Below are 50344 nucleotides of genomic sequence, written 5' to 3'. Positions count from 1 at the left end.
AAATGCAGAGGATGAAATATTTCACGGGAGGGCTGACATACAAAATTCATTTGAAATAAGAAGTAAGTCAAAGTCTCGTTGACTCCATAAAAAAAGCAGCTAAAGTATGACATCAACTTTAACTGCTTTTATTCTAATAGACCAATTTTACATTGTCAATCCATAGCGAATTGCCAGGAGAACCTATATAAGCACCACCATGACTAGAGGTGAATTGCAACAGCAAATGAGTGGGCACATCGTCCTTCGTCCCCCAGGCAACCTCCTTAATAGGCACACTCTCTCCTTTACTGTTAACTGTATAGCGTTCTTCAACCTGAAGACGCATCATGTGGGCCTTGTATGCAGGGTCACCGGTGATATCACCGTACATGATGGAATAAGTGGCATTATTATGCCAATCGGTAGTAGTATAATATCGTACGACCATCGTTCCTACACGCTTGGCATAGATATTCCCCTTCTCATCTTCCCAACGCTTTTGCAGAAACAGATTCACTTCCGGGAAGTCCTTTCCCTCAACATCTGTGATACGGCTAAAGCCCGTTGCACGGATACGCTTCTCGCGGTCGGACATCTTTACTTTATAATCAAACTGTATGGCGATAGGTTTCTTTGTGAACGGTATGCCGGAATTCAGCATTTTCTGCGGATTTTTAGTCCCCTTGATAGGTTCGTGCACCTCACCCAGAAACATAGAGCCGGCAGCCAGCACCGTGATATCCACTATTCCAAAAACTTTCACACTCTCCATACGGGTGTCCATACGGGCGCAGAAACCATTCCCTCTCTTTTCCGGGAAAACAGAAGTATTAGTTTTCGTGATACCGGCTACCCGCGCCATCACATTGGATGTCGCCCACGGCGAACCTCCCATATTCTTGTATGCCTTGGTTTCAGTGATAGTAGCAGTAGGCCCGATGGCATACACATTCTTCGTGGCACCGCCGATAATACCGGATTCCTTGATTTGGCGGTCAATCCATTGATCCATATTTCCGAAAGGAATCATCTCTACCTCGTGCTGCTGCGCAGAAACGACTCCGCAACAAAGCATGGCAGACAGCACTCCCAACATACGAATTTTCTTTTGAATCATTTCTCTCATTGATAATTGACAATCATTATAAATCGTACTTCCACTGTTCCAGCGCAAAATTCCAGTTATCCTGAACCAACTGCACTGTACGCTCATCATACTTGTATTTATTCTTCTTATATCCTTTCTTTCCACCTACATACTTCTCAATATCGACACGCGCCTCTACAAAGCCCGGAATGGACAAAGCCTTGTAGATATATTCAGTCATTCCCATTGCATCCGCTTCGAAGTCCTCAAACTTCACCTCTATCAAGTTTCCTTCAGGAATGCATGCCTTGTCCGCTTCGTACTTATGATACAGTTTGGCATAAATGGACAAAATATTCTTCTCAAGCTCCTCATGACTGATATCCTGCAGTTTCAACGGCTGAATGGTGTTAGTAAAGAAACTACGTGTGCTTTCGAAAACAGTATAAGGATTACGCATCAGATAGATAAACTTGGCATTGGGGAACATCTTGACAAGCTCTTTCACACGTCCCGTATGAGGCGGATTCTTACTAAGAAACTGGGTTCCGTTCGTATTCCAAAGAGAAATCTTTATCAGTTTGACGAAAGTCTCCTCAAATACTTTCAGCTCTTTCTCTGTGATGTCATCAAACAGCAGGTATTTATCGGCATACTCTTGCTGATATTCGGGCAGGAACCAGAAATTATAATAGGTGTAGGGCATCATATTTGCCAAAGCAAACTCCTCTTCTTGCGGAAGGTCAACGGCAAGTTCCATATTGTCCGTGGGACGTTTGTCCGGCATCAACCAACTCATGTTCTTCTTGAAGAAAGGCTGCCCCCACATCATAAGATGCGGAAATACAGTCTGGTATGTCGTGTTGTAGCCGAAATGCTTGTCGCAGGAGAAAACATTATGCACAAACGTAGTCCCGCTACGCCAGTGTCCCAAAATGAATACCGGATCATGCTCCAAGGGCTTATCTGCCAGGAGCTTTTCATAGCGTCTGTCCTGCAGAGGAGCCAAAGTGGACAGCAGGCGGCAGACGGCTTTTGTCAGCCGATACTTGCCTTTGTAGGCAGCACCGATGTCACGACCGCCCGTTATATCCTTGAATGTTTTCCAATCCGCACCTACCAGGGTGTTTATCGGAAGCTTATTGAATTCTAACAATCCCATTATTATCTTTATATTAATATGTTATGGTTTTCTTCCGGTGATACCGAGAGAGAACTGCAATACTTATAAAGAAGTACTGCGCTCTATCCGTACAGCCACGCCCTGGCGTTCCAGCTCTTTCACAGCCTTTTCTATAGCTTCGTAATGTTCGGGAGCTATACCCAGCTTAGGCAAATTCAGTATAGGCAGGTCCTCAGCTAAGTGCATGTCCTTATCCTCCACCCTATCGATAATCATACCTACAGCACTGGTATTGTTGGTTATCGGGTCTATCAAGATAAACGAACCGGTAGCCTTATTCTGCCGATAAGGGTCAAAGAAAAGCTCTTTGGCAGTGGTCAGCACCACGCGCGCAATCTGATTGAGCTGCATCGGCAATGTTTCCTTGCTCAACTTTCCGTTGTCAATGGAAAGATGCTCCATCGTATTGACATCCACTTTATACTTGATGCTGTCGATGCGGGTGCGGCTTATATTGGTGGTCTGTTTGATGAAGAATGATTTGTTGATATCCATCGGCTCTTCATCCATCCAAACCAGCATCGTTTCAAAATTGCGGTCCATGACGGGCAGGTTATCCGGATGTACCAGCATTTCCCCTCTCGACACATCTATTTCGTCCTCCAAAGTCAAGGTGACGGACTGGGGCGGAAAGGCGTAATCCAATTCGCCGTCGTATGTAACTATACTCTTGATATGCGACTTCTTACCGGAAGGCAATGCCATCACTTCATCTCCCTTACGAATAATACCCGAAGCCACCTTACCGCAAAAACCACGGAAATCGAGATTGGGACGCAAGACGTATTGAACCGGGAAACGAAAATCCTTCAAATTATGGTCGTTGTCAATATGTACCGTCTCCAGAAAGTCAAGAAGTGAAATACCCTCATACCAAGGAGTACGTTCCGATTTCTCCACCACATTGTCGCCATCCAAAGCTGACAGCGGAATGCAGTTTACGTCAGGAATACCCAATGGAGCTATAAACTTCCGATATTCATCGACTATCTCATTAAAACGTTCTTCGGAAAAATCCACCAGGTCCATCTTATTGACAGCAAGCACCACATGCTTGATGCCAAGCAACGACACCAGAAAAGTATGCCGGCGCGTCTGCGTAATGACACCCATACGTGCATCCACCAGAATAATTGCCAAGTTAGCTGTAGAGCCCCCGGTAATCATGTTGCGTGTGTACTGCTCGTGTCCCGGAGTATCGGCAATGATAAACTTACGGTTGTTGGTCGAGAAGTAGCGGTATGCCACGTCGATGGTGATGCCTTGTTCGCGCTCTGCCTTCAAGCCGTCCAGCAAAAGGGCGTAGTCAATGTGGTCGCCGGCATTTCCCATGCGCTTGCTGTCGCGTTCCAGTGCGTCCAGCTGATCCTCATATAGTTTCTTGCTGTCGAACAACAGACGGCCTATCAATGTGGATTTTCCGTCATCCACAGAACCGGCAGTCAGTAAGCGCAATAAGTCTTTCTGCTCATCCTTATCAAGAAAAGCCTTTATATCAAGTGTAGAATCGTTCATCCTTAATGATTTAATTTTTAATTCTTAATTTTTAATTCCTTTAGAAGTATCCCTCGCGCTTCTTCTGCTCCATGCTTGCGTCTTGGTCGAAGTCAATGACACGGGTCGTCCGTTCACTCTTGGTGGTGGTCATCATTTCCTCGACAATCTTCTCGATGGTATCGGCATCGCTTTCCACAGCACCGGTCAACGGCCAGCAACCCAGCGTACGGAAACGCACCATACGCATCTTTATCTGGTCGCGGTACTGTTCAGGCAAGCGGTCGTCATCCGCCATTATCAGATTTCCGTCAATCTCCACACAAGGACGTTCCTTGGCAAAATACAACGGCACAATAGGAATATTTTCCAAACGTATATATTGCCAGATGTCCAGCTCCGTCCAATTACTTAACGGAAATACTCGGATACTCTCTCCTTTATGTACCCGGGCATTATAAATATCCCACAATTCGGGACGCTGATTTTTGGGGTCCCATTGATGGAACTTGTCACGGAAGGAGAAAATACGCTCTTTGGCACGTGACTTCTCCTCGTCGCGACGAGCACCACCGAATGCCGCATCAAACTTATACTTATCCAATGCGTGGAGCAAAGCCTGCGTTTTCATCAGGTCCGTATGCACCTTGCTGCCATGCGTAAAAGGCCCGACACCTGCATTGAAAGCTTCCATATTGCTTTCCACTATCAGGTTCCAACCATACTTCTTGGCATACTCGTCACGGAACTGTATCATCTCCTTAAACTTCCACTTGGAATCGATGTGCATCAACGGGAACGGCACTTTGCCGGGAGCAAACGCCTTTTCGGCCAAGCGCACCATAACCGAAGAATCCTTGCCGATACTATACAGCATCACCGGATTTTCAAACTCCGCTGCCACTTCACGGATAATATGAATGGACTCTGCTTCGAGTTCCTTCAAATGGCTCAATTTATATTCTTCTTTCATTATATCTTATTTCTTCTGAATTCTTGGTAAAATGAGTTCCAACAGTTTATTGACCGATTCTTCCAGGCTGAGAACAGAGGTATCCAACGTCAGAGCCGGATGAGCCGGTTCCTCAAAAGGCGCGGAAATACCTGTAAAATTCTTGATTTCTCCCTTACGTGCCTTGGCATAAAGTCCCTTCACGTCACGGCGTTCACACTCTTCAAGCGGGGTACTGACATAAACTTCCAGAAAATCGTCTTGTCCGATAATATCAGCCGCCATTTCACGAATATCGTTATTAGGACTGATAAAAGCCGCGATTGTTATAACACCCGTATCAAGAAAGAGTTTGGAAACTTCGGCTATACGCCGGATATTCTCCACACGGTCGGCCTCCGTAAAACCGAGGTTATTGTTGATGCCACTGCGGATGTTGTCACCATCCAGGATACGGCAAAGCAATCCTCTTTTATGAAGTTCGCGCTCCAAGGCAATGGCTATCGTACTTTTGCCGGAGCCGCTCAAACCGGTAAACCAAACCATCACGCTGTGCTGCTTCAACAAGTCTTCTTTGTCTTTCCGCATCAGCATTTTGTCAAATATCGGATATATGTGGTTGTTTTCTTCCATATGTTATTATTTCTTCTTTTTTTAAAATGGCCAAATTAAAGGAATCAAGAAAATGGATATCAGGAAAGTAATGATATTCAAAGGTAACCCGATGCGTACAAAATCCGTGAACTTATAGTTACCGATACCTTGTACAATCAAATTAGTCTGATACCCTATAGGAGTGGAGAAGCTGGCAGAAGCCGCCATACAAATTACAACGAAGAAAGGCATCGGACTGACTCCCATCTGTGAAGAGATGGAAAGTGCCAACGGGAAAGCGAGTGCCGCGGCCGCATTGTTCGTAATCAGTTCTGTAAACAAGTTCGTTATGATAAACACAGCAGCCAGCAACACGTGGGGGCCATAATGATGGCTCATGCCTATAATGAAACGCGCCACAGCATCTGCCACTCCGGAATTCACCATCGCCTTGCTGATAGCAAAAGCACAAGCAATCGTTATCAGAATATCCCAAGATATATATTTGGTATACTTGCGGGCCGGAAATATCTTTGTCCAGGCCATAATGATAGTAGTAATGGAAACGAAGAAAAACATATCCAACTTGATTTCCGGAAAAGCTTCCTTGACAACCGGAAGTTCACCAACCGTTGCACCCACTATCATCAATATCAGCAAAACCAAGGCAAACCAGCGCTTTCCCTTTCCGGGCACCGGTTCCGTATCCTTGCCATTGGCCAGCAACACGAACACCGAAGATTCCCCCCAGGTCTTTACAAAAGAGTCATCAGCCATCACCACCAGCGTATCCCCTTCGCGGAGATATTCATTTTCCAGATTTCCGACAATGCTCTGACCGCTACGCTTAATCTCCTTCACTTCGGCCCCATAATGCCGCTTGAAGTTAAAATCACCAAGTTTCTTGTTGATACCGGGAAAACGGGCGCCGAGTACAGCTTCCACCCGATGTAAATCTCCATGCTCCTCCGGTTCCTCATCCAGCTTTACCGCATCCGTACGAACATCCGGCAAAAGCCTTGAGGAAAAAGCGAACAGATAAAGGATGCCTGCAATCGCGACGAAAATGCCCACTTTACCCAACTCGAACATAGTAAAGCCTTCATATCCGGCTTCCAATATCATACCATGCACCACCAGATTGGTCGACGTCCCTATCAGGGTGCAGATTCCGCCAAGTATCGTCACATAAGAAAGGGGTATAAGGAACTTGGTAGCAGGCAATTTTACAGATTCGGCCCAACGCTTGATAATGGGAGCAAAGATAACAACCACCGGAGTATTGTTTAGAAAAGCTGAAATAAAAGCAATGGTGGGCAACATACGGAACTGCGCTTTAAAGACCGTAGTCTTACCTTGGGGAAGCAGCTTCTTGATTACTTGCCCCAAAGCACCCGATTGCCTGATGCCTTCACTGACCAAAAACAGCATGGCAACAGTCATCATCCCCTTATTACTGAACCCTTCCAGCATCTCCTTAGGAGTGAGGATACCTGCACACAAGAACAATACTACGACAGAAAAGAGCACCATGCCCGGACGCATTTTATCCAGAACCAAGGCAATCACCATGCCCAACAATGCCAGCAGCACAAACAATATCTCAAATGTCATAAAGTCGTTATTTTATTTCAGTATGCTTGGGTTCTACGATAAACCACGGATTCAGCAAATCCTCCTTATTATATTGCAAAGGTTCTTCCTTCCCCGCCTGATAAATTTCCATTCCGGCAGCACGTGCAATAGCATGCCCAGCCGCCGTATCCCATTCCATCGTAGGGGCAAAACGAGGATATACATCAGCCTTGCCTTCAGCTACCAGACAAATCTTGATGGAACTTCCACTTGATATAAGCTCAACTTCCGCATGGCTGCATTTCATTTTCTCGATATAATCTTCTGTCTCGGGCGTCAGATGCGAACGGGAAGCCACAATTACAAACCGTTCGTGCACGCTTGTTTCCGGCAGCCGAACAGCTTTCGCAAGCAGTTCATCCCACGACATTCCATCACGTGCAGTAATACCGGATAGCTTATAAGCACCCGAATCATGCACTCCAAAATAGAGCTCCTTTTTTACCGGCACATAAATGACTCCCATTACCGGTACTGAGTGATGCACCAAAGCTATATTCACTGTGAACTCACCGTTCCTCTTGATGAACTCCTTCGTACCGTCCAAAGGGTCTACAATCCATAAAGTTTCCCAACTCCGTCGTTCCGAAAAAGGCAAATGTTTGCCTTCCTCGCTTAGCAGAGGGAAAGGTGTATCAGCCAAAAAACGGCAGATAGTTTCATGAGCCTTACGGTCGGCAATAGTAAGAGGAGAATTATCCGCTTTTTTTTCTACCTGAAAATCCGATGCCGGATCATCGTAAATGGAAAGAATTTTCTCGCCAGCCTGCAAAGCGGCATCAATCGCATTCAGTATATATCGTCGTTCCATACTATATTCTTCTCAAAGATAAAGCACAAAATTAAAAACTTTTTCAGGTCTAAAAGTTTCCACCTCTTGTTTTATAACTTCTTTTAAACGAAAGAGAGAATATTATAAGCACTTTTCACAATCAGAAAAATCAATCCGGAGCAGAGAAATAGAGTGAAATATTCACGAAGGAAGAGGAACTAAAGAGACTGTGACAACATGAGTTTATCTGGGTCTTTTCTCAATTAGTCCGTTAGTTCACAGTACTGAACACTTTGTTTCAACCTTTAAAAACAAGTTGTTTCAGTATATAAAAACATTTTGTTTTTATGCGATAGAACGAGATGTTCTGTTAAGAGAAACAAAGTGTTCTCTTTAATGAAACAAACTGTTCTGTTAAAGGAAACACTTTGTTTTGCCAAACCAAACACGCGACAGCGCCAGCCTTCACATTCTTTCGGCATATCATGAAAAAGGCAGTAACTTCGCAGTTACTGCCTCATCTTGAAAGGAAACATACATTCCTTTCTGTTATGAATTACCAAAAAGAATTCTATTAATTGACGCTATACAGCAACCATGCCTTCTGGAAGTCATCATTCGAAGGATGTTTAGCTTTGAAAGAGTCGCGCAGATTCTCGGCGGATGCTCTGTCATCGAATGTACCGATAACTACACGATACAGGTTTCTTTCTGCATTGTAAACCACCATTGCAGTATAGCCTTCATTCACCAATGCCTGCTTCACACCTTCCGCATTAGCTTTCACGCTATAAGCTCCGCAAACTACACTAAAGGTTTTCAAGCTGGTACCACCTGATACCACAGTCACCTTTTCCTGACGCATGCCGGCAGGTGCACTTTCCACCACCTTTACTTCTACTGGAGCGGTAACCACTGGAGCCACCTCTTCAGCAGGGGCAGTTGTTTGCGGCTCAGCCAATTCCTGCTGTTTTGCCTTTTCATATGCTTTCTTATAAGCACTTTCACTTGATTTACAAGAAGAGAATGCCAGAGCTATGCATACTCCCATTCCCAATACGGCTAATTTTTTCATCTTTTCTATTGTTTTTATTAGTAAAATCGTCTATTCTTATTCTTTATCTCAAAATTTTCGAAAAATAGATTTCGTGCCCCCATATTCCAAACGCAATGAAGAGTAGGACAAATCTTCTACTTTAAAGGTACATTTTCCTTCCGGCCACCCGAAATAAGTATCATAATTTTTATCGTTAACGCTTTCAGGCAACAAAATAATGGAAATTTCAGCACCTTTCAAAGAATAATTTCCAAAAAACGTAGTCAACCCTCCATCTTTCAACAAACATATGGCAGAAAAACTTCCTTTTTGAAAATTATAAAATACACTGTCCACCTTCTCTGATGTACCGTCGGCATATTGGTACTGACGCAACTGCCACTTACCGGCCAAGTCACCCCCACCATTCATGCAAGCAGTCAAAGTACAAGCCATCAATACAATCCAAAGATATTTTAAATGCAATTTCATCATTTTTCCATGCCACTATCTAAATATGGAGCAAAAGTACACCATAACATGCGATTATACCTCAGCATCCTTAGTTAAATATAATTAAACCCCTCCATAAAAAGAGATTTCCCGGAAGACTTGACGTATATTTGCCAAATATAAACAGAGCATGAGGCTCACTTAATTGATTACATGACATTTGAAAATTTGAATTTGATAGAACCTATATTGAAGGCTCTTCAAGAAGAGGGGTATTCCACCCCTACCCCAATCCAGGAAAAATCGATCCCTATATTACTTCAAGGAAAAGACTTATTAGGATGTGCTCAAACCGGAACAGGCAAAACCGCCGCATTTTCCATCCCTATCTTGCAAAAGTTGTATAAAACGGATAACCGCAAAAGTATCAAAGCACTCATTCTGACGCCGACCCGCGAGTTGGCCATACAGATAGGAGAATGCTTCAGTGCATATGGTAAGTATACCGGATTGAGACATGCCGTCATCTTCGGCGGTGTAGGACAAAAGCCACAGACAGATGAACTGAAACGTGGAGTACAAATACTGGTTGCAACTCCCGGACGACTGCAAGACCTGGTCAACCAAGGTTTCATTAACCTAAAAGCGCTCGAGTTCTTCGTATTGGACGAAGCGGACCGGATGCTGGACATGGGATTCATACATGATATCCGGCGCATATTAAAGTTATTGCCCGCAAAACGACAGACCCTCTTCTTTTCGGCCACAATGCCTCCGGAAATAGAGACCTTGGCAAACTCCATGCTGACGCACCCCGAGAAAGTGGAAGTCACCCCTGCATCGTCTACGGTTGACACAATCTCCCAATCAGTCTATTTTGTTGAGAAAAAAGAGAAAAAAGACTTACTGATTCATCTGCTGAAGAATCCGGCTATCAAGTCCGTACTTATCTTCACCAGAACTAAATATGGAGCAGACAAACTTGCACGTACCCTTAGTAAGTCCGGAATAAGAGCCGAAGCCATACATGGAAACAAGTCGCAGAATGCCCGACAGCGAGCACTGACCGGCTTTAAGAACCATGAACTGCGTGTACTGATAGCAACCGATATTGCAGCACGAGGTATCGACGTGGACCAACTATCACACGTCATCAACTATGAGTTGCCCAACATTCCGGAAACATACGTGCACCGTATCGGACGAACCGGACGTGCCGGCCACGACGGTATTGCCCTCTCCTTTTGCGAATCGGAAGAACTGCCTTACCTGAAAGATATCCAAAAATTGATAGGGAAAAGTATCCCAGTAATAAAAGAACACCCTTTTGTCACCGCCGATGGTTTAAAAGCCCAGGAAATCAAGACTGAAGAAATCAAGGCCAAAACCAAGGAAAACAAAATCTATCGCGGGAGCCGTACGAATGGAGACTTTTGGAGAAGAAAAAAGCAAACCTCGCAAAACAACACCCCAAAAGGAGTTGGAAGATAAAGACAATCATAAAAAAACTGATATTCCGAACAAAGTTTCAAAAAAATTTGTTAGTTTTGTCGTACGAACCTCAAAAAAGAAAGGAATATCATTATGAAAGGATTAAATGTTTTAGCAGCTTTCCTGGGTGGCGCCGCAGTAGGTGCAGCCCTCGGTATCTTATTTGCTCCTGAAAAAGGAGAAGACACCCGTAACAAAATCGCAGAAATTCTCCGTAAGAAAGGGATTCGTCTGAACCGAAGCGAAATGGAAGACTTGGTAGATGAAATTGCTGCGGAAATCAAAGGTGAGGTAACGGAATAAGGTAAAAAACAGAACCACTATGTTTGCAGACGACAAAAGTATAGAAAATATGCAGCAGCTCTTCATTGAATTCAAGAAATACCTGGAGCTGCAAAAAGAATATACCAAACTGGAAGTCACCGAAAAACTATCCAAACTGCTTTCTACACTTTTATTGGTGCTATTGGTCGTCATACTCGGCGTAGTGGTTCTGTTTCATCTGTCGTTTACGCTGGTCTATATCTTAGCTCCGCTGGTAGGCGGGCTAATGATGAGTTTTGCACTTATCACGTGCTTCCATATCCTACTCATCGTTCTGCTTGTCCTATTCCGCAAAAAGCTCATTATTGATCCGACAGTAAAACTTATCGCAGAATTATTCTTAGACAATTAATTCGAAATATTCATGGATAATACGACCAATACGACTCCCGTCACTTTAGAAAGCATCGCCCAGAAAAAAGCCATGCTGCTACAAGAAATACGACTCCAGAAAGAAATCATGACTGGGCTTACACAAGAAATTTTTGCTCCGCTGGAACCAGCTACCAACAAGGCAAATGCCATGATGAGAGCATTCAACACGGGTATGGCTGTTTTTGACGGTATAGTATTGGGGGTAAAGGTAATGAAGAAATTCAGAAAAATATTTGGAAGAAAGAGATAGAATATCGGATAAAAAAAGAGGGGATGGCCATAACAGTCATCCCCTCTTTTTTATCCGATATAGTCTGAGCACTTTTATACGTACGTCTCAAGCAACTTCACTGCTCCTTCAGGCACAATCGTCACTTCTTGGGTTGCAGCTGGCAGCAGGATTGTTTCGCCCGCTTGTACGGAAACTTCATTCTTCTCATTATCAATAATACGGCAAGAACCCTCCACACAAATAAAGATAACAAAAGAATCCAGTTCAGAATAGTCACAAGTGATTTCTTCCGTCATATCATAGATGGAAGTCGTGAAATACGGGCTTGCCACCATTTCTACCGGTTCATTCTGCACCTGCTCGTACTCCGTACGAAAATCGTCCTGCACATCTGCAAAATTAATGGCATCAATGGCCTGGCTTGTATGCAGTTCTCTTGATTTACCATCCTTATCCTTACGATTGTAATCAAAAATACGGTAAGTGATATCCGACGTTTGCTGTATTTCTGCTACAAAAGCTCCCGCACCGATTCCATGTACCCGACCTGCAGGCACATAAAACACATCGCCCGGTTTAATGGCGCAAGTCTGCAGAACATCCGCAAACGTACCATTATACACTCGTTCCTTATATTCTTTCGGAGTAATCTGCTCTGCAAAACCGGAAATCAGCTTGGCACCCTGGTCAGCAGCAATAACATACCACATTTCATTTTTACCAAAACTGTTATGACGTTTCTTAGCCAACTCGTCACCCGGGTGTACCTGAATCGACAAGTCCAACTTGGCATCAATAAACTTTATCAATAAAGGAAACTTATTTCCGAAACGTGCATAGTTGGCTTCTCCTACCAGGTCTTCCTTATATTTTCTGACCATATCCGGCAGCGTCAATCCTTTGTCTGCACCATTGGCCACTATAGACTCACTGCCTTCTACTGCCGACACTTCCCAACTCTCGCCTACATTGGCAAGGGTATCATTCAAATGTTTGAATGGAATAATCTTGTCGCCTCCCCAAAGCGTCTGCTTCAGAATAGGCTCAAATTTTAGAGGATACATTCGTTGTTTTTATTAGAACTTTCTGTTAATGATGTGATTTTTTTAGATTCCGGGGGCAAACATACAAAAAATATCAATTTGTATTCCATTTGTTAAACGCTAAACTTTCCTAAAATGTTCTCCACATTTCCTTCCAATTACTTGGGGGAACAAAAGAATTTCTTTTTATTTGCAAGAAATTTAATTAATACCATGGATATGATAAACACTACTCCAACAGAAAGTAATTTGTCCGGTTTGAACCAAAAAGACTTTCAAAAGGATATAAATAACAAAAAGACAGATTTGTTTATCCTGAAGAATGCCCAGGGAATGGAAGTTGCAGTTACTAATTACGGCTGTGCAATACTTTCCATCATGGTACCCGACAAAAATGGCAAATATGCCAATGTTGTATTAGGACACGACAATATTGAACATGTAATCAACAGTCCGGAACCTTTTCTAAACACTACCATCGGACGCTACGGCAACCGGATAGCCAAAGGAAAGTTTACTTTATACGGCGAAGAGCACCAATTGGCAATCAACAACGGTCCCAATTCATTGCACGGTGGTCCGACTGGCTTCCATACCCGTGTATGGGATGCCGTCCAGCCAGAGCAATCAACAGTCATCTTCAACTACACATCCGCCGACGGCGAAGAGGGCTTCCCCGGAAATCTCGAAGTAGAAATGACTTATCGCCTGGAGGATGAGACCAATGCTCTGGTCATCGAATACCGGGCTACTACCGATAAAGCCACCATCGTCAATCTGACCAATCACGGTTTCTTCAATCTTGCCGGTATAGCCAATCCCTCTCCTACAGTCTTAAACAATATCGTTACCATCAATGCAGATTTTTATGTACCCATCGATGAAGTATCCATTCCTACCGGAGAGATATTGAAGGTAGAAGGTACTCCTATGGATTTCCGTACTCCCCATACTCTTGGCGAACGAATTGATGAGAAACATACACAAATTGTGAATGGCGCAGGATATGACCATTGCTATGTACTGAACAAGACTGAAAGTGGAGAGCTGAGCCTTGCAGCCACCTGCATAGAGCCCAACAGCGGGCGAACTATGGAAGTATATACCACTGAAAATGGCGTCCAGCTCTACACTGGAAACTGGCTCGGGGGCTTTGAAGGTGCCCATGGAGCCACTTTCCCTGCAAGAAGTGCAGTCTGCTTTGAGGCCCAGTGTTTTCCCGATACGCCCAACAAGTCCCATTTTCCGTCGGCAGTATTGCTACCGGGTGATGAGTACCAGCAAGTGACAATCTACAAGTTTGGTGTACAAGAATGAAAAAACTAATCCAATTTATAAACTTATTAATTTTACAAAACCATGACACAACAAAAACAGAATGGTAAACTCATCGCAATTATCACGATGATCTTCCTTTTTGGTATGATTTCATTTGTTACCAACCTTGCTGCCCCTATGGGAATCGTACTGAAAAATCAGTTTTCAGTATCCAACGCTTTAGGGATGTTGGGTAACTTTGGTAACTTTATTGCATATGCAGTGATGGGAATACCAAGCGGCATCTTACTACAACGGGTAGGGTATAAAAAAACGGCATTGATAGCAGTAGCTGTAGGCTTTATCGGTGTAGGTATCCAATATTTATCAGGTCATTCAAGCCCTGATATGGCTTTTGCCGTATATTTGATTGGCGCTTTCATCGCCGGTTTCTCCATGTGTTTGCTTAATACGGTAGTCAACCCGATGCTGAACAAGCTCGGCGGCGAAGGTAACAAAGGAAACCAGCTTATCCAAGTGGGTGGTTCTTTCAACTCCGTAATGGCCACCATTACTCCGATGTTCGTAGGTATCCTGATTGCCGGTTCCATTGAAAAAGCTACTATCTCTCAGATATTCCCTGTAATGTACACAGCAATGGCTGTATTTGCCATCGCGTTCTTCGTTCTTTTGATTGTGCCCATACCGGAACCCAATGCTGCAACTTCAACAGAACCTATCGGTAAGTTGATGTCAGGCGCTTTAAAATTCCGCCACTTCATTTTGGGAGCTATAGCAATCTTTGTATATGTAGGTGTCGAAGTTGGTGTACCGGGTACTCTGAACTTGTTTTTGACCGATCCGATTGAAAAGGGAGGAGCAGGCATTTCTTCCACCATTTCCGGTTTTGTTGTAGGTACATATTGGTTCCTCATGCTGATTGGACGTCTGGCCGGCGCTTCATTGGGTGCAAAAATCTCCAGTAAGGCAATGCTTACCTTTACTTCCGCATTAGGCTTACTTTTGGTATTCCTTGCCATCTTCTCATCTACCGGTTCGCTTGTCAATCTGCCGGTACTCCAACAAAGTGCTACGGGAGGTCTCTCTTTCGGATTTGCAGAAGTACCTATCAACGCAATGTATCTGGTACTGGTAGGTCTGTGTACTTCCATCATGTGGGGTGGTATCTTTAATCTGGCCGTAGAAGGATTGGGTAAATATCTGGCAGCGGCTTCCGGTCTGTTCATGGTATTGGTATGCGGCGGCGGCATCTTGCCCGTTATCCAAGGTTTGGTGGCCGACATTGCAGGTTTCATGCCGAGTTACTGGGTTATCATCGCAGCCCTTGGCTATCTGTTGTTCTACGGTTTGGTAGGCTGCAAAAATGTCAATAAGGACATCAAGGTCGATTAACAAGAAAATATAGGTAATTTATTTATTCACCTTATAAAATATAAATATCATGGATATAGAATACGTAAGAAGCCGTTTCATCAAGCACTTTGACGGAACAACGGGAGCTGTTTATGCTTCTCCGGGTCGCATCAACCTTATCGGTGAGCATACAGACTATAACGGTGGTTTTGTATTCCCCGGAGCAATCGATAAGGGAATGATTGCAGAAATAAAGCCCAACGGCACAAACACAGTAAAAGCTTATTCCATCGACCTGAAAGATTATGTGGAATTTGGCTTGAATGAAGAAGATGCACCCCGCGCAAGCTGGGCAAGATATATCTTTGGCGTGTGCCGGGAAATGATGAAACGCGGTGTAGATGTAAAAGGTTTCAATACAGCTTTTGCAGGCGATGTGCCTCTGGGTGCAGGAATGTCCTCTTCAGCAGCTTTGGAAAGTACCTATGCCTATGCTTTGAACGACTTGTTCGGTGACAACAAAATAGACAAATTTGAATTGGCAAAAGTGGGACAATCTACAGAACACAACTATTGTGGCGTAAACTGTGGTATCATGGACCAATTTGCTTCTGTATTCGGAAAGAAAGGAAGCCTCATCCGCCTGGATTGCCGTTCACTGGAATATCAGTATTTCCCATTCGACCCGCAAGGCTATCGTCTGGTTCTTGTAGATTCTGTAGTGAAACACGAACTTGCATCTTCAGCATACAACAAACGTCGTCAAAGCTGCGAAGCTGCTGTTGCCGCTGTTCAGAAGAAGCATCCACACGTAGAATTCCTGCGTGACGTTACCATGGGCATGCTGGAAGAAGCCAAAGCCGACATCAGCGCAGAAGACTATATGCGTGCAGAATATGTCATCGAAGAGATTCAACGCGTACTCGACGTTTGCGACGCCCTGGAGAAAGGCGATTATGAAACTGTAGGCCAAAAGATGTATGAAACACATCATGGCATGAGTAAGTTGTATGAAGTAAGCTGCGAAGAACTCGATTTTCTGAATGACCTTGCATTCGATTGTGGAGTTACCGGTTCACGTGTCATGGGCGGTGGATTCGGTGGATGTACAATCAATCTGGTAAAGGATGAATTGTACAGTACATTCATCGAAAAAGCAAAAGATGAATTCAAGAAGAAGTTCGGCAGAAGCCCAAAAGTATATGATGTAGTCATCAGCGACGGTGCCCGCAGATTAGAATAATAGACATCAGCATTCAAATAAAAGGCGTTTCCCAGTAATGAGAAGCGCCTTTTTCTTCTCCCCTATTCCACCGTTTTCCACTCTAAAAACAAAATCATCCGAGAAGTTTATTCCGAACACATCTATCTGTACAGCCAGTTGGCACAGATATGTTTCTTGACACTTATGTTGCATAACATATAAAAGTGTACAGCCTACACTAAAGAAAAGTGTTACTTTTACACCCAAAGAAAGATAATCATCTCATTTACATTAAATACAAAACCATGAAAAGACATGTTCTACTTGCAGGAATTGCCGCAATGATGCTAACTGCGTGCAATCAAAAGACAGAAACAACGCTTACGCTGTCCGGTCTTGATCCAGTAAAATTCCAAACAACAGTCAATGACGCCCAGACACAGCTTTATACGCTGAAGAATAAAGCGGGCATGGAAGTATGCATCACAAACTTTGGAGGACGTATTGTATCCATTATGGTACCCGACAAAAATGGAGTTATGCAGGATGTAGTATTGGGCTTTGACAGCATTGCCGATTACATCAACATACCAAGTGACTTTGGTGCTTCTATCGGACGCTACGCCAACCGGATTAACCAAGGGAAAATCGTTCTTGACGGAGATACCATACAGTTACCACAGAACAATTTCGGACATTGCCTGCACGGTGGCCCCAAAGGATGGCAATACCAAGTATACAGTGCCAATCCCATTGACAGCACAACTCTGGAGCTCACCCGCATTTCACCGGATGGAGACGAGAATTTCCCGGGTAATGTTACGGCAAAAGTACTTTTCAAGTTAACGGATGACAATGCCATTGATATAAAATACAGTGCAACAACAGACCAAAAGACGGTTATCAATATGACTAACCATTCTTATTTCAATTTATCAGGTGATCCTTCAAAGGCAGCAACAGACCACATCTTATACATCAATGCAGACAACTATACTCCGGTAGACAGTACTTTCATGCCAACGGGTGACATCATCTCCGTCAAAGAAACACCAATGGACTTTACCACTCCCAAGAGTGTGGCACAAGACATCAACCGGATTGACTTTGAACAAATAAAGAACGGAAACGGATATGACCATAATTGGGTACTGAATACTAAAGGTGACCTATCCCAAGTGGCAGCCAAACTGACATCGCCTATAAGCGGCATCACCCTGGAAGTTTATACCAATGAGCCAGGCATACAAGTATATACCGGGAATTTCCTGGACGGCACCGTAAAAGGTAAAAAAGGCATTACTTACAACCAGCGCGCTTCCGTATGCCTTGAGACACAACATTATCCGGATAGCCCCAACAAAGCCCAATGGCCTTCTGTCGTACTGGAACCCGGACAAACATACAACAGTGAATGTATCTTTAAATTCACTATAGAAAAATAACCTTTTAAATACACATCGTACAATGAATTGGAATTCACATGAATTTATATGGCTCGACTGGGTAATCCTCATAGTCGGCATGGCAGCTGTAATATGGGCTGTATGGCGTGCTGTCCAGAAAGACAAACGTATGCAACAAGGAGCAAGCAGTGCTGATTATCTATTTGGTAAAGGAGAACCCTGGTACATTATCGGTGCAGCAATCTTTGCTGCCAACATTGGCTCGGAACACCTGGTAGGTCTTGCCGGAACCGGAGCAAAATCGGGAGTAGGCATGGCTCACTGGGAAATGCAAGGCTGGATGATTCTTCTTTTAGGATGGTTGTTTGTTCCGTTCTATCAGTTGCTGAATAATAAGATGGGAAAAATCATCACTATGCCCGATTTTCTGAAATACCGTTACACACAACGCACGGGTTCATGGCTCTCCATCATAACACTGATTGCCTACATTCTGACTAAAGTGAGCGTAACAGCCTATACCGGAGGTATCTTCCTCGAATTTCTTCTTGGACTACCATTCTGGTACGGAGCTATCGGCCTGATTGTACTGACCGGTCTTTTCACGGTATTGAGTGGTATGAAGGGGGTAATGACCCTTTCAGCTATCCAGACCCCTATTCTAATTATCGGTTCCTTTCTCGTTCTGTTCCTGGGGCTGTCAGCTCTAGGTGGTGGAAGTATCGCTACCGGCTGGACAGAAATGATGGAACATGCCCGCAATGCCATGAATGTAGGAGCAGACGGCCATGCATACGGTGCCAACCACATGTTCCATTGGAGTGAAGCAGACCCGATGTATCAGGAATATCCCGGTTTTTGGGTATTCATCGGAGCTTCCATCATCGGTTTCTGGTATTGGTGTACAGACCAGCACATTGTTCAACGTGTGCTTGGACAAAGTAAAGGAGAAGCGAATGATGTCGTAATGAAGCGCGCCCGTCGCGGTAGCATTGCAGCCGGTTACTTCAAGATTCTGCCGGTATTCATGTTCCTCATTCCGGGCATGGTGGCAGCAGCCCTGGCCGCCAAAGGCGAGTTCGACATGTCAAACACAGATGCCGCTTTTGCCGTTATGGTAAAAGACGTGTTGCCCGCCGGTGTAAAAGGCATTGTAACTATCGGTTTCATCTGTGCCCTGGTTGCTTCGCTGGCTGCATTCTTCAATTCATGTGCCACTCTCTTCACTGAAGATTTCTATAAACCCATGTGCAAAGGTAAAAGTGAAGCTACCTACGTATTGGTAGGACGTATTGCCACAGTAGTAGTTGTTATCCTTGGTATGGCATGGATTCCCATCATGATGAGTCTAGGAAGTCTATACGATTACCTCCAAGGCATCCAGTCACTCCTGGCTCCTGCCATGGTAGCCGTATTTGCATTGGGTATCTTCTCAAAACGGATTACACCGAAAGCGGGTGAAGTAGGCATGATTGTAGGATTCATCATCGGTATGGTACGCCTACTGACGAATATCTTTACCAATACCGGTAAAGACGTCATGAACGGCTGGTACTGGGAATACACCAGCTGGTTCTGGCAGACCAACTGGCTCATCTTCGAAATTTGGCTGCTTGTATTCCTGCTCGTACTGATGGCAGTAGTTTCTTGTTTCACTCCCAAACCCACTGCCGAGCAGATAGAAGCCATAACCTTCACCGGCAGTTACAAAAAACTAATCAGAGAAAGTTGGAATAAATGGGATGTCATTGCTTCACTGGGAGTTGTGATTCTCTGTGCTCTATTCTATATTTATTTCTGGTAACACTCAACTGTCAAACGATAAATATACATACTTATGACAACTTATTATAGTAAGAACCCCAAATTCTACGTCTCCGTGGACTGCATCATTTTCGGTTTCAACGAAGGGGAACTGAACCTGCTGCTGCTGAAGCGTAACTTTCAGCCGGCAATGGGCGAATGGTCTCTGATGGGAGGATTTGTACAAGAGGATGAAAGCGTGGACGATGCTGCCAAACGCGTACTGCATGAACTGACCGGACTGGACAATGTATACATGGAGCAGGTCGGCTCATTCGGAGCCATCGGCCGTGACCCGGGCGAACGTGTTGTCTCTATTGCCTACTACTCACTAATCAACATCAATGAGTATGATAAAGAACTGGTGCAGAAACACAATGCATTTTGGGTAAATATCAACGAACTGCCGGAACTGATTTTCGACCATCCGCAAATGGTAGCGCAGGCACGGAAGCTGATGCAGCAGAAGGCCTCTACCGAGCCGATAGGCTTCAACCTGCTACCCAAGCTGTTCACCTTATCGCAGCTACAAAGTCTATACGAAGCCATCTATGGAGAAGCCATGGACAAACGCAACTTCCGTAAGCGGATAGCCGAACTGGACTGTATCGAAAAGACGGACAAAATAGACAAAACCGGCTCCAAACGGGGAGCTGCACTATATCAGTTCAACGAGAATCTATATCGTAAGGCACCGAAATTTAAACTGTAAAATAGAGTTATGTTAGAAGCACTGAAAGAAAAAGTATTCCATGCCAATCTTGAGTTGGTGAAGCATGGACTGGTTATCTTCACCTGGGGCAATGTTTCGGCCATCGACCGTGAGACGGGATTGGTAGTCATCAAGCCCAGTGGTGTAAGCTACGATGACATGAAAGCTACAGATATGGTAGTGGTGAATCTTGACGGTAAGGTCGTGGAAGGACGGTTAAAGCCCTCTTCAGACACGCCGACCCACCTGGTTCTCTATAAAGCATTCCCCGAAATCGGCGGTGTGGTGCACACGCACTCTACTTACGCCACAGCCTGGGCACAAGCCGGATGTGACATACCGAATATCGGGACAACACATGCCGATTACTTCCACGACGCCATACCCTGCACAGCAGACATGACGAAGGAGGAAGTGGAAGGAGCGTATGAACTGGAAACGGGAAATGTCATCGTAAAACGCTTTGAGGGGCTGAACCCGGTACATACTCCCGGAGTATTGGTAAAGAACCACGGTCCTTTCTCGTGGGGAAAAGACGCACACGAAGCGGTACATAATGCCGTAGTGATGGAGCAGGTGGCAAAAATGGCAAGTATAGCCTATGCCGTGAACCCCAATCTGACCATGAATCCGCTGCTGATAGAAAAACATTTCAGCCGCAAGCACGGTCCTAACGCTTATTATGGACAGAAATAACTATCATTCTTTAAATATAAACTATAAAAATAAATTGTATGAACACATTTGAACAATATGAAGTATGGTTCGTAACCGGAGCACAGCTCTTGTACGGAGGTGACGCAGTTATCGCAGTAGACGCACATAGTAATGAAATGGTGAAAGGTCTGAATGATTCCGGGAAACTGCCCGTAAAGGTAGTATATAAAGGTACGGTCAATTCATCCAAAGAAGTAACCGCTACCTTCAAAGCCGCCAACAACGACGATAAGTGTATCGGAGTCATCACCTGGATGCACACCTTCTCTCCTGCCAAAATGTGGATTCACGGTTTGCAGGAACTGAAGAAGCCATTACTACACTTCCATACACAGTTCAACAAGGAAATTCCCTGGGAGACGATGGACATGGATTTTATGAACCTAAACCAATCGGCTCACGGCGACCGCGAATTTGGACACATCGTGACACGTATGCGAAAGAACCGCAAAGTGGTAGTAGGCCACTGGCAGGACGAAAAAGCCCAAAACCAGATTGCCGCATGGATGCGCGTAGCTGCCGCATGGGCTGATGCGCAGGATATGCTCATCATCCGCTTCGGCGACCAGATGAACAACGTGGCTGTGACAGACGGTGACAAGGTCAGTGCCGAACAAGTATTGGGCTATCATGTGGACTACTATCCCATCAATGATGTGATGACATACTACAATGCTGTCAGCGACGAGGACGTGAAGGCACTCGTAGCAGAATACTTCAAGCTCTACGACCACGCTCCCGAACTGGAAGACGCACGTACGGAAGCCTACACCAAAGTATGGAACTCCGCCAAGGCCGAAATCGCCATTCGCCGCGTGCTGAAAGACACGGGTGCCAAAGGCTTCACCACCAACTTCAACGATTTGGGCGACTTTGACCAAATCCCCGGACTGGCCTCACAGCGACTGATGGCAGAAGGTTACGGCTTCGGTGCCGAAGGCGACTGGAAAACTGCGGCACTATACCGTACCACTTGGGTGATGAGTCAAGGCATGCCGAAGGGGTGCTCCTTCCTCGAAGACTATACGCTGAACTTCGACGGAGAAAAGAGCGCCATCCTGCAGGCACACATGTTGGAAGTCTGTCCACTGATTGCCGAACAGAAGCCGAAACTGGAAGTGCACCGTCTGAGCATCGGTATCGACAGCGAAACAGCCCGCCTGGTATTTACCAGCAAGCAAGGTGAAGGTGTAGCCGCTACCATCGTAGACCTGGGCAATCGCTTCCGCCTCATTGTGAACAAAGTAGAATGCATCAAGAGCAAGCCTCTGCCCAAGTTGCCCGTTGCCAGCGCACTGTGGATTCCAATGCCCAACCTCGAGGTGGGCGCTGCAGCCTGGATTCTGGCCGGAGGTACACATCATACCAGCTTCTCCTACGACCTGACGGTGGAATATTGGGAAGACTTTGCCGAAATGGCCGGCATCGAAATGGTAGTCATCGATGAAAATACCACCATCAGCGAGTTCAAAAAAGAACTGCGCATGAATGAAGTCTACTATATGCTGAACAAGGCACTTTGCTGATAATCATTACGGATTACCGATTGCGGACTACTAATTACACGTACCACAAACGTAACTAGTAGTTTGCAATTAGTAATCCGTTGTTTATAATCGTACTATAAATCCGTAAATTATCATTAATACCATGAAATTAGATGCAAAATCAACCATTGAGGCAGGTAAGGCCATCCTTGGCATAGAACTCGGTTCCACACGAATCAAGGCGGTTTTGATTGACCAGGAAAACAAACCCATCGCCCAGGGAAGCCATACTTGGGAGAATCAGTTAGTCGACGGACTGTGGACATATAGCGTCGAAGCTGTCTGGTATGGGTTGCAGGATTGCTACGCAGACCTTCGTGCTAATGTAAAGAGCCTTTACGATACAGAGATAGAAACCCTGGCAGCCATCGGTGTCAGTGCCATGATGCACGGCTATATGGCATTCAACGAAAAAGAAGAAATCCTTGTGCCCTTCCGTACCTGGAGAAATACCAATACCGGCCAGGCTGCCGCAGCCCTATCCGAACTATTTGTCTACAACATCCCTCTGCGTTGGAGCATTTCCCACCTCTACCAAGCCATCCTCGATAATGAAGAACACGTTCCATCCATCAATTACCTGACCACCCTTGCAGGTTTTGTCCACTGGCAAATAACCGGTCAAAAGGTACTGGGCATAGGAGATGCCTCCGGTATGCTCCCCATCGATCCCATCACCAAAAACTATTCTTCTGAAATGGTGGATAAGTTCGACAGACTTATTGCTCCGAAAGGATACGACTGGAGGCTTCGAGATATTCTGCCGAAGGTATTGTCGGCCGGTGAAAACGCAGGCTTCCTTACTCCCGAAGGAGCCAGTCGCCTCGACGTATCGGGACATCTGAAAGCAGGAATTCCCGTCTGTCCGCCCGAGGGTGACGCAGGAACCGGCATGGTTGCCACCAACGCCGTAAAGCAGCGCACTGGAAACGTATCGGCAGGCACCTCCTCTTTCTCAATGATTGTATTGGAGAAAGAATTGTCCAAGCCCTACGAAATGATTGACATGGTAACCACCCCCGACGGAAGCCTCGTAGCTATGGTGCATTGCAACAATTGCACTTCCGACCTCAATGCCTGGATCAATATTTTCAAAGAATACCAGGAACTGATGGGTATCCCCGTAGATATGGACGAAATCTACGGAAAGCTCTATAACCACGCCCTGACAGGCAATGCAGACTGCGGAGGCCTCATCTCATACAACTACATATCAGGCGAACCTATAACGGGACTGGCAGACGGACGTCCACTGTTTGTACGTTCGGCAAACGACAAGTTCAACCTTGCCAACTTCATGCGCACCCATCTGTATGCTTCAGTGGGAGTTCTCAAAATCGGCAACGACATCCTTTTCAATGAAGAGAAAATCAGAGTAGACAGAATCACCGGTCACGGAGGACTCTTCAAAACCAAAGGAGTAGGCCAGAGAATACTGGCAGCTGCCATCAATTCACCCATTTCCGTTATGGAAACAGCCGGCGAAGGTGGTGCCTGGGGTATTGCCCTCCTCGCTTCCTACCTCGCAAATAACGGAAACAGCCAATCCCTTGCCGACTTCCTGGACAAGCATGTATTCACCGGAGATGCCGGTATTGAAATCTCACCGACAGCCGAAGATGTAAGCGGATTCAACACCTACATTGAAAGCTATAAAGCAGGTTTGCCCATCGAAGAAGCAGCAGTAAGATTCAAGAACTAAGTATTTAATAACACTAAAAAACTATGAACACAAAGTTATTTATCAGTAGCATATTTCTCTCCACCTCGTTGTCACTCTTCGCACAGAAAAGTGCCACTATCACTTTACACACAGACCAGAGCGGGCAAATCATTCCCAAAGAAATCTACGGCCAATTTGCAGAGCATTTGGGAACTTGTATCTATGGCGGACTTTGGGTAGGTGAAAACTCCGATATTCCCAACATCAACGGTTATCGCACCGACGTATTCAATGCACTGAAGGAGCTCCGTGTACCCGTCCTCCGCTGGCCGGGCGGCTGTTTTGCCGATGAATACCACTGGATGGACGGTATCGGCCCTAAAGAAAACCGCCCCAAAATGGTGAACAACAACTGGGGAGGCACTATCGAAGACAACAGTTTCGGAACCCATGAGTTCCTCAATCTCTGCGAAATGCTGGGTTGTGAACCCTATATCAGCGGAAACGTAGGCAGTGGTACCGTAGAAGAACTTGCCAAATGGGTGGAATACATGACCTCCGAAGGAGACTCCCCCATGGCACGCCTGCGCCGCCAGAACGGTCGCGACAAAGCCTGGAAAGTGAAATACCTCGGTGTGGGTAACGAAAGCTGGGGTTGCGGTGGGAGCATGCGTCCCGAATATTATGCCGACCTCTACCGCCGCTATTCCACCTACTGCCGCAACTATGACGGCAATAGCCTCTTCAAGATAGCCAGCGGTGCCAGCGACTACGACTATAACTGGACCAAAGTGCTGATGGACCGCGTAGGCGGCCGTATGCACGGTCTTTCCTTGCACTACTATACCGTCAGCGGATGGAACGGCAGTAAAGGCGCCGCCACCCGATTCAGTAAAGACGATTATTACTGGACACTGGGCAAATGCCGCGAAATAGAAGATGTCATCAAGAAGCATTGCACCATTATGGATAAATACGACCCTCAAAAGAACGTGGCGCTGATGCTTGACGAATGGGGAACCTGGTGGGACACTGAGCCGGGTACCAATCCCGGACATCTGTACCAGCAGAATACATTGCGTGATGCTTTTGTCGCCTCCCTCAGCTTCGACATCTTCCATAAATATACCGACCGTCTGAAAATGGCGAACATTGCCCAAATCGTCAATGTATTGCAATCCATGATTCTGACCAGCGGAAAAAACATGGTACTCACCCCCACTTATTATGTATTCAAAATGTACAATGTACACCAGGATGCCACCTACATTCCTCTTGAGCTGAACTGCGACATGATGGATGTACGCGACAACCGCAAAATACCAATGGTCAGCGCTACCGCCTCCAAAGACCAAAATGGCAAGATACACATTTCCATGTCCAACGTAGATGCAGACAATGCACAAGAAGTGACCATCAATCTGTCTGGAACGAAAGCCAAGAAAGCAGTTGGCGAAATATTGACTTCCACCAATCTGACGGACTACAATTCATTTGAAAATCCCGACAATGTGAAACCCGTTCCGTTCAAAGAGGTAAAAGTCAATAAAGATATTCTCAAGATTAAACTTCCGGCCAAATCAATCGTTACTATTGAGTTACAGTAAAACTACCGTGCACCGCACAAAATCAGCTAAATACGTTTAGTATCATTTTAGCAGCAAAAAGGCAGTAATACTGATAAAAAAGACACTCTTCGAGTGTTGTGAATTACGCATAAAGAGTTATCTTTGCCCTTGGAAAACCTACAAGGACCAAATAACCTATTGATAATATTCAAAATTAATTAGATTCAATATGAACGACAACAAACTTATGAACCGTGCAGCGGATAATATCCGTATCCTTGCTGCATCCATGGTTGAGAAAGCCAACTCCGGACACCCGGGCGGTGCCATGGGTGGTGCCGACTTTGTAAATGTACTCTTCTCAGAGTTCCTGGTATATGATCCTGAAAATCCGGCTTGGGAAGGTCGCGACCGCTTTTTCCTCGACCCGGGACACATGTCACCGATGCTTTACTCCACATTGGCCCTGACCGGCAAGTTCACGCTGGACGAACTGAAAGAGTTCCGTCAATGGGGAAGCCCTACTCCGGGACATCCCGAACGTGACATCATGCGCGGCATCGAAAACACTTCCGGACCGCTCGGCCAGGGACACACATTTGCAGTCGGTGCGGCCATCGCAGCCAAGTTCATGAAGGCACGTTTCGAAGAAGTAATGCCACAGACCATCTACGCTTATATTTCCGACGGTGGCATCCAGGAAGAAATCTCCCAAGGCTCAGGCCGTATTGCCGGAGCATTAGGGTTGGATAATCTCATCATGTTCTATGATGCCAACGACATCCAGCTTTCTACCGAAACAAAGGATGTAACCATCGAAGACACCGGCAAGAAATACGAAGCTTGGGGCTGGAAAGTCATTAAAATCAATGGCAACGATCCCGATGCCATCCGCGGTGCACTGAACGAAGCCAAAGCTGAGAAAGAGTGTCCGACGCTGATTATCGGCCATACCGTAATGGGTAAAGGTGCCCGCAAGGCAGACGGCAGCAGCTACGAGGCTGATTGTGCCACGCACGGTGCTCCTCTGGGCGGCGACGCTTATATAAACACTATCAAGAATTTGGGTGGTGACCCGACAAATCCGTTTGTCATCTTCCCCGAAGTGGCCGAACTATATGCCAAGCGTGCAACTGAGCTGAAGAAAATCATGGCTGAAAAGTATGCAGCCAAAGCCGCATGGGCAAAAGCCAATCCAGAAAAGGCTGCCAAACTGGAAATGTTCTTCTCCGGCAAGGCTCCCGAAGTGAATTGGGCCGCCATCGAACAGAAAGCAGGCGTTGCCACCCGCGCAGCATCTGCCACTGTGCTCAGTGCTCTCGCCACTCAAGTAGAAAATATGATTGTTGCTTCTGCCGACCTTTCCAATTCCGACAAGACAGACGGATTCCTCAAGAAAACACATGCCTTCAAGAAAGGTGACTTCAGCGGTGCATTCTTCCAGGCCGGTGTTGCCGAGCTGACTATGGCATGTTGCTGTATCGGTATGGCACTGCATGGCGGTGTAATCCCCGCTTGCGGAACTTTCTTCGTATTCTCCGACTACATGAAACCTGCCGTACGTATGGCAGCCCTGATGGAAGTTCCCGTGAAGTTCATCTGGACACACGATGCCTTCCGTGTAGGTGAAGACGGTCCTACCCATGAACCGGTAGAGCAGGAAGCCCAAATCCGCCTGATGGAAAAACTGAAAAACCACAAGGGACATAATTCCATGTTGGTACTCCGCCCGGCAGATGCAGAAGAAACAACTGTGGCATGGAAACTGGCAATGGAAAATACCACAACCCCAACCGGTTTGATTTTCTCCCGCCAGAACATCGCCAACCTGCCCGAAGGCAACGATTACGAACAAGCTGCCAAAGGCGCTTATATTGTAGCCGGCTCCGATGAAAATCCAAATATAATCCTCGTTGCTTCAGGCTCGGAAGTTGCCACATTGGTAGCCGGTACTGAATTGCTGCGCAAGGATGGCATCAAGGTGCGTATCGTGTCCGTTCCTTCCGAAGGTCTGTTCCGTAGCCAAGCTCCGGGATATCAAGAAGGCATTATCCCGTGTGGTGCCAAGGTATTCGGCCTGACAGCCGGTCTGCCCGTCACACTGCAAGGGCTGGTAGGTCCCCGCGGTAAAGTATGGGGATTGGAATCATTCGGATTCTCGGCACCTTATAAAGTGCTGGACGAAAAGCTCGGTTTCACCGCAGAGAACGTTTACAAACAAGTAAAAGCAATGTTATAATCATTATCCAATGTGCTGATGTGCTGATTGCCCGCGCCCTACAAGCTGCAGGCATCAGCACATTGGCACATTGGTATATTAACTGACCATCATGAAAACAATAGGAATCTGTTCCGACCATGCAGGCTTCGAATTGAAGGAATATGTTCGCGGCTGGTTGGAAGCCAAAGGCTGGGCTTACAAGGACTTCGGGACCTACTCAACCGAGAGTTGCGACTATCCCGACTTTGCACATCCTTTGGCACTGGCCGTTGAAGCCGGAGAGTGCTATCCGGGAATTGCCATCTGCGGAAGCGGTGAAGGTATCAGCATAACGCTGAACAAGCATCAGGGTATCCGCGCAGCCCTCTGCTGGACGGCAGAAATAGCCCATTTGGCACGCCAGCACAATGATGCCAATGTGCTTGTCATGCCAGGGCGATTCATCAGTACCGAAGAAGCCGACATGATTATGAGGGAATTCTTCAGTACACCATTCGAAGGCGGACGCCACCAACGAAGAGTGGACAAGATACCGGTACACTTGTAAAGCAGTAGAATCACATTCTTTATGATATCCGCCCGAAGCTCTGACATTCTGATAGAATCGTGAGAAACTTCGGGCTTTTTATTTGCCCCTTTTTCTTATTTTTCACAGTGAAGATGCTCATTGTCTTCAAATAAAAACTATCTTTGTGGTTCGATAACCCGGATATTTTTTAGATATGGAACGACTGAATACCATAAAAGAGCTTATCAACCAGGGAAATGTAGAGCAAGCCATCCAGCAGCTTGACGAAATACTGCAAACAGACTTTCCCGGCAAAGACGAAGCTTACTACCTGCGGGGAAATGCCTATCGGAAACAAGGCAACTGGCAACAAGCACTGAACAACTATCAGTATGCCATCGACCTGAACCCCGAAAGCCCGGCACAACATGCCTATCAAATGGCTATGGACATCCTGAACTTCTACAACAAGGATATGTACAATCAATAAATAAAGAACGTAAATTATGGCAAAAATCAAAGGAGCAATCGTAGTAGACACCGAACGTTGCAAAGGCTGCAACTTGTGTGTGGTAGCGTGTCCGCTCAACGTAATAGCCCTCACCAAGGAGGTGAATGTGAAAGGGTATAACTATGCCCACCAGATATTGGAAGATACTTGTAACGGCTGCGCCTCGTGCGCCACAGTATGTCCGGACGGATGTATCTCAGTATATAAAATAAAAGTAGAATAAATCTGTAAATCAGTAGAATATGGCAGAAGAAGTTGTATTAATGAAAGGAAACGAAGCCATCGCCCACGCAGCCATCCGTTGCGGTGCAGACGGTTACTTCGGATATCCCATTACTCCGCAATCGGAGGTATTGGAAACTCTTGCCGAACTGAAACCCTGGGAGACGACCGGCATGGTGGTTCTTCAGGCAGAAAGTGAAGTGGCAGCTATCAATATGGTGTACGGCGGTGCCGGAAGTGGTAAAATGGTCATGACCTCCTCCTCCAGCCCCGGTGTCAGCCTAAAGCAGGAAGGTATCTCTTATCTGGCAGGTGCCGAGCTGCCTTGCTTGATTGTAAACGTTATGCGCGGCGGTCCCGGTCTGGGAACCATCCAACCGAGCCAGGCCGACTATTTCCAGACAGTAAAAGGAGGCGGCCACGGTGACTATCGTCTGATTGCCCTTGCTCCGGCTTCCGTACAAGAAATGGCAGATTTCGTAGGACTGGCATTCGAACTTGCCTTCAAATACCGTAATCCGGCAATCATCCTTGCCGACGGTGTCATCGGCCAGATGATGGAAAAAGTGGTGCTCCCGGTACAAAAGCCACGCCGCACCGATGCGGAAGTCATCGAACAATGCCCATGGGCCACTACCGGCAGAACCAATGGCCGCAAACCCAACGTCATCACCTCATTGGAACTGAAACCGGAAGAAATGGAAAAGAACAACATCCGTTTCCAGGCCAAATACAAGCAGATAGAAGAGAATGAGGTTCGCTTCGAGGAAATTCATTGCGATGATGCCGACTACCTGATTGTAGCCTTCGGCTCTATGGCACGCATCGGACAGAAAGCAATGGAGCTGGCACGCGAAGAAGGAATAAAGGTAGGTATGCTCCGCCCCATCACGTTGTGGCCGTTCCCGACCAAAGCCATTGCCGCGTATGCCGACAAGGTGAAAGGTATGCTCGTTACAGAATTGAATGCCGGACAGATGGTGGAAGATGTCCGCCTTGCCGTGAACGGTAAAGTGAAAGTGGAACATTTCGGACGCCTCGGCGGCATTGTTCCCGATCCGGATGAGATAGTAGATGCATTGAAAGAAAAACTGATTAAGAAATGAATCCTGATAAAATAAGAAACGTACTGAACATTCTCTTCATGGTACTTGCCCTGGCAGCTATCATTATATATTTTGCTGCAAAAGATGACTTCAAGCTGTTCATCTACGTCTGCGGCGCGGCGATATTCGTCAAGTTGATGGAGTTTTTCATACGGTTCACCAACAGATAGGAGAAGTGATTATGACAAAAGAAGATATTATAAAGCCCGAGAATCTGGTTGCCAAGAAACCGACTCTGATGAACGACAATCCCATGCACTACTGCCCGGGATGCAGTCACGGCGTAGTTCATAAACTCGTAGCCGAAGTTATCGAAGAAATGGGACTGGAAGACAAAGCAATAGGCATCTCCCCCGTGGGATGTGCCGTGTTCATCTATAATTATATAGACATCGACTGGCAGGAAGCCGCCCATGGACGTGCGCCCGCACTTGCCACTGCCATCAAGCGCCTTTGGCCAGACCGCCTGGTGTTCACTTACCAAGGAGACGGCGACCTGGCTTGTATCGGTACTGCCGAAACCATCCACGCCTTGAACCGCGGCGAAAACATCACCATCATCTTCATCAACAATGCCATCTATGGTATGACCGGGGGACAAATGGCTCCCACTACCCTTGTAGGCATGAAGACATCGACCAGCCCTTACGGACGTGACGTGCATCTGCACGGCTATCCGCTGAAGATGGCCGATATTGCTGCACAATTGGAAGGAACCGCTTACGTGACACGCCAAAGCGTACAGTCCGTTCCCGCCATCCGCAAAGCGAAAAAGGCTATCCGCAAAGCATTCGAGAACTCTATGGCAGGCAAAGGTTCCAACCTTGTGGAAATCGTTTCCACCTGTAACTCCGGCTGGAAGATGTCTCCTGCGAAATCCAATGAATGGATGGTAGAGAACATGTTCCCCTTCTATCCGCTGGGCGACCTGAAAGATAAATAATCATGCTAAAGACAGAAGAACAATGAAAGAAGAAATCATTATAGCAGGCTTCGGTGGACAAGGTGTATTGTCCATGGGAAAGATTTTGGCATATTCCGGACTGATGGAAGGCAAAGAGGTGACTTGGATGCCGGCTTACGGACCGGAACAACGTGGTGGTACAGCCAACGTAACAGTCATCGTAAGTGACGAGAAAATATCCTCACCTATCTTAAGCAAGTACGATGCCGCCATCATCCTGAACCAGCCGTCACTGGAGAAATTCGAAAGCAAGGTAAAACCCGGAGGCGTACTTATCTACGACGGTTACGGCATCATCAACCCGCCGACGCGTAAGGACATCCACGTTTACCGCATCAACGCCATGGATGCCGCCAATGAAATGAACAACGCCAAGGCATTCAACATGATTGTATTGGGTGGATTATTGAAAATCAAGCCGATGGTTACACTGGACAGTGTACTCAGAGGATTGAAGAAGACACTGCCCGAACGCCACCACCACTTGATACCGATGAACGAAGAAGCTATCAAGAAAGGGATGGAACTTATTCAGGAAATGAAATGAAAGGCTGTGTAAAGCCACTCCCCATAAGAGGAGGAACTTTACGCCAGAATAAGAGATAAAGGAAAACGGATAAGCCCTTGTGATATTTTATTGCAAGGGCTTATTTCATTTCAAGCCGGAAAAAGCATGGATTCAAGGGCAGAGAACCGGAAGCAGTATAGAACAAAACAGAAAACAAGACAGTTTAAAAGAAGCAAAAAAGGCTGAATTCAGTAAGCAAATAATTTTTTATTGTATCTTTGCGCCTAATTATGAGACGAATTGTACTGACATATATATTTCTGTCCGTTATAGGGATATGGGGGGCTATGGCGCAAAACACCTTAAACCCGATGAACAATCGCGACCGGTTCGGTAACCAGATTGACCCGAATACCCAGCCGGACAATCTGGAAGACAGTACCAATACTGAGATTCAAAGTCTTCCACCCAAGCTTTACATGTGGAAACTAAGTGAGACACTGGGCAACCGTACCATCATACCTGCCGACACAGCCAGCCTCAACTTCCAGAGCACCAATCTGGTGGAAGGAATGTTCGGCCATTACAACTACTTGGGAAATTTAGGTTCTCCACGCCTCTCACGTCTGTTCTTCGAACGGGAGGAAAGCGAACCTACCATCTTCATGGCTCCCTTCTCCAGTTTTTTCACACGTCCCGACCAGGTGCTTTTCACCAACAGCAACGTGCCTTACACCAATCTTACCTACTACAAAGCCGGCAGCAAAGTGAACGGTGAAGAACGCTTCAAGTCCTACTTCTCCGTCAACGTCAACAAGCAGTTGGCATTTGGCTTTAACATCGACTATCTGTACGGACGCGGTTATTACCAGAACCAGTCCACCTCGCACTTCAATGCAGGTCTGTTCGGTAGCTATATCGGCGAGAAATACCAGGTACAAGCAGTCTACAACAACTTTTTCCTGAAGATGAACGAGAACGGCGGTATTGCAGACGACCAATACATCACCCGTCCCGAAAACATGTCCGGAGGAAAGAAAGAGTACGAGTCCACCACTATTCCGGTCAAATTGGAACAGAGTTCCAACCGTAACAAGGATTTTTATATCTATCTGACACAGCGCTATCGTCTTGGTTTTACGCGGAGAGTACGGAACACACAAGAAGGCAAACCGACGGTATCCGCACCCAAAGCCTCATCCTCCCCGTCCTCTGAATCCGAAATATCCGCTTCGAACAACGACATAGCATTGCCAAACGACAGCATAGCATCAAAATCGGTCAGCACACTTGCAGCTGCCAATGACAGCCCGCCGTCTGTTTCTACCGCAGACAACGACTCACTTTTCGAAGAAGAGTTCGTCCCCGTCACCAGCTTTATCCATACCTTGAAAGTAGAGCGGTCGCGGCACCAATTCCGTTCGGGAAGCGAGCCCGAAGGATTCTTCCCGGAAGACTACAAGCTTTACAAGAATTACAGCAACGACTCCACCACGGCATTCAGTGTAAAGAACGTGTTCGGAATAGCCTTGCTGGAAGGTTTCAACAAATACGCCAAAGCCGGACTTACGGCTTATATCTCCCACAAGTTCAGCCGGTACGACCTGATGAATACGGACACACTTACCGACATGCGCCGCATCCGCTACACCGAGCAGGAAATCTTCCTGGGTGGCGAACTCGCCAAGCGCGAAGGCAAACTGCTGCACTACAACGTAAACGGTGAAGTGGGGTTGGTAGACAAAGCCATCGGGCAGTTCCGCGTCAACGCCAATCTGGACCTGAACTTCCGTCTATGGAAAGATACGGTGAACTTCTACGCCCGCGGTTATGTGAGCAACACGCTTCCTTCCTTCTACATGCGCCATTACCACTCCAACCACTACAACTGGGACAACGACAACATGGACAAGGAATTCCGTACGCGTGTGGAAGGCGAGCTGAACATTTCCCGTTGGGGAACCAATCTCCGTGCCGGCGTAGAGAATATCAAGAACTACACCTACTTCAACCAAAGCGCCCTGCCCGAACAGAACGGAGGCAACATACAAGTGCTGTCCGCCACACTGAAACAAGACTTCCGCCTCGGTGTCTTCCACCTGGACAATGAGGTGACCTGGCAGAAGACGAGCAATGAAACAGTACTTCCATTGCCCCAACTCTCGCTCTACCATAACTTCTATATACTGGCTAAACTCGCCAAGAAGGTGCTGACCGTTCAGTTGGGTGCCGATGTCCGTTACTTCACCAAGTACAACGCACCTGCCTATGCACCCGGCGTCCAGCAGTTCCATCTGCAACCTACGGACGATTTGGTGGAAATAGGCGGTTACCCCATCGTAAACGTATATGCCAACCTGCACTTGAAGCGGACGCGTATCTTTGCCATGATGTATCACGTCAACGCGGGTATGGGAAGCGCCAATTCCTTCCTGGTGCCGCACTACCCCATCAATCCGCGCTTGTTCAAAATTGGCGTCTCATGGAATTTCTATGACTAACAGATGACTGTATGACGAAAAGCAGACTGTTCAAATACGCACTTCTGGGAATTGCAGCGGCTCTCATTGCCCACTATCTCATCAAGAAAGAAGAGAAACCGAAAGGTCATCCGCGCGATTATGCCGAGATAGCTGCCGAAGGCATCATACATGCTTCGACGGAATACAACTCCATCAGTTTCTATGTGGATGATGACACCTTGTCCGGTTTCCACTACGAGCTGATAGAAGCTTTTGCACGCGACCACGGGCTGCAAGCGGCCATATCACCGGAAATGAGCTTCAACAAGCGGCTGGAAGGCCTGGCCGACGGGCAATATGACGTGATTGCTTACGGCATCCTCGCCACCAGTGAGCTGAAAGACTCCTTGCTGCTTACCACCCCTATTGTGCTGAACAAGCAAGTGCTGGTGCAACGCAAGCTTGAGAATATTTCCGACTCGTCATTATTCATCAAAAGCCAACTGGACCTGGCTGGAAAGACACTGCACGTAGTGAAAGGCTCCCCTTCCATACTACGCATCCGCAACCTGGGAAATGAGATAGGCGACACCATCTACGTTGAGGAAATAGAGAAGTACGGTTCCGAACAACTGATTGCCTTGGTAGCCCATGGAGACATCGACTATGCCGTATGCGACGAAAGCATTGCCCGTACCGCAGCCGACAGCATTCCTCAAATAGACATCAATACCGCCATCAGCTTCACGCAATTCTATTCCTGGGGGGTAAGCAAACAGTCCCCTATCCTGCTGGACAGCCTCAACACATGGCTGGATAGTTTCAAAAAGGGAAAAGAATACAAGAAAATCTACAAACGATACTACGGGAAACGAAACTAAGCTGCACTTTTCCATACACGCAGCATATCCCTACTTTTACAACTAGTTATCAATCAGCAGCTTATTACTGCAAAATCCTGCATACATTTTGCAGTGCCACTGCAAAGCCGTTGCAGTGGCACTGCACACCGATATGCAGTACGACTGCAACAGTTATGCAGTGATACTGCAACACGTTTGCAGTCGCACTGCAAAATACATGCAGCAAGAATGCAAACAAGATGCAGTCATCAAATACCCATATCGATATTACGGCATACCCGAAGTAAAGAATTAGAGTCCTTCCACCTCCCTTAGCCACATCTCCGACGAAGCATCGCTCGGCATTCTCCAATCACCGCGCGGACTCAGAGAGATACTGCCCACCTTCGGACCATCCGGCAAACAGGAACGCTTGAACTGCTGGTTGAAGAAACGACGGCAGAAAGTCTGCAACCATTTTTTGATGGTTTCTTCATCATACATCCCCTTGAATGTGTGTGCTGCCAGGAAAAATATCTTGGAAGGACGGAAACCGCAGCGCAGGAAGTAATAAAGGAAGAAGTCGTGAAGCTCATACGGCCCCACCAAATCCTCGGTAATCTGCTGGATATTACCGTTCTCATCTGCCGGAATCAGTTCCGGGCTGATGGGAGTATCCACAATATCGAGCAAGGTAGCACGTGAAGCATCGTCCATATCATGCTCTGCCACCCATTTCACCAAGTGCTTCACCAGAGTCTTGGGGACGCTGGCATTCACACCGTACATCGACATGTGATCGCCGTTGTAAGTGGCCCATCCTAAAGCAAGTTCCGAAAGGTCGCCCGTACCGATAACCATTCCCCAGGTCTGGTTGGCAATATCCATCAAGATTTGGGTACGCTCCCGTGCCTGCGCATTCTCGTAAACCACGTCGTGCACATGGACATCATGGTCTATGTCTTTGAAATGCTGTATGCAGGCCTCCTTGATACTGACTTCGCGGACAGTCACACCGAGGGAGTTCATCAGGTCGATGGCATTCGTGTAAGTACGGTCGGTCGTTCCGAATCCCGGCATGGTGACACCGACAATACCCTGGCGGGACCATCCCAACTTATCGAAAGTCTTTACGCAAACCAGCAGCGCCAGCGTAGAATCCAGTCCACCCGAAATGCCGATAACGGCACTCTTCGCTTTAGTATGCACCAGACGTTGCGCCAGTCCGGACACCTGGATGGAGAATACCTCCTCACAGCGTTCGTCCAACGCTATCCCCTGCGGAACAAATGGATGCGGTTCAAAAGTACGTGTCAGATTCAAATCCCTGCTGTTGACATACTCCGTAGAGATTCGTACCGGAAGGGCCGAAACACAATTTGCATGGCAAGCCGCGAAGGTCGTATTCACCCGGCGCTCCGTACGCAAGTGTTCCACATCAATTTCACTGATGACCACCTGCCCTTCGAAAGAGAAGCGTTCGTTTGCCGCCAGCAGAGTCCCGTTCTCATAAATCAGTCCGTTGCCGGCAAACACCACATCCGTAGTGGATTCTCCGAAACCGCATGAGCTGAATACATAACCGGCAATGCATCGTGCCGACTGCTGGCTGATGAGCGAGCGCAGATAATTGTGCTTGCCGATACCTTCATTGTCGGCCGAAAGATTGAACAAGATTTCCGCACCTTGCAGCGCCAGCGTGGAGCTGGGCGGTATGGGTGCCCACAAGTCCTCGCATATCTCCACTCCGAAAGTGGTATCCGCCGTTTCGAACAGCAGGTCTCTCCCCATCGGAATAATCTGCCCGCAAAGGCGCACACTGTTTTCTGCCACATCACATGCGGAAGTAAACCAGCGCTTCTCATAAAACTCCTTATAATTGGGAAGATAAGTCTTCGGGACAACGCCCAGCACTTTCCCTTTCTGGATGACAACCGCCGCATTCAGCAACACGCCGTTCAGTGCGACGGGCATGCCCAATATCGAGATAATATCCATCTGGCGCGTATTGTTCAGAATCTGTATCAATCCCATTTCTGCCTCTTCGAGCAGAAGTTGCTGGGCAAAGAGGTCGCCACAGGTATATCCGGTAATGCACAACTCGGGGAAAGCAATGATTTGCACACCTTTCCCGTCGGCTATAATAATCTCTTTTTCAATCTCTGAGGCATTGAACTTACAGTCAGCCACCTTGACACGGGGCACAGCCGCCGCTACTTTTACATATCCGTAATTCATAAGGATGCTATATTATTTATTCGGTGCAAAGATACGGCAAAATTCTGATTAAGAGAGATAAGAGAAAAACGTTTTCTCTATATCTGCACGAGAAACCGACTGAAGCCGGGTGCATCCTGCCTTCGCTTTTATGGCAAAAATACGGCAACCTGCCTACAAGAAGAGGAACATATATAAACAATTTTAATGACCGCAACTAAAAATTTTCCAAAAATCTTTTGGAGAATTATAGGAACTTCCTATCTTTGCAAGTGAATTAAAAATGTAATAATTACAAGTTTGAAACTTTAGATTATATGGATGTAGTAAAACGATTGCAGAATCATAATATCAAGCCTTCAGTACAGCGCATAGCCATCATGAATTACTTGATAGAGCATCGTACGCATCCCACGGTGGATGAAATCTATACGTCACTGTCTCCCTCCATACCGACACTGTCTAAAACAACGGTATACAATACCTTGAAACTACTGAGCGAGCAAGGTGCCGCACAAACCCTGACTATCGACGAGCGTAACACATGTTATGATGCCGATACCAGCCCGCACGGTCATTTCTTGTGCAAGCGTTGCGGAAAGATTTATGACTTGATGTGCAATAACAACATCAAGAAAGTGGTCGACATGGATATGGACGGGCACGATGTGCAGGAAATCCACTACTATTATAAAGGAATCTGTAAACATTGCATAGAAGAAGAACGTTTAAGAACAACAAAGAATAACTAATTCAACTAATTAAAATCTGAGAGAAAATGAAAAAATTTAGATGTACTGTATGCGGTTACGTATACGAAGGAGATGCAGCTCCCGAAAAGTGCCCATTGTGTAAAGCTCCCGCAAGCAAGTTCGTAGAAGTTGAAGAAGCAACAGCTGACGGCCCGCTGGTATTTGCCGACGAACACGTAATCGGCGTAGCCAAAGGTTGCGACGACGAAATGATTAAAGACCTGAACAACCACTTCATGGGCGAATGTACAGAAGTTGGTATGTACTTGGCAATGAGCCGCCAGGCAGACCGTGAAGGCTATCCTGAAGTTGCAGAAGCTTTCAAGCGTTACGCTTGGGAAGAAGCAGAACACGCTGCTAAATTCGCTGAACTGCTGGGTGACTGCGTATGGGACACCAAGACAAACCTCGAAAAGAGAATGAACGCAGAATCAGGTGCATGCGAAGACAAGAAGCGTATCGCTACCCGTGCCAAAGCATTGAACCTCGACGCTATCCATGACACCGTTCACGAAATGGCTAAGGACGAAGCCCGTCACGGTAAAGGTTTCGAAGGTCTGTACAACCGCTATTTCAAGAAATAATCCTATACTTTTATAGTAATGTGAAGAAAAGGGACTGCTAATGTTAGTAAGTCCCTTTTTTTATTCCAACTTTTTTCACGTTACAATGTCACGTTTGTATTTCCCATTCGTCTTATCTGTGTAAATGAAACTCAAAGAATTCAAAATAACCGTTCTTCCACTCCGTGCCAAGCTGTTGAACTATGCACGGAAGTTGACCGACGAACCGGAGGATGCAGAAGATGCCGTCCAGGAGGTACTGCTCAAGCTATGGAACAAAAGGCTTGAACTGGAGCAATACCGGAGCATCGAAGCATTTGCCATGACGTTGACGCACAACATCTGTATAGATATGTGGCGCTGCAAACGCAACGACACCCTATCTCTCGACATTGTGCAGGCGGCATCCCCCACCGGAACACCGGAACGGCTGTTGGAAATCAAAGATGAAATCCACCTGATGCACGAAATCATCGACTCGCTGCCCAATCTTCAACGCACCATCATGCGGATGAAGGACATCGAAGGATACGAAACGGACGAAATCGCCGAAATCACGGGATGCGGACCGGAAGCCATCCGCAGCAATCTGTCAAGAGCCCGGAAGAAAGTGAGAGACGTTTACCTGCGAACCATACAAGAAAGAAAAGAAAGGAGAAATGAGCCATGAAGATAGATGAACTGCTGGATAAATATTTCGAAGGGGAAACTTCCTGCGAAGAAGAGCGTGAACTGCGCCGTTTCTTTACCGAAGAGGAAGTGCCGGAGCACCTGCAAACGTACCGCCCCCTATTCGCTTATCTGAACCGGGAAGCAACTTCAATGGCAGAACCGACAGAGGAAAAATCCGTAACAACAGAATCGGCAAAGGAAGTACCCGCACAGCGGAAGCCTTTCCGTCTCTATCGCACATTCTATGCTGTCAGCGGCATTGCCGCCGGATTGCTCCTGCTTCTCGGGGTAGCTAAGATTATATTTCCGCTTTCCGGTGTTCCCGAAAATTATGTCGTCATCGACGGCCAGCGGTATACAGACGAGAAACTGGTGGAAGCCAAAGCACTAGAAGCCCTGCAGAACGCCAGCTTCACGGATGAAGATTTAAGCAACTTACTGTTTCAACACTAATATAACAAGGTTATGAAAACATCTATACTGATTTGCATACGTAGTCTGTGCCTCTTTTCCCTGCTGATTTGCCTGCCAGCCTTTGTACATGCACAAGAGAGACTGCAAATAGCCGACCTATTCAGCAAGTATGGCGAGCAAAAGGACGTGACCAGGGTAGAACTGAACGGCAGTATCCTGAAATCTTACCGCATGACTACCTACAAGAGCCTTGTGTTCAAGAATGTATCCCCCTATCGCCGGGAAATTCAGCAGGCCATTGTACACGACAAGCAAGATAACGCAAAGAAGGCGCAGGAGGTAATGGAAAGCGGTGTGCTGCGCAGCGCTTATTACCAACTGAAAGAGGTGGAACGCAATGGAAAGAAGCTGAACCGCTACATCATTTTCAAGATAGGAAAAGACTCCATGGGCACTTTGATTTACATAGAGGGTCTGCTCAGTGAAAAGGAAATGATGGATATGCTTTACAAATCGGAATAACACTAAAAACAATATACGATATGAAAACCAGAATTATGATTTTGGCCTGCCTGCTTGCTGTGCCGGCCGGCCGCATGGCAGCACAACAACAGACTGACCCTGAACAGAAAGCTACAGTACAGACACAAGGAGACTCCATCATCATCCGGAAAGGAAAAGGAGACATGCGCATCAAGGTGTACGAAGAGCAGTTGGAAGACGGAGAAAAGAAAGAAGTACAAATTTATGAAGGAGTCTATCTCGAGAAAGTGGATGCAGACAAGCGCACTTTCCTCGACGCCCTGCCATTCATCCCCAAAAAGAGAAGATACAATGCTTACGAACCGCACTGTTCCGGTCTGTATATTGGCTACAGCCGGCTGGCTAACGACTTCCTTTCCTTCGGAGCAAGCGACAAGATGGGACTCGACTTATCCAAGTCATGGGAATTCGGCTTCAACATCCTCTCCGTATATCACAACTTCAAGAAGAACCCGCATTGGGGAATCAACCTGGGAGTCAGCTGGGGATACCGTTCTTTCAATATCGACGGTAACTATGCCTTGCTGAAGGAAAACGGAACCAGCATCTTCACCGCAGGCAACGAAGACACCAGTTACAATAAAAGCCGTCTGCGCCATTTCTTCTTCCGTGTACCCGTATTGATGGAATGGCAGCAAAGAGTGGGAAGAAACAAAGTGTTCTTCAATGCCGGTCCCGAATTTGAGATACGTCACAGCGTGAAGTCATTCTCACACATCAACGGAGGCAAGAAGAAAACCGTAGGCAAAGGTATGTATGTGCAGCCCGTCGGCATAAACCTGCTGGCACAAGCCGGTTATGGTAATATCGGCATTTACCTGCGCTACTCCACATACGGATTATTCCAGAAAGACAAGGGACCGGAAGTATCTCCCTATTCATTTGGCGTGGCATGGTATCTGTAATCCCTCCCCTATAACACAAGACTCCCCGAAATGTATTTGTACATTCCGGGGAGTTCTTTTATACCCTAAGGTATTGACAATGAAAGGTTATCTGCAATGAAAATTGTTCTTCTAAAAACGCATGCCCAATGTAAATAGCACTTTACTGCGAGTGTTGGTAACTTCCGTTGTTGGCGGTGTTACCAAGCCATTTATATCATTATAAAACGGATAGAAATCAGATTTATAAGTATCGAATTTATAAGCCAAATCCGCATAAAACGAAGAAAAGCGATAACCGATACCTAAAGTGAAAGTATTCATCGATTTGCTATTGGCAAAATCCGTATCTGTATTTATAGAATTGGAAGGCAATGCCTTAATAGCATCCTTTTTATAGGCTGCAGTACTGTAATTGTAACCGGCACGCAGAGAGAAAGCAGGTATCGGCTTGTATTCTGCTCCTAAACGAAGCGTACTTACCCCCTTCATACAGAGGTCAGCCTCACCCGTTTCCCATGCCATCTCGTCACCTTCAGGATATTTGAACTTCATGCTTGAGTAGTCCTCATATTCATATTCAGCTCCCAAAGCCAGATTATTACCGACTGTATAGCCCAAACTTGCATTAAATACCCACGGGGTTTGCAGCTTAAAATCACGGTCCATATCTCTACCGCCTAATGCAGAATAAGTATCCACAGTGGTACGAGTAAGAGTTTCATCCCCAGCCTCATTCGGTAAAAACAAATCCGAAGTCAGCAACGCTCCCGTAGTATAAGTCAGTTTGTAATAAGTAGGAGTATGCACAGCCAAACCTATACGAAGCGGAGAATCCTCAATCGGCCGGAAGATGGCACCGAATTTGAAGTCGAAACCCGAACCGTGTATACGGTTAAAGCTCTCCAAAGAGTAGCCTTCCTCATAAATCTGCCCGTCGCCCTCCCATTTGTAGGCATACATTTCATCATAGAGAGAATATTTGTTGTAATCCACATCGTAAGCACCCAGAGTAACACCAAAGTAAAAACGGTCATTTATATTGAAGGAGATATTGAAATCATATTGGTCAATACCGCCACGCTCACGCGACAAGAAATAAGCATCCGCTTCGGAAGGAATATAAGGAAGATAAGTATTATAGTCCTCACTTTCTATATCCTCAAGAACAAGTGCACCTTGATACCCCATAGTCCCCAGCCATCCAGCATAATTATGTTGATAAATATCCTTGCGACCATAGTCCAAATAAGCTCCTTGATCCGGGTAATCATATTGAGGACGATGATAGAACGCATAAGCTGCATCCGTAGCCTGCTGCGCCATACTCCGCACTTGAGATACATATTGATTATCTATGCTTCCCATCAACCCCTGCATCGTCATATTCTTATAGAATGACTTTGATTTGTGGTAATTAAAACCAAAATTCACATACCGCAAAGGAGTATGATTGCCTATCTTCGAAGCTATCACAAAACCGGCATTATCAAAACTCCAGCGGTTCTTGTTCGTTTCAAATTTATTACCTACATAATTGCTTTCTGTGCCCGTCATTGAATAGCCAAAGGTAAACATAGCATCATTGCTACGATAAATACCGATACCGGCAGGATTGGTTCCTATGGTAGAAATATCACCACCCAATGCTCCCATAGCTCCGCCCATTCCGACAAAACGGGCGGTTCCATTCAATTCCTTCTGTGCAATATTCGTTGCATCATATATTGTCTGTGCCCCTGCGCCTACAGCTGTAAACATAGCAAGGGCTATCATGGTTATCTTCTTCATAATTCTTAGTCTTGTTAGATTAAAACATACTTATACTTACCGTCTTCTGGAACCACCGCCGCCACTGGAACGACTGGCACCACCGCCACCACCACTGGAGTAACTGGAACGTGAGCTACTGCCTGAAGAGAAGCTGGAAGAAGAACGGGTGCTACTGGATGAACGTACTGGAGCAGAATATGAACGACTGCTACTACGATTGTTGTCATTGGAGTAGCTGCGTGCCGGTGCGGCGCTTGAACCTCTGTTATAAGTCGATGAAGTCCTGCTACGAGTGGAAGTTCCAACAGAAGAGCGTACACCGGAAGAACGACTGCTACGAACTCCTTCTACGCTACTATTATATGAGCTACTACGCGTACTGCTTGGACGGGTGTAAGTGGAACGGCGGGTAGAAGCCGCACTCGAACGGTTTACACTTGAGCGAGTTGCAGAAGAACTTGAACGAACTGTAGACGAACTTCTTGTACCTACCACCCGACGGGTTGACGTACCGGTACTGCTACGTCTCACTTGACCGGAAGTAGTACTGCTACGACGTACAGCCTGCCCTCCATTTACAGTAGAAGAACGGCGGGAAGTAGAGGACGATACTCTGTTTCCGGCATAAGAAGAACGGCTCGGACCATAAGAACGTCTATTGGTATATGCATTTCCCCAATGGCCGCCTCCCCAATGACCACCGCCACCGGGATAATATCCGGGATGATAGTGATGGTGATGATGATGTCCCCACCAGCCACCGCCGTACCAGCCGCCCCAGCCAAAGCTCCAGCTCGGACCGTACCAGCTGTTCCATCCCCAGCCATAGTAAGGATAACCGCCCCAACCATAAGAGTTATAGCGCCAATCCCACCACAAGCGGTTGGTGAATGTAGGGAAAGCATATGCATATAATCCGTCGGTATACACGTTCCAATCCCAGGAATTCAAGCCATAGACCACATCCCAATATAGCGGGCTGCTGATGCTGATGGCATAACGGGGATTACGGAAACGGATGATACGGGTAGCATACTCGTAATCATCCTGCGAACCTTCAAATTCACCGTTCACCCATTCGCCGTCCAGGCCGTCATCTTCTTTTTCATTGATGTAAAGGGTATCGTTCTCCATCACGAAATCATTGTCGCGGGAGTCATAACGGCGGTTATATTCGTCCACATCGCGGGTGTTTCCCTTACGGTCTTTTACTACAACAGTAGTGCTTCCCGGCGATGAATAGACAGTGGTCGGTACATTCGACTTTACTACAATCTCTTCTACGGGAGCAGCGACTTTCTTCTCCTGCTTCACCTCTTCTTTTTTCTCTTCCTTATTCTTGGAAGGAGTGTAGTAAAGGTCGTCATCTATACTTTGTGCCACCAGTGTCCATGGGAGGCACAAGGCAAAAAGCGATAAAAAAACAATCTTTTTCATATTAGTTTGGTTTATGGATTTTACGTTTATCTATTTCTTCACGTCACAAAGATAACGCCGGATTTTATCCCATGCAGCAGATTTTCCCCAAAGATTTATAGGGAATTCCCTAAATACCCCGCCTTTTGACGAGGCAAGCGGCACTTCCGCATAAAAAATGAACAAGTTCATTTTATTCTGCCCTCGGTTTACATTACCTTTGCAGTGTGAAAACAAAGATACGCAGAAATAGATTTGTTCTTTAAAATCTTCTTCTGCATTTAACAAACAATCATATTCCGATGAAATATTTAGAATTTACATTCCGCACTGTTCCGTGCACAGAAATAGTCAACGATGTACTTTCCGGAGTCTTGGGTGAAGCTGGCTTTGAAAGTTTTGTTGAGCAGACCGACGGTATCACTGCCTATATACAGAAAGAGCTGTATAACGAATCTCTACTCAAAGAAGCACTTGCAGACTTCCCTCTGCCCGATACACAGATAGAATATAATTTCGTAGAAACCGAAGACAAAGACTGGAACGAGGAATGGGAGAAGAACTTCTTCCAGCCCATCGTTATCGGAGACCGTTGTGTCATTCACAGCACTTTTCACAACGATGTCCCACAAGCAGAATATGACATCGTCATCAATCCGCAAATGGCATTCGGCACAGGGCACCACGAGACAACAAGCCTCATCATAGGCGAACTGCTGGATAGTGACCTGCAAGGCAAAGCATTGCTCGATATGGGTTGTGGGACTTCCATCCTTGCCATACTGGCACGCATGCGTGGAGCCTCCCCTTGTACAGCTATCGACATAGATGAATGGTGTGTGCGCAACTCCCTCGAAAATATAGAATTGAATGGAGTGGACAATATTGCCGTATCCCAAGGCGATGCCTCCTCTCTGGAAAGCAAAGGTCCTTTTGATATGGTTATCGCCAACATCAACCGCAATATCCTCCTGGCAGATATGAAGCACTACATAGCCCGCATGAATCCCGGAGCGGAATTGTTGATGAGCGGTTTCTACATAGATGACATTCCCGTCATCCGCGAAGAAGCCGAACGCAACGGGCTGCACTTTGTCCACCATCGTGAGAAGAACCGGTGGGCGGCAGTGAAATTCCAAAAATAATAAAGGTCAATACTAAAAAGCTAAAGGTCAATATCAGGAAGCTAAAGTTGACCTTTAGCGTTCTATACAAGGAGTTTTCAACGTAAGCTCCAAAAGTTCCTCCATTGTACCATTAAAGACGTTCAAATCCACCTCTTCTTCAATACCGGGCACAGTGCCTACATCCGTGTGCTGCCAAAAGTGCCACTTGCCCTCATAACGCACGGAATCTACATAATAATGGGCTATCCAATAAGGATAAGCATTGAAAATGGAATCGCTGAGATAGCGTTTCTTGAATTTATAGGAAGTATAAAGAATAGGCTTTACGCCGTAATGCGCCTCTACCCTATCCAGCCAAGTCTTGACTGCCGTTTTAAGTTCCTGCGGTGACTGCTTGCCGGTAGTCTCCACATCAAGTACGGGAGGCAGGTCTCCCTTTGCCAGCTGCACGGTACGGATAAAGAAATCGGCTTGCTTGCGGGCATCGGTCTTAGGGATAAAATAATGATAGGCACCACGGATAAAACCGTATTTACGCGCCTGGCCGAAGTTCTGCGTAAACGTATCGTCACCATGATCGCCGCCTTCGGTAGCTTTCAGAAAAATAAAGTGAATGGGAAATTGGGCTTCTCTATTATGTGTCAGGAGTTCCCAATCTATCTTTCCCTGATAGTGGGATATGTCTATGCCATGCACCTCATAGTTGCAAGGCATACATACACCGTAACCTTTCTGACCATAACAAGGCTTCCAGCGATAAGCATAAGGACGAATGAAAAACCAGTAAAAGCCGGTAGAAAAAACAAGAATGATACAGACCGCCAAAAGATTGCGCAACCATACGGGCATGGTACGCGGCTGCATTTTCTTCTTGCTCCGCGGAGAGGAAGAACGACGAACGGCAGCAGTTCTGCGCCGGGAATTTGTGGAGGTCTTGGTTGCCATGAGTAAATGAAAAGAAAGGGCGGAATGAACCGCCCCTCCGTTTTATTGTCAACTAGTTGATGCGTCAACTTATTTAGCCTGCTCCAACTGCAAAGTCTTCGTAGCCTGGTCACAAACTTCTGTCGGACCGAAGTACTGGATAGGACCCGGATAAACATAGTCTGTTTCCATAGCCCAACGATCACGCTGAGCGGCGAATGCCTTGAACGGAGCACCGTCCAGCTTCACCAGAGCCTTCTGGATAACCGGCTTCATTTCACCGTGGCGACGTTCCATGTTCATCATCATAGTGATGGGCACACCGCCTGCAATCCATTCTTCGGCAGGAGCAGTAGTGTTGCGTACAGAAGACATGTAACCGGTCTTTCCGTTAGCAATCAATGCAGATGCTGCATAACCCAAAGAGTAGCAGTAGTCAGCGTCGAAGTTTGACGGAGCAGCGCAACGTCCTTCGTAACCGAAGAAGTGGTGCTGTGCAGCAAACTTGCCTACGAACTTGCCCTCTTCTTTCCACTGAGCCAGCTTAGTGCCAACCATTTCGGACAGCAACTTTTCTGTTTCAATCAGAGATACCTGTACGTTTCCGTGCGGGTCGCGGTCCAGAGACAACTGGCGAGCCACGCCTTCGGGCAAGCTTGCGTAGATGGCCGCATTCTCCGGAGAGAGTTTACGGATGATATAATCGCGTTGGTGAGATTTCTTAATTTGAGCAAACTCTTCTGCATTGGCAGCAAGGAAGTCGTTCAACTCAGCAATTAGACGCTTCATGGCCGGGATGAATTCAACCAATCCTTCGGGGATAAGAACCGTACCGAAGTTGTTACCCTGGGCTGCACGTTCGGCAACGACCTTGGCAATGCTGGTCACGATGTCGTCCAAAGACATATCCTTAGCTTCAACCTCTTCAGAGATGATACACATATTGGGCTGTACCTGCAATGCACATTCCAAAGCGATATGAGAAGCAGAACGTCCCATCAGCTTGATGAAGTGCCAGTATTTACGGGCAGAGTTACAGTCACGTTGGATGTTGCCGATTACTTCAGAGTAAGTCTTGCAAGCCGTATCGAAACCGAAAGAAGTTTCAATCATATCATTCTTCAAGTCACCGTCGATGGTCTTGGGGCAACCTATTACCTGCACGCCATAATTCTTGGCAGCATAGTATTCAGCCAGTACGCAAGCATTGGTGTTGGAGTCATCGCCACCGATGATTACCAGTGCCTTGATGCCGAGTTCCTTCAGGATTTCATAACCTTTCTCAAACTGTTCTTCCTTTTCCAGCTTGGTACGGCCCGAACCGATGATGTCAAAGCCGCCCGTATTGCGGTATTCATCAATGATGTCAGCAGTCAGTTCCATATAATTATGGTCAACCAAGCCGCCAGGGCCCAGAATAAAGCCATACAATTTGCTGTCTTTGTTCAGCTTCTTGATACCGTCGAAAATACCGGAAATCACATTGTGACCGCCAGGAGCCTGTCCACCGGAAAGGATAACACCCACGTTCATTGCGGGGAAGTTAACCACCTCATCGGTAGTTTCAAACTTAATCAAAGGCATTCCGTACGTGTTGGGGAACAATTTCTTGATTTCTTCCTGGTCAGCAACAGACTGAGTAGCTGCGCCTTCTGCAGCCTTAACAGTTCCTTTCAGCGCTTTCGGAAGTTTGGGCTGATAGGCAGCCCTTGCAATTTGCAATGCACTTTTAGTCATTTCTCTTAATTATTTAAAGGTGTTAGTAAAGTTCCGTTTAAAAGCGTCGCAAATTTCGCTTTTTTTCGTAAGATATGCAAACGAGAGGCCGAAATAATGTATAAAATGACATTTATCGTTTTTTATCCTAAAATAAAAAGGAGAAGAAAGCAATTAACTGATTTATTGTGTTATCTTTGCCGCAAAGTTTGAGTTACGAGTCGTTATCGCATTGTTCTTCTTTTAATATACAACTATTATTAGGCGGTCTCTTCCATAATTATTCTCCATACTCCAATTTAATAATTACAATTAATTAAAATTTCAAATGAACATTTACATTTCAGGTTTAAACTTCAGCACAACAGACGCTGATTTGAGCGATTTATTTTCAGAGTACGGAGAAGTTTCTTCTGCAAGAATCATTACAGACAGAGAAACAAGAAGATCCAGAGGTTTCGGTTTCGTAGAAATGCCGGACGATGCAGCAGGCCAAAAAGCCATTGACGAATTGAACGGTGCTGAATTTGACCACAAACAAATCTCGGTAAACGTGGCACGCCCCCGCGAAGAAAGACCTTCCAATGGCGGCAATCGCGACAGAAGAGGCGGTTACAACTCCAGAAGATATTAATATTCTTAACTACTGACAAGAGCAGGAGGTGTTGTAACAATGCCCCCTGCTTTTTTTATAACTCAATAAATAAAAATACATGGCCAAATCCATCTCCGCAGACAAGCGTGAAAATGAAAAGAAAAGACTCGCCCGACGAGCTGAAAAACAAAAAAAGAAAGAAGAAAAAAAACTATCCAACAAAGCCAATAGCTTTGAAGATATGATTGCCTATGTTGACGAAAACGGCATGATAACCTCTACTCCTCCGGCAGAAAACACTCCCAAAGAAGAAATAAAGCTGGAAGAAATCGTCATATCAACTCCCAAAAAAGACAAGGAAGAACCGGTCATCCGCAGAGGACGTATCGAGTTTTTCAATGAATCGAAAGGCTTCGGCTTCATCAAGGACTTATCCGGGGTCGAAAAATACTTTTTCCACATTAACAATGTGCTGACAGATATAGCAGAAAACAATATTGTGACGTTCGACCTCGAACGTGGCCTTAAAGGCATGAATGCTGTAAACGTAGCTCTTGAAGTAGAAAAGGCAAAGGAAAAGAAAGAAAACAAGGAGACTCTAAATACAGAATCCTAGATGAAATAAGCCAATTATAGAACAAGGGCGTGTATATACCATCAAATATTTCGGTACATACACGCCCTTGCTATCTTCTTTAATCACACGTCATTCGGTTTGCCAGCCACCCCCCAATGCCTTATAGACATTTACCATGGCAATAAGTTCGTCGCGGATGGCATTGCTCACCCCTATTTGGGCATCGAAATAACCACGCTGGGCATCGAGCACATCCATATAATTGATGACGCCGTTGATGTATTGCAACTGTGCCAAATCCACATATCCCTTGGCAGAACGTTCAAGTTTGGCACGCAGTTGGTAGACCTCCTTTATCTTATTGAAATCTACAATGGCATTCTTCGCTTCCTTAAAAGCATTCAGCACTGTCTTTTCATAGCTATGCACTTCGGCTTCAAAAGAAGCCTTCTGTGCATTCAATGCAGCACGGTTCTTTCCCCAACCGAAAAGTGGTGCCAAGACTGCCCCATTCAATAAGGAATAGGGAGATTCCAGGAAATTGGATAACACATCACTTTCCAATCCAAATTGTCCGGTCAGGGCCAAACGGGGGAACATATTGGTATAAGCAACTTTCACTCTGGCATGTTCAGCCCTCAACTGCTGCTCTGCCACACGGACATCGGGGCGACGTTCCAACAAATCGGAAGGCAGACCTACCGGTAAGAACTCCGGCACATCCAGTTCCTGCAGAAAATTGACACGCTTGATACGGGTAGGGAATTCCCCCACAAGGAAGGATATATCATTTTCTTTCAGAGAGATACGGCGTTCCAAATCCGGAACAAGAGTAGCCGTACGAGCCAACTCCACTTGAGCCTGTTGATAAGAGGTCTCCGAGGTCAGCCCTCCTTCAAAACGGATACGCGCCAAGCGCACTC

The 50344-nt window shown here is 46.3% G+C and carries 49 protein-coding genes (1 of these 49 only partly in view); 33 read left to right on the top strand and 16 right to left on the bottom strand.

All coding sequences use genetic code 11. The features are described 5' to 3' along the window. Positions 1-133 precede the first annotated feature (133 nt). From DWY55_RS08430 to DWY55_RS08390, 9 genes are all read right to left on the bottom strand, one after another. Positions 134-1099, bottom strand: coding sequence for a PCMD domain-containing protein (locus DWY55_RS08430; protein ID WP_117878069.1), 966 nt, complete (start codon positions 1097-1099; stop codon positions 134-136). Positions 1100-1124: 25 nt separating this feature from the next. Continuing rightward, the gene (locus tag DWY55_RS08425; protein WP_009036831.1) at positions 1125-2231 is read right to left on the bottom strand and encodes a sulfotransferase family protein; all 1107 of its coding nucleotides are present in this window, start codon (positions 2229-2231) and stop codon (positions 1125-1127) included. A 63-nt stretch (positions 2232-2294) separates the two neighbouring features. Beyond that, positions 2295-3767 carry a sulfate adenylyltransferase subunit CysN gene (cysN, locus tag DWY55_RS08420; protein WP_005826555.1) on the bottom strand — a complete coding sequence of 491 codons (1473 nt, stop codon included), beginning with the start codon at positions 3765-3767 and terminating at the stop codon, positions 2295-2297. Positions 3768-3807: 40 nt separating this feature from the next. Then, entirely contained in the window at positions 3808-4719 is a 912-nt protein-coding gene (gene cysD, locus DWY55_RS08415) for a sulfate adenylyltransferase subunit CysD (RefSeq protein ID WP_005826557.1), read from the bottom strand. Between the two features lie 6 nt (positions 4720-4725). Beyond that, a complete protein-coding gene (gene cysC, locus DWY55_RS08410) occupies positions 4726-5331 on the bottom strand; it encodes an adenylyl-sulfate kinase (RefSeq protein WP_005836053.1) in 606 nt (201 codons plus the stop codon). A gap of 21 nt (positions 5332-5352) precedes the next feature. Then, positions 5353-6906 (bottom strand): SLC13 family permease, encoded by a 1554-nt coding sequence (locus DWY55_RS08405; protein ID WP_005826561.1) that lies wholly within the window; start codon positions 6904-6906, stop codon positions 5353-5355. 7 nt (positions 6907-6913) lie between these two features. Next, positions 6914-7738, bottom strand: coding sequence for a 3'(2'),5'-bisphosphate nucleotidase CysQ (gene cysQ, locus DWY55_RS08400; RefSeq protein WP_005826562.1), 825 nt, complete (start codon positions 7736-7738; stop codon positions 6914-6916). 535 nt (positions 7739-8273) lie between these two features. Further along, positions 8274-8774 carry an SPOR domain-containing protein gene (locus tag DWY55_RS08395; RefSeq protein ID WP_005826564.1) on the bottom strand — a complete coding sequence of 167 codons (501 nt, stop codon included), beginning with the start codon at positions 8772-8774 and terminating at the stop codon, positions 8274-8276. A gap of 48 nt (positions 8775-8822) precedes the next feature. Then, positions 8823-9227, bottom strand: coding sequence for a lipocalin-like domain-containing protein (locus tag DWY55_RS08390; protein WP_172679974.1), 405 nt, complete (start codon positions 9225-9227; stop codon positions 8823-8825). A gap of 174 nt (positions 9228-9401) precedes the next feature. Here DWY55_RS08390 and DWY55_RS08385 point away from each other — a divergent pair, with 174 nt between their 5' ends. The 4 genes from DWY55_RS08385 (at position 9402) to DWY55_RS08370 (ending at position 11628) form a co-directional block, all read left to right on the top strand. Beyond that, on the top strand, positions 9402-10679 hold the full coding sequence (locus tag DWY55_RS08385; RefSeq protein ID WP_117878058.1) for a DEAD/DEAH box helicase: 1278 nt from the start codon (positions 9402-9404) through the stop codon (positions 10677-10679). A 93-nt stretch (positions 10680-10772) separates the two neighbouring features. Beyond that, the gene (locus DWY55_RS08380) at positions 10773-10982 is read left to right on the top strand and encodes a YtxH domain-containing protein (protein ID WP_005826568.1); all 210 of its coding nucleotides are present in this window, start codon (positions 10773-10775) and stop codon (positions 10980-10982) included. A gap of 19 nt (positions 10983-11001) precedes the next feature. Continuing rightward, positions 11002-11355: a phage holin family protein gene (locus tag DWY55_RS08375; RefSeq protein ID WP_005826569.1), complete on the top strand. Its 354-nt coding sequence runs from the start codon at positions 11002-11004 to the stop codon at positions 11353-11355. A 12-nt stretch (positions 11356-11367) separates the two neighbouring features. Continuing rightward, entirely contained in the window at positions 11368-11628 is a 261-nt protein-coding gene (locus tag DWY55_RS08370; RefSeq protein WP_005826570.1) for a hypothetical protein, read from the top strand. Between the two features lie 74 nt (positions 11629-11702). On the opposite strand, the gene DWY55_RS08365 is transcribed toward DWY55_RS08370, so the two are convergent. After that, complete coding sequence (locus tag DWY55_RS08365; protein ID WP_005836045.1) at positions 11703-12674, bottom strand: type I phosphomannose isomerase catalytic subunit; 972 nt, start codon at positions 12672-12674, stop codon at positions 11703-11705. Between the two features lie 198 nt (positions 12675-12872). Here DWY55_RS08365 and DWY55_RS08360 point away from each other — a divergent pair, with 198 nt between their 5' ends. From DWY55_RS08360 to DWY55_RS08265, 20 genes are all read left to right on the top strand, one after another. After that, a complete protein-coding gene (locus tag DWY55_RS08360) occupies positions 12873-13970 on the top strand; it encodes an aldose epimerase family protein (RefSeq protein ID WP_117688846.1) in 1098 nt (365 codons plus the stop codon). Between the two features lie 42 nt (positions 13971-14012). Continuing rightward, entirely contained in the window at positions 14013-15323 is a 1311-nt protein-coding gene (locus DWY55_RS08355) for a sugar MFS transporter (RefSeq protein ID WP_005826573.1), read from the top strand. Between the two features lie 49 nt (positions 15324-15372). Then, entirely contained in the window at positions 15373-16527 is a 1155-nt protein-coding gene (galK, locus tag DWY55_RS08350) for a galactokinase (RefSeq protein WP_005826576.1), read from the top strand. A 266-nt stretch (positions 16528-16793) separates the two neighbouring features. Next, a complete protein-coding gene (locus tag DWY55_RS08345; protein WP_117962620.1) occupies positions 16794-17933 on the top strand; it encodes an aldose epimerase family protein in 1140 nt (379 codons plus the stop codon). 22 nt (positions 17934-17955) lie between these two features. Continuing rightward, on the top strand, positions 17956-19698 hold the full coding sequence (locus DWY55_RS08340; protein ID WP_044468142.1) for a sodium:solute symporter: 1743 nt from the start codon (positions 17956-17958) through the stop codon (positions 19696-19698). 33 nt (positions 19699-19731) lie between these two features. Then, complete coding sequence (locus DWY55_RS08335) at positions 19732-20409, top strand: NUDIX hydrolase (RefSeq protein ID WP_044468143.1); 678 nt, start codon at positions 19732-19734, stop codon at positions 20407-20409. Positions 20410-20418: 9 nt separating this feature from the next. Further along, entirely contained in the window at positions 20419-21105 is a 687-nt protein-coding gene (locus tag DWY55_RS08330) for an L-ribulose-5-phosphate 4-epimerase (protein WP_044468144.1), read from the top strand. A gap of 38 nt (positions 21106-21143) precedes the next feature. Next, positions 21144-22652: an L-arabinose isomerase gene (araA, locus tag DWY55_RS08325; protein WP_117962618.1), complete on the top strand. Its 1509-nt coding sequence runs from the start codon at positions 21144-21146 to the stop codon at positions 22650-22652. Between the two features lie 124 nt (positions 22653-22776). Continuing rightward, positions 22777-24375 (top strand): xylulokinase, encoded by a 1599-nt coding sequence (locus tag DWY55_RS08320; RefSeq protein ID WP_016273410.1) that lies wholly within the window; start codon positions 22777-22779, stop codon positions 24373-24375. 23 nt (positions 24376-24398) lie between these two features. Further along, positions 24399-25943, top strand: a complete 1545-nt coding sequence (locus DWY55_RS08315) for an alpha-N-arabinofuranosidase (protein WP_117962616.1) — start codon at positions 24399-24401, stop codon at positions 25941-25943. Between the two features lie 190 nt (positions 25944-26133). Next, on the top strand, positions 26134-28143 hold the full coding sequence (locus tag DWY55_RS08310; protein ID WP_009036826.1) for a transketolase family protein: 2010 nt from the start codon (positions 26134-26136) through the stop codon (positions 28141-28143). Positions 28144-28234: 91 nt separating this feature from the next. Next, on the top strand, positions 28235-28672 hold the full coding sequence (gene rpiB / locus DWY55_RS08305; RefSeq protein WP_005826596.1) for a ribose 5-phosphate isomerase B: 438 nt from the start codon (positions 28235-28237) through the stop codon (positions 28670-28672). Between the two features lie 175 nt (positions 28673-28847). After that, positions 28848-29123 (top strand): tetratricopeptide repeat protein, encoded by a 276-nt coding sequence (locus DWY55_RS08300; protein WP_005826598.1) that lies wholly within the window; start codon positions 28848-28850, stop codon positions 29121-29123. Between the two features lie 16 nt (positions 29124-29139). After that, entirely contained in the window at positions 29140-29367 is a 228-nt protein-coding gene (locus DWY55_RS08295; RefSeq protein WP_005826600.1) for a ferredoxin family protein, read from the top strand. A 19-nt stretch (positions 29368-29386) separates the two neighbouring features. After that, complete coding sequence (locus DWY55_RS08290) at positions 29387-30472, top strand: 3-methyl-2-oxobutanoate dehydrogenase subunit VorB (protein WP_016273409.1); 1086 nt, start codon at positions 29387-29389, stop codon at positions 30470-30472. After that, entirely contained in the window at positions 30469-30642 is a 174-nt protein-coding gene (locus tag DWY55_RS08285; protein ID WP_005826603.1) for a hypothetical protein, read from the top strand. The genes DWY55_RS08290 and DWY55_RS08285 overlap by 4 nt, the downstream gene beginning before the upstream one ends. An 11-nt stretch (positions 30643-30653) precedes the next feature. Then, positions 30654-31415, top strand: a complete 762-nt coding sequence (locus DWY55_RS08280) for a thiamine pyrophosphate-dependent enzyme (RefSeq protein WP_005826605.1) — start codon at positions 30654-30656, stop codon at positions 31413-31415. Positions 31416-31437: 22 nt separating this feature from the next. After that, the gene (locus tag DWY55_RS08275; RefSeq protein WP_005826606.1) at positions 31438-31983 is read left to right on the top strand and encodes a 2-oxoacid:acceptor oxidoreductase family protein; all 546 of its coding nucleotides are present in this window, start codon (positions 31438-31440) and stop codon (positions 31981-31983) included. A 251-nt stretch (positions 31984-32234) separates the two neighbouring features. Further along, positions 32235-34445 (top strand): putative porin, encoded by a 2211-nt coding sequence (locus DWY55_RS08270; RefSeq protein ID WP_120178059.1) that lies wholly within the window; start codon positions 32235-32237, stop codon positions 34443-34445. Positions 34446-34456: 11 nt separating this feature from the next. Next, a complete protein-coding gene (locus tag DWY55_RS08265) occupies positions 34457-35287 on the top strand; it encodes a transporter substrate-binding domain-containing protein (RefSeq protein ID WP_022402097.1) in 831 nt (276 codons plus the stop codon). Between the two features lie 273 nt (positions 35288-35560). Here DWY55_RS08265 and DWY55_RS08260 read toward each other — a convergent pair whose 3' ends face one another. After that, positions 35561-37486: an NAD(+) synthase gene (locus DWY55_RS08260; protein ID WP_120178058.1), complete on the bottom strand. Its 1926-nt coding sequence runs from the start codon at positions 37484-37486 to the stop codon at positions 35561-35563. A gap of 296 nt (positions 37487-37782) precedes the next feature. Between DWY55_RS08260 and DWY55_RS08255 the strand changes: the two genes are divergently transcribed. The 6 genes from DWY55_RS08255 (at position 37783) to DWY55_RS08230 (ending at position 41314) form a co-directional block, all read left to right on the top strand. Then, on the top strand, positions 37783-38217 hold the full coding sequence (locus DWY55_RS08255; protein WP_120178057.1) for a Fur family transcriptional regulator: 435 nt from the start codon (positions 37783-37785) through the stop codon (positions 38215-38217). A 26-nt stretch (positions 38218-38243) separates the two neighbouring features. Further along, on the top strand, positions 38244-38801 hold the full coding sequence (locus DWY55_RS08250) for an NADH peroxidase (protein WP_005836026.1): 558 nt from the start codon (positions 38244-38246) through the stop codon (positions 38799-38801). 124 nt (positions 38802-38925) lie between these two features. Next, on the top strand, positions 38926-39450 hold the full coding sequence (locus DWY55_RS08245) for an RNA polymerase sigma factor (RefSeq protein ID WP_120178056.1): 525 nt from the start codon (positions 38926-38928) through the stop codon (positions 39448-39450). Further along, entirely contained in the window at positions 39447-39905 is a 459-nt protein-coding gene (locus DWY55_RS08240; protein ID WP_005826626.1) for a hypothetical protein, read from the top strand. Before DWY55_RS08245 ends, DWY55_RS08240 begins: the two co-directional genes overlap by 4 nt. Positions 39906-39917: 12 nt before the next feature. After that, the gene (locus DWY55_RS08235) at positions 39918-40388 is read left to right on the top strand and encodes a DUF4252 domain-containing protein (RefSeq protein ID WP_005826627.1); all 471 of its coding nucleotides are present in this window, start codon (positions 39918-39920) and stop codon (positions 40386-40388) included. A 20-nt stretch (positions 40389-40408) separates the two neighbouring features. Then, positions 40409-41314: an outer membrane beta-barrel protein gene (locus DWY55_RS08230; protein WP_005826629.1), complete on the top strand. Its 906-nt coding sequence runs from the start codon at positions 40409-40411 to the stop codon at positions 41312-41314. Between the two features lie 111 nt (positions 41315-41425). Here DWY55_RS08230 and DWY55_RS08225 read toward each other — a convergent pair whose 3' ends face one another. Both DWY55_RS08225 and DWY55_RS08220 read right to left on the bottom strand, forming a co-directional pair. Then, positions 41426-43084, bottom strand: a complete 1659-nt coding sequence (locus DWY55_RS08225; RefSeq protein ID WP_117588885.1) for an OmpP1/FadL family transporter — start codon at positions 43082-43084, stop codon at positions 41426-41428. Between the two features lie 36 nt (positions 43085-43120). Beyond that, entirely contained in the window at positions 43121-44503 is a 1383-nt protein-coding gene (locus DWY55_RS08220; protein WP_061412054.1) for a hypothetical protein, read from the bottom strand. A 281-nt stretch (positions 44504-44784) separates the two neighbouring features. Here DWY55_RS08220 and prmA point away from each other — a divergent pair, with 281 nt between their 5' ends. Continuing rightward, positions 44785-45627 (top strand): 50S ribosomal protein L11 methyltransferase, encoded by an 843-nt coding sequence (gene prmA, locus DWY55_RS08210; protein WP_117588886.1) that lies wholly within the window; start codon positions 44785-44787, stop codon positions 45625-45627. Between the two features lie 54 nt (positions 45628-45681). Here the strand turns inward: prmA and DWY55_RS08205 are convergent, their stop codons facing one another. Together DWY55_RS08205 and DWY55_RS08200 are read right to left on the bottom strand one after the other, a co-directional pair. Next, positions 45682-46554 (bottom strand): glycoside hydrolase family 25 protein, encoded by an 873-nt coding sequence (locus DWY55_RS08205; RefSeq protein ID WP_165859513.1) that lies wholly within the window; start codon positions 46552-46554, stop codon positions 45682-45684. Between the two features lie 69 nt (positions 46555-46623). Further along, complete coding sequence (locus tag DWY55_RS08200; RefSeq protein WP_005826644.1) at positions 46624-48270, bottom strand: diphosphate--fructose-6-phosphate 1-phosphotransferase; 1647 nt, start codon at positions 48268-48270, stop codon at positions 46624-46626. Positions 48271-48577: 307 nt separating this feature from the next. Here DWY55_RS08200 and DWY55_RS08195 point away from each other — a divergent pair, with 307 nt between their 5' ends. Both DWY55_RS08195 and DWY55_RS08190 read left to right on the top strand, forming a co-directional pair. Then, positions 48578-48883 carry an RNA recognition motif domain-containing protein gene (locus DWY55_RS08195; RefSeq protein ID WP_057088124.1) on the top strand — a complete coding sequence of 102 codons (306 nt, stop codon included), beginning with the start codon at positions 48578-48580 and terminating at the stop codon, positions 48881-48883. Between the two features lie 79 nt (positions 48884-48962). Further along, positions 48963-49460, top strand: coding sequence for a cold-shock protein (locus DWY55_RS08190; RefSeq protein WP_005826650.1), 498 nt, complete (start codon positions 48963-48965; stop codon positions 49458-49460). 90 nt (positions 49461-49550) lie between these two features. On the opposite strand, the gene DWY55_RS08185 is transcribed toward DWY55_RS08190, so the two are convergent. After that, positions 49551-50344: the 3' portion of an efflux transporter outer membrane subunit gene (locus DWY55_RS08185; RefSeq protein WP_057281794.1), read on the bottom strand. It continues 583 nt past the right edge of the window; only the last 794 of its 1377 coding nucleotides appear in the window; its start codon lies beyond the right edge, outside the window — the gene reads right to left on this strand; the stop codon is at positions 49551-49553.

This window comes from Bacteroides sp. AF25-38AC, from assembly GCF_003602995.1.
In the GTDB taxonomy this organism is placed as follows: Bacteria; Bacteroidota; Bacteroidia; order Bacteroidales; family Bacteroidaceae; genus Bacteroides; species Bacteroides uniformis.
The sequence above is the reverse complement of the archived record's forward strand: the minus strand, read 5'-3'. Positions and strand labels throughout refer to the sequence as shown.

Excerpts from the sequence above, each read along its gene's own strand:
- DWY55_RS08430 (WP_117878069.1), bottom strand. The coding sequence starts at position 1,099 with ATGATTCAAAAGAAAATTCGTATGTTGGGAGTGCTGTCTGCCATGCTT.
- DWY55_RS08425 (WP_009036831.1), bottom strand. The coding sequence starts at position 2,231 with ATGGGATTGTTAGAATTCAATAAGCTTCCGATAAACACCCTGGTAGGT.
- cysN (WP_005826555.1), bottom strand. The coding sequence starts at position 3,767 with ATGAACGATTCTACACTTGATATAAAGGCTTTTCTTGATAAGGATGAG.
- cysD (WP_005826557.1), bottom strand. The coding sequence starts at position 4,719 with ATGAAAGAAGAATATAAATTGAGCCATTTGAAGGAACTCGAAGCAGAG.
- cysC (WP_005836053.1), bottom strand. The coding sequence starts at position 5,331 with ATGGAAGAAAACAACCACATATATCCGATATTTGACAAAATGCTGATG.
- DWY55_RS08405 (WP_005826561.1), bottom strand. The coding sequence starts at position 6,906 with ATGACATTTGAGATATTGTTTGTGCTGCTGGCATTGTTGGGCATGGTG.
- cysQ (WP_005826562.1), bottom strand. The coding sequence starts at position 7,738 with ATGGAACGACGATATATACTGAATGCGATTGATGCCGCTTTGCAGGCT.
- DWY55_RS08395 (WP_005826564.1), bottom strand. The coding sequence starts at position 8,774 with ATGAAAAAATTAGCCGTATTGGGAATGGGAGTATGCATAGCTCTGGCA.
- DWY55_RS08390 (WP_172679974.1), bottom strand. The coding sequence starts at position 9,227 with ATGAAATTGCATTTAAAATATCTTTGGATTGTATTGATGGCTTGTACT.
- DWY55_RS08385 (WP_117878058.1), top strand. The coding sequence starts at position 9,402 with ATGACATTTGAAAATTTGAATTTGATAGAACCTATATTGAAGGCTCTT.
- DWY55_RS08380 (WP_005826568.1), top strand. The coding sequence starts at position 10,773 with ATGAAAGGATTAAATGTTTTAGCAGCTTTCCTGGGTGGCGCCGCAGTA.
- DWY55_RS08375 (WP_005826569.1), top strand. The coding sequence starts at position 11,002 with ATGTTTGCAGACGACAAAAGTATAGAAAATATGCAGCAGCTCTTCATT.
- DWY55_RS08370 (WP_005826570.1), top strand. The coding sequence starts at position 11,368 with ATGGATAATACGACCAATACGACTCCCGTCACTTTAGAAAGCATCGCC.
- DWY55_RS08365 (WP_005836045.1), bottom strand. The coding sequence starts at position 12,674 with ATGTATCCTCTAAAATTTGAGCCTATTCTGAAGCAGACGCTTTGGGGA.
- DWY55_RS08360 (WP_117688846.1), top strand. The coding sequence starts at position 12,873 with ATGATAAACACTACTCCAACAGAAAGTAATTTGTCCGGTTTGAACCAA.
- DWY55_RS08355 (WP_005826573.1), top strand. The coding sequence starts at position 14,013 with ATGACACAACAAAAACAGAATGGTAAACTCATCGCAATTATCACGATG.
- galK (WP_005826576.1), top strand. The coding sequence starts at position 15,373 with ATGGATATAGAATACGTAAGAAGCCGTTTCATCAAGCACTTTGACGGA.
- DWY55_RS08345 (WP_117962620.1), top strand. The coding sequence starts at position 16,794 with ATGAAAAGACATGTTCTACTTGCAGGAATTGCCGCAATGATGCTAACT.
- DWY55_RS08340 (WP_044468142.1), top strand. The coding sequence starts at position 17,956 with ATGAATTGGAATTCACATGAATTTATATGGCTCGACTGGGTAATCCTC.
- DWY55_RS08335 (WP_044468143.1), top strand. The coding sequence starts at position 19,732 with ATGACAACTTATTATAGTAAGAACCCCAAATTCTACGTCTCCGTGGAC.
- DWY55_RS08330 (WP_044468144.1), top strand. The coding sequence starts at position 20,419 with ATGTTAGAAGCACTGAAAGAAAAAGTATTCCATGCCAATCTTGAGTTG.
- araA (WP_117962618.1), top strand. The coding sequence starts at position 21,144 with ATGAACACATTTGAACAATATGAAGTATGGTTCGTAACCGGAGCACAG.
- DWY55_RS08320 (WP_016273410.1), top strand. The coding sequence starts at position 22,777 with ATGAAATTAGATGCAAAATCAACCATTGAGGCAGGTAAGGCCATCCTT.
- DWY55_RS08315 (WP_117962616.1), top strand. The coding sequence starts at position 24,399 with ATGAACACAAAGTTATTTATCAGTAGCATATTTCTCTCCACCTCGTTG.
- DWY55_RS08310 (WP_009036826.1), top strand. The coding sequence starts at position 26,134 with ATGAACGACAACAAACTTATGAACCGTGCAGCGGATAATATCCGTATC.
- rpiB (WP_005826596.1), top strand. The coding sequence starts at position 28,235 with ATGAAAACAATAGGAATCTGTTCCGACCATGCAGGCTTCGAATTGAAG.
- DWY55_RS08300 (WP_005826598.1), top strand. The coding sequence starts at position 28,848 with ATGGAACGACTGAATACCATAAAAGAGCTTATCAACCAGGGAAATGTA.
- DWY55_RS08295 (WP_005826600.1), top strand. The coding sequence starts at position 29,140 with ATGGCAAAAATCAAAGGAGCAATCGTAGTAGACACCGAACGTTGCAAA.
- DWY55_RS08290 (WP_016273409.1), top strand. The coding sequence starts at position 29,387 with ATGGCAGAAGAAGTTGTATTAATGAAAGGAAACGAAGCCATCGCCCAC.
- DWY55_RS08285 (WP_005826603.1), top strand. The coding sequence starts at position 30,469 with ATGAATCCTGATAAAATAAGAAACGTACTGAACATTCTCTTCATGGTA.
- DWY55_RS08280 (WP_005826605.1), top strand. The coding sequence starts at position 30,654 with ATGACAAAAGAAGATATTATAAAGCCCGAGAATCTGGTTGCCAAGAAA.
- DWY55_RS08275 (WP_005826606.1), top strand. The coding sequence starts at position 31,438 with ATGAAAGAAGAAATCATTATAGCAGGCTTCGGTGGACAAGGTGTATTG.
- DWY55_RS08270 (WP_120178059.1), top strand. The coding sequence starts at position 32,235 with ATGAGACGAATTGTACTGACATATATATTTCTGTCCGTTATAGGGATA.
- DWY55_RS08265 (WP_022402097.1), top strand. The coding sequence starts at position 34,457 with ATGACGAAAAGCAGACTGTTCAAATACGCACTTCTGGGAATTGCAGCG.
- DWY55_RS08260 (WP_120178058.1), bottom strand. The coding sequence starts at position 37,486 with ATGAATTACGGATATGTAAAAGTAGCGGCGGCTGTGCCCCGTGTCAAG.
- DWY55_RS08255 (WP_120178057.1), top strand. The coding sequence starts at position 37,783 with ATGGATGTAGTAAAACGATTGCAGAATCATAATATCAAGCCTTCAGTA.
- DWY55_RS08250 (WP_005836026.1), top strand. The coding sequence starts at position 38,244 with ATGAAAAAATTTAGATGTACTGTATGCGGTTACGTATACGAAGGAGAT.
- DWY55_RS08245 (WP_120178056.1), top strand. The coding sequence starts at position 38,926 with ATGAAACTCAAAGAATTCAAAATAACCGTTCTTCCACTCCGTGCCAAG.
- DWY55_RS08240 (WP_005826626.1), top strand. The coding sequence starts at position 39,447 with ATGAAGATAGATGAACTGCTGGATAAATATTTCGAAGGGGAAACTTCC.
- DWY55_RS08235 (WP_005826627.1), top strand. The coding sequence starts at position 39,918 with ATGAAAACATCTATACTGATTTGCATACGTAGTCTGTGCCTCTTTTCC.
- DWY55_RS08230 (WP_005826629.1), top strand. The coding sequence starts at position 40,409 with ATGAAAACCAGAATTATGATTTTGGCCTGCCTGCTTGCTGTGCCGGCC.
- DWY55_RS08225 (WP_117588885.1), bottom strand. The coding sequence starts at position 43,084 with ATGAAGAAGATAACCATGATAGCCCTTGCTATGTTTACAGCTGTAGGC.
- DWY55_RS08220 (WP_061412054.1), bottom strand. The coding sequence starts at position 44,503 with ATGAAAAAGATTGTTTTTTTATCGCTTTTTGCCTTGTGCCTCCCATGG.
- prmA (WP_117588886.1), top strand. The coding sequence starts at position 44,785 with ATGAAATATTTAGAATTTACATTCCGCACTGTTCCGTGCACAGAAATA.
- DWY55_RS08205 (WP_165859513.1), bottom strand. The coding sequence starts at position 46,554 with ATGGCAACCAAGACCTCCACAAATTCCCGGCGCAGAACTGCTGCCGTT.
- DWY55_RS08200 (WP_005826644.1), bottom strand. The coding sequence starts at position 48,270 with ATGACTAAAAGTGCATTGCAAATTGCAAGGGCTGCCTATCAGCCCAAA.
- DWY55_RS08195 (WP_057088124.1), top strand. The coding sequence starts at position 48,578 with ATGAACATTTACATTTCAGGTTTAAACTTCAGCACAACAGACGCTGAT.
- DWY55_RS08190 (WP_005826650.1), top strand. The coding sequence starts at position 48,963 with ATGGCCAAATCCATCTCCGCAGACAAGCGTGAAAATGAAAAGAAAAGA.